64 protein-coding genes (1 of these 64 cut by a window edge) are annotated in these 53,502 nt (G+C 59.2%); 47 read left to right on the top strand and 17 right to left on the bottom strand.

Annotated elements, in window-relative coordinates; translation table 11 throughout:
• The first annotated feature begins 80 nt into the window (after window positions 1-80).
• The 30 genes from rpsJ (at window position 81) to bfr (ending at window position 16,058) form a co-directional block, all read left to right on the top strand.
• Window positions 81-392, top strand: coding sequence for a 30S ribosomal protein S10 (rpsJ, locus tag ACM6IQ_RS04750; protein WP_003186070.1), 312 nt, complete (start codon window positions 81-83; stop codon window positions 390-392).
• Between the two features lie 80 nt (window positions 393-472).
• The gene (gene rplC / locus ACM6IQ_RS04745) at window positions 473-1,108 is read left to right on the top strand and encodes a 50S ribosomal protein L3 (RefSeq protein ID WP_003186059.1); all 636 of its coding nucleotides are present in this window, start codon (window positions 473-475) and stop codon (window positions 1,106-1,108) included.
• Between the two features lie 12 nt (window positions 1,109-1,120).
• The gene (gene rplD, locus ACM6IQ_RS04740; RefSeq protein ID WP_007896707.1) at window positions 1,121-1,723 is read left to right on the top strand and encodes a 50S ribosomal protein L4; all 603 of its coding nucleotides are present in this window, start codon (window positions 1,121-1,123) and stop codon (window positions 1,721-1,723) included.
• Window positions 1,720-2,019, top strand: a complete 300-nt coding sequence (gene rplW, locus ACM6IQ_RS04735; protein ID WP_002555488.1) for a 50S ribosomal protein L23 — start codon at window positions 1,720-1,722, stop codon at window positions 2,017-2,019. Before rplD ends, rplW begins: the two co-directional genes overlap by 4 nt.
• 14 nt (window positions 2,020-2,033) lie before the next feature.
• A complete protein-coding gene (gene rplB, locus ACM6IQ_RS04730; RefSeq protein ID WP_003210080.1) occupies window positions 2,034-2,858 on the top strand; it encodes a 50S ribosomal protein L2 in 825 nt (274 codons plus the stop codon).
• Window positions 2,859-2,874: 16 nt separating this feature from the next.
• Complete coding sequence (rpsS, locus tag ACM6IQ_RS04725; RefSeq protein ID WP_002555486.1) at window positions 2,875-3,150, top strand: 30S ribosomal protein S19; 276 nt, start codon at window positions 2,875-2,877, stop codon at window positions 3,148-3,150.
• A 13-nt stretch (window positions 3,151-3,163) separates the two neighbouring features.
• Window positions 3,164-3,496: a 50S ribosomal protein L22 gene (gene rplV / locus ACM6IQ_RS04720; RefSeq protein ID WP_003103908.1), complete on the top strand. Its 333-nt coding sequence runs from the start codon at window positions 3,164-3,166 to the stop codon at window positions 3,494-3,496.
• A gap of 13 nt (window positions 3,497-3,509) precedes the next feature.
• Entirely contained in the window at window positions 3,510-4,196 is a 687-nt protein-coding gene (rpsC, locus tag ACM6IQ_RS04715) for a 30S ribosomal protein S3 (RefSeq protein ID WP_003176422.1), read from the top strand.
• 12 nt (window positions 4,197-4,208) lie between these two features.
• Complete coding sequence (gene rplP / locus ACM6IQ_RS04710) at window positions 4,209-4,622, top strand: 50S ribosomal protein L16 (RefSeq protein ID WP_007896757.1); 414 nt, start codon at window positions 4,209-4,211, stop codon at window positions 4,620-4,622.
• Window positions 4,622-4,813, top strand: coding sequence for a 50S ribosomal protein L29 (gene rpmC, locus ACM6IQ_RS04705; protein ID WP_008030901.1), 192 nt, complete (start codon window positions 4,622-4,624; stop codon window positions 4,811-4,813). Before rplP ends, rpmC begins: the two co-directional genes overlap by 1 nt.
• Window positions 4,814-4,815: 2 nt before the next feature.
• A complete protein-coding gene (gene rpsQ / locus ACM6IQ_RS04700) occupies window positions 4,816-5,082 on the top strand; it encodes a 30S ribosomal protein S17 (protein WP_003176419.1) in 267 nt (88 codons plus the stop codon).
• Window positions 5,083-5,105: 23 nt separating this feature from the next.
• Entirely contained in the window at window positions 5,106-5,474 is a 369-nt protein-coding gene (rplN, locus tag ACM6IQ_RS04695) for a 50S ribosomal protein L14 (protein WP_002555479.1), read from the top strand.
• An 11-nt stretch (window positions 5,475-5,485) separates the two neighbouring features.
• A complete protein-coding gene (gene rplX / locus ACM6IQ_RS04690; RefSeq protein ID WP_003176416.1) occupies window positions 5,486-5,800 on the top strand; it encodes a 50S ribosomal protein L24 in 315 nt (104 codons plus the stop codon).
• A gap of 22 nt (window positions 5,801-5,822) precedes the next feature.
• On the top strand, window positions 5,823-6,362 hold the full coding sequence (gene rplE, locus ACM6IQ_RS04685) for a 50S ribosomal protein L5 (protein ID WP_003176415.1): 540 nt from the start codon (window positions 5,823-5,825) through the stop codon (window positions 6,360-6,362).
• A gap of 13 nt (window positions 6,363-6,375) precedes the next feature.
• On the top strand, window positions 6,376-6,681 hold the full coding sequence (gene rpsN / locus ACM6IQ_RS04680) for a 30S ribosomal protein S14 (protein WP_003176414.1): 306 nt from the start codon (window positions 6,376-6,378) through the stop codon (window positions 6,679-6,681).
• 210 nt (window positions 6,682-6,891) lie between these two features.
• A complete protein-coding gene (gene rpsH, locus ACM6IQ_RS04675) occupies window positions 6,892-7,284 on the top strand; it encodes a 30S ribosomal protein S8 (protein ID WP_003186040.1) in 393 nt (130 codons plus the stop codon).
• A 12-nt stretch (window positions 7,285-7,296) separates the two neighbouring features.
• Window positions 7,297-7,830 (top strand): 50S ribosomal protein L6, encoded by a 534-nt coding sequence (rplF, locus tag ACM6IQ_RS04670; protein WP_003176412.1) that lies wholly within the window; start codon window positions 7,297-7,299, stop codon window positions 7,828-7,830.
• 10 nt (window positions 7,831-7,840) lie between these two features.
• A complete protein-coding gene (gene rplR, locus ACM6IQ_RS04665) occupies window positions 7,841-8,191 on the top strand; it encodes a 50S ribosomal protein L18 (RefSeq protein WP_017341069.1) in 351 nt (116 codons plus the stop codon).
• A 3-nt stretch (window positions 8,192-8,194) separates the two neighbouring features.
• A complete protein-coding gene (rpsE, locus tag ACM6IQ_RS04660) occupies window positions 8,195-8,695 on the top strand; it encodes a 30S ribosomal protein S5 (RefSeq protein WP_007943782.1) in 501 nt (166 codons plus the stop codon).
• Window positions 8,696-8,697: 2 nt separating this feature from the next.
• Entirely contained in the window at window positions 8,698-8,874 is a 177-nt protein-coding gene (gene rpmD / locus ACM6IQ_RS04655; RefSeq protein ID WP_003186033.1) for a 50S ribosomal protein L30, read from the top strand.
• A 3-nt stretch (window positions 8,875-8,877) separates the two neighbouring features.
• Window positions 8,878-9,315: a 50S ribosomal protein L15 gene (rplO, locus tag ACM6IQ_RS04650; protein ID WP_007896782.1), complete on the top strand. Its 438-nt coding sequence runs from the start codon at window positions 8,878-8,880 to the stop codon at window positions 9,313-9,315.
• Window positions 9,316-10,644, top strand: coding sequence for a preprotein translocase subunit SecY (secY, locus tag ACM6IQ_RS04645; RefSeq protein WP_008073883.1), 1,329 nt, complete (start codon window positions 9,316-9,318; stop codon window positions 10,642-10,644).
• Window positions 10,645-10,671: 27 nt separating this feature from the next.
• Complete coding sequence (gene rpmJ / locus ACM6IQ_RS04640) at window positions 10,672-10,788, top strand: 50S ribosomal protein L36 (RefSeq protein ID WP_002555468.1); 117 nt, start codon at window positions 10,672-10,674, stop codon at window positions 10,786-10,788.
• Window positions 10,789-10,918: 130 nt separating this feature from the next.
• Window positions 10,919-11,275: a 30S ribosomal protein S13 gene (rpsM, locus tag ACM6IQ_RS04635; RefSeq protein ID WP_003186020.1), complete on the top strand. Its 357-nt coding sequence runs from the start codon at window positions 10,919-10,921 to the stop codon at window positions 11,273-11,275.
• A 30-nt stretch (window positions 11,276-11,305) separates the two neighbouring features.
• The gene (gene rpsK, locus ACM6IQ_RS04630) at window positions 11,306-11,695 is read left to right on the top strand and encodes a 30S ribosomal protein S11 (protein ID WP_002555466.1); all 390 of its coding nucleotides are present in this window, start codon (window positions 11,306-11,308) and stop codon (window positions 11,693-11,695) included.
• An 18-nt stretch (window positions 11,696-11,713) separates the two neighbouring features.
• Window positions 11,714-12,334 carry a 30S ribosomal protein S4 gene (gene rpsD, locus ACM6IQ_RS04625; protein WP_003210056.1) on the top strand — a complete coding sequence of 207 codons (621 nt, stop codon included), beginning with the start codon at window positions 11,714-11,716 and terminating at the stop codon, window positions 12,332-12,334.
• Between the two features lie 22 nt (window positions 12,335-12,356).
• Window positions 12,357-13,358 (top strand): DNA-directed RNA polymerase subunit alpha, encoded by a 1,002-nt coding sequence (locus ACM6IQ_RS04620; protein ID WP_003186012.1) that lies wholly within the window; start codon window positions 12,357-12,359, stop codon window positions 13,356-13,358.
• A gap of 42 nt (window positions 13,359-13,400) precedes the next feature.
• Window positions 13,401-13,787: a 50S ribosomal protein L17 gene (gene rplQ, locus ACM6IQ_RS04615; RefSeq protein ID WP_007943777.1), complete on the top strand. Its 387-nt coding sequence runs from the start codon at window positions 13,401-13,403 to the stop codon at window positions 13,785-13,787.
• A 202-nt stretch (window positions 13,788-13,989) separates the two neighbouring features.
• The gene (locus ACM6IQ_RS04610; RefSeq protein ID WP_414878164.1) at window positions 13,990-15,444 is read left to right on the top strand and encodes a catalase; all 1,455 of its coding nucleotides are present in this window, start codon (window positions 13,990-13,992) and stop codon (window positions 15,442-15,444) included.
• 149 nt (window positions 15,445-15,593) lie between these two features.
• Complete coding sequence (bfr, locus tag ACM6IQ_RS04605) at window positions 15,594-16,058, top strand: bacterioferritin (protein ID WP_008030905.1); 465 nt, start codon at window positions 15,594-15,596, stop codon at window positions 16,056-16,058.
• Between the two features lie 66 nt (window positions 16,059-16,124).
• Here bfr and uvrA read toward each other — a convergent pair whose 3' ends face one another.
• Window positions 16,125-18,959 (bottom strand): excinuclease ABC subunit UvrA, encoded by a 2,835-nt coding sequence (gene uvrA / locus ACM6IQ_RS04600; protein ID WP_017341067.1) that lies wholly within the window; start codon window positions 18,957-18,959, stop codon window positions 16,125-16,127.
• A gap of 191 nt (window positions 18,960-19,150) precedes the next feature.
• Between uvrA and ACM6IQ_RS04595 the strand changes: the two genes are divergently transcribed.
• Both ACM6IQ_RS04595 and ACM6IQ_RS04590 read left to right on the top strand, forming a co-directional pair.
• Window positions 19,151-20,548: an MFS transporter gene (locus tag ACM6IQ_RS04595; protein ID WP_017341066.1), complete on the top strand. Its 1,398-nt coding sequence runs from the start codon at window positions 19,151-19,153 to the stop codon at window positions 20,546-20,548.
• Window positions 20,549-20,557: 9 nt separating this feature from the next.
• Window positions 20,558-21,085 carry a single-stranded DNA-binding protein gene (locus ACM6IQ_RS04590; RefSeq protein WP_017341065.1) on the top strand — a complete coding sequence of 176 codons (528 nt, stop codon included), beginning with the start codon at window positions 20,558-20,560 and terminating at the stop codon, window positions 21,083-21,085.
• Between the two features lie 70 nt (window positions 21,086-21,155).
• On the opposite strand, the gene ACM6IQ_RS04585 is transcribed toward ACM6IQ_RS04590, so the two are convergent.
• Together ACM6IQ_RS04585 and ACM6IQ_RS04580 are read right to left on the bottom strand one after the other, a co-directional pair.
• A complete protein-coding gene (locus tag ACM6IQ_RS04585) occupies window positions 21,156-23,360 on the bottom strand; it encodes an OsmC domain/YcaO domain-containing protein (protein ID WP_414878163.1) in 2,205 nt (734 codons plus the stop codon).
• A 187-nt stretch (window positions 23,361-23,547) separates the two neighbouring features.
• Window positions 23,548-24,102 (bottom strand): cysteine hydrolase family protein, encoded by a 555-nt coding sequence (locus tag ACM6IQ_RS04580; protein ID WP_017341063.1) that lies wholly within the window; start codon window positions 24,100-24,102, stop codon window positions 23,548-23,550.
• A 101-nt stretch (window positions 24,103-24,203) separates the two neighbouring features.
• On the opposite strand from ACM6IQ_RS04580, the gene ACM6IQ_RS04575 reads away from it, so the two are divergent.
• The 3 genes from ACM6IQ_RS04575 to ACM6IQ_RS04565 all read left to right on the top strand — a co-directional run bounded on the left by ACM6IQ_RS04575 (window position 24,204) and on the right by ACM6IQ_RS04565 (window position 27,262).
• Window positions 24,204-25,199 carry a GlxA family transcriptional regulator gene (locus ACM6IQ_RS04575; protein WP_414878162.1) on the top strand — a complete coding sequence of 332 codons (996 nt, stop codon included), beginning with the start codon at window positions 24,204-24,206 and terminating at the stop codon, window positions 25,197-25,199.
• 205 nt (window positions 25,200-25,404) lie between these two features.
• Window positions 25,405-26,514 (top strand): DUF3182 family protein, encoded by a 1,110-nt coding sequence (locus tag ACM6IQ_RS04570; RefSeq protein ID WP_414878161.1) that lies wholly within the window; start codon window positions 25,405-25,407, stop codon window positions 26,512-26,514.
• Window positions 26,504-27,262: an alpha/beta hydrolase family protein gene (locus ACM6IQ_RS04565; RefSeq protein WP_017341060.1), complete on the top strand. Its 759-nt coding sequence runs from the start codon at window positions 26,504-26,506 to the stop codon at window positions 27,260-27,262. Before ACM6IQ_RS04570 ends, ACM6IQ_RS04565 begins: the two co-directional genes overlap by 11 nt.
• Before the next feature lie 117 nt (window positions 27,263-27,379).
• On the opposite strand, the gene ACM6IQ_RS04560 is transcribed toward ACM6IQ_RS04565, so the two are convergent.
• From ACM6IQ_RS04560 to ACM6IQ_RS04540, 5 genes are all read right to left on the bottom strand, one after another.
• On the bottom strand, window positions 27,380-28,381 hold the full coding sequence (locus ACM6IQ_RS04560; RefSeq protein ID WP_414878160.1) for a lysylphosphatidylglycerol synthase domain-containing protein: 1,002 nt from the start codon (window positions 28,379-28,381) through the stop codon (window positions 27,380-27,382).
• Window positions 28,368-29,663, bottom strand: a complete 1,296-nt coding sequence (gene clsB / locus ACM6IQ_RS04555) for a cardiolipin synthase ClsB (protein WP_414878159.1) — start codon at window positions 29,661-29,663, stop codon at window positions 28,368-28,370. The genes ACM6IQ_RS04560 and clsB overlap by 14 nt, the downstream gene beginning before the upstream one ends.
• Window positions 29,660-30,457, bottom strand: a complete 798-nt coding sequence (locus ACM6IQ_RS04550) for an endonuclease/exonuclease/phosphatase family protein (RefSeq protein ID WP_414878158.1) — start codon at window positions 30,455-30,457, stop codon at window positions 29,660-29,662. Before ACM6IQ_RS04550 ends, clsB begins: the two co-directional genes overlap by 4 nt.
• Entirely contained in the window at window positions 30,454-31,380 is a 927-nt protein-coding gene (locus ACM6IQ_RS04545) for a DUF72 domain-containing protein (protein ID WP_414878157.1), read from the bottom strand. The genes ACM6IQ_RS04550 and ACM6IQ_RS04545 overlap by 4 nt, the downstream gene beginning before the upstream one ends.
• A 132-nt stretch (window positions 31,381-31,512) precedes the next feature.
• Window positions 31,513-32,724 (bottom strand): MFS transporter, encoded by a 1,212-nt coding sequence (locus ACM6IQ_RS04540; protein ID WP_414878156.1) that lies wholly within the window; start codon window positions 32,722-32,724, stop codon window positions 31,513-31,515.
• Between the two features lie 311 nt (window positions 32,725-33,035).
• On the opposite strand from ACM6IQ_RS04540, the gene ACM6IQ_RS04535 reads away from it, so the two are divergent.
• The gene (locus ACM6IQ_RS04535) at window positions 33,036-35,153 is read left to right on the top strand and encodes a mechanosensitive ion channel family protein (protein ID WP_414878155.1); all 2,118 of its coding nucleotides are present in this window, start codon (window positions 33,036-33,038) and stop codon (window positions 35,151-35,153) included.
• Between the two features lie 27 nt (window positions 35,154-35,180).
• Here ACM6IQ_RS04535 and ACM6IQ_RS04530 read toward each other — a convergent pair whose 3' ends face one another.
• On the bottom strand, window positions 35,181-39,479 hold the full coding sequence (locus ACM6IQ_RS04530; RefSeq protein ID WP_414878154.1) for a DEAD/DEAH box helicase: 4,299 nt from the start codon (window positions 39,477-39,479) through the stop codon (window positions 35,181-35,183).
• A 344-nt stretch (window positions 39,480-39,823) separates the two neighbouring features.
• Here ACM6IQ_RS04530 and ACM6IQ_RS04525 point away from each other — a divergent pair, with 344 nt between their 5' ends.
• Window positions 39,824-40,708, top strand: coding sequence for a sugar nucleotide-binding protein (locus ACM6IQ_RS04525; protein WP_017341052.1), 885 nt, complete (start codon window positions 39,824-39,826; stop codon window positions 40,706-40,708).
• On the top strand, window positions 40,701-41,630 hold the full coding sequence (locus tag ACM6IQ_RS04520; RefSeq protein WP_414878153.1) for an NAD-dependent epimerase/dehydratase family protein: 930 nt from the start codon (window positions 40,701-40,703) through the stop codon (window positions 41,628-41,630). Before ACM6IQ_RS04525 ends, ACM6IQ_RS04520 begins: the two co-directional genes overlap by 8 nt.
• A gap of 72 nt (window positions 41,631-41,702) precedes the next feature.
• On the opposite strand, the gene ACM6IQ_RS04515 is transcribed toward ACM6IQ_RS04520, so the two are convergent.
• Window positions 41,703-42,401: an OmpW/AlkL family protein gene (locus ACM6IQ_RS04515; protein WP_414878152.1), complete on the bottom strand. Its 699-nt coding sequence runs from the start codon at window positions 42,399-42,401 to the stop codon at window positions 41,703-41,705.
• 23 nt (window positions 42,402-42,424) lie between these two features.
• On the opposite strand from ACM6IQ_RS04515, the gene ACM6IQ_RS04510 reads away from it, so the two are divergent.
• Window positions 42,425-42,598 carry a hypothetical protein gene (locus ACM6IQ_RS04510; protein WP_414878151.1) on the top strand — a complete coding sequence of 58 codons (174 nt, stop codon included), beginning with the start codon at window positions 42,425-42,427 and terminating at the stop codon, window positions 42,596-42,598.
• 24 nt (window positions 42,599-42,622) lie between these two features.
• On the opposite strand, the gene ACM6IQ_RS04505 is transcribed toward ACM6IQ_RS04510, so the two are convergent.
• From ACM6IQ_RS04505 to ACM6IQ_RS04490, 4 genes are all read right to left on the bottom strand, one after another.
• Window positions 42,623-43,141: a DUF3299 domain-containing protein gene (locus ACM6IQ_RS04505; protein WP_031319154.1), complete on the bottom strand. Its 519-nt coding sequence runs from the start codon at window positions 43,139-43,141 to the stop codon at window positions 42,623-42,625.
• A gap of 11 nt (window positions 43,142-43,152) precedes the next feature.
• Entirely contained in the window at window positions 43,153-44,418 is a 1,266-nt protein-coding gene (locus ACM6IQ_RS04500) for an ABC transporter permease (RefSeq protein WP_414878150.1), read from the bottom strand.
• Between the two features lies 1 nt (window position 44,419).
• On the bottom strand, window positions 44,420-45,130 hold the full coding sequence (locus ACM6IQ_RS04495) for an ABC transporter ATP-binding protein (protein ID WP_414878149.1): 711 nt from the start codon (window positions 45,128-45,130) through the stop codon (window positions 44,420-44,422).
• Window positions 45,131-45,267: 137 nt separating this feature from the next.
• Window positions 45,268-45,852 carry a DUF2796 domain-containing protein gene (locus ACM6IQ_RS04490; protein WP_414878148.1) on the bottom strand — a complete coding sequence of 195 codons (585 nt, stop codon included), beginning with the start codon at window positions 45,850-45,852 and terminating at the stop codon, window positions 45,268-45,270.
• A 134-nt stretch (window positions 45,853-45,986) separates the two neighbouring features.
• Here ACM6IQ_RS04490 and ACM6IQ_RS04485 point away from each other — a divergent pair, with 134 nt between their 5' ends.
• A complete protein-coding gene (locus ACM6IQ_RS04485) occupies window positions 45,987-46,334 on the top strand; it encodes a hypothetical protein (RefSeq protein WP_414878147.1) in 348 nt (115 codons plus the stop codon).
• Here the strand turns inward: ACM6IQ_RS04485 and trxA are convergent.
• The 3 genes from trxA to ACM6IQ_RS04470 form a co-directional block, all read right to left on the bottom strand.
• The gene (trxA, locus tag ACM6IQ_RS04480; protein ID WP_414878146.1) at window positions 46,331-47,203 is read right to left on the bottom strand and encodes a thioredoxin; all 873 of its coding nucleotides are present in this window, start codon (window positions 47,201-47,203) and stop codon (window positions 46,331-46,333) included. The genes ACM6IQ_RS04485 and trxA overlap by 4 nt on opposite strands.
• 137 nt (window positions 47,204-47,340) lie before the next feature.
• A complete protein-coding gene (locus tag ACM6IQ_RS04475; protein WP_017341042.1) occupies window positions 47,341-47,997 on the bottom strand; it encodes a class I SAM-dependent methyltransferase in 657 nt (218 codons plus the stop codon).
• Entirely contained in the window at window positions 47,994-48,458 is a 465-nt protein-coding gene (locus ACM6IQ_RS04470) for a YbaY family lipoprotein (RefSeq protein WP_031319153.1), read from the bottom strand. The genes ACM6IQ_RS04475 and ACM6IQ_RS04470 overlap by 4 nt, the downstream gene beginning before the upstream one ends.
• 128 nt (window positions 48,459-48,586) lie before the next feature.
• Here ACM6IQ_RS04470 and nrdR point away from each other — a divergent pair, with 128 nt between their 5' ends.
• The 7 genes from nrdR to thiL form a co-directional block, all read left to right on the top strand.
• Window positions 48,587-49,051 (top strand): transcriptional regulator NrdR, encoded by a 465-nt coding sequence (gene nrdR, locus ACM6IQ_RS04465; RefSeq protein WP_003228656.1) that lies wholly within the window; start codon window positions 48,587-48,589, stop codon window positions 49,049-49,051.
• Window positions 49,048-50,181: a bifunctional diaminohydroxyphosphoribosylaminopyrimidine deaminase/5-amino-6-(5-phosphoribosylamino)uracil reductase RibD gene (gene ribD / locus ACM6IQ_RS04460; protein WP_017341039.1), complete on the top strand. Its 1,134-nt coding sequence runs from the start codon at window positions 49,048-49,050 to the stop codon at window positions 50,179-50,181. The genes nrdR and ribD overlap by 4 nt, the downstream gene beginning before the upstream one ends.
• A 46-nt stretch (window positions 50,182-50,227) precedes the next feature.
• Entirely contained in the window at window positions 50,228-50,890 is a 663-nt protein-coding gene (locus ACM6IQ_RS04455; RefSeq protein ID WP_414878145.1) for a riboflavin synthase, read from the top strand.
• A gap of 16 nt (window positions 50,891-50,906) precedes the next feature.
• Window positions 50,907-51,998, top strand: coding sequence for a bifunctional 3,4-dihydroxy-2-butanone-4-phosphate synthase/GTP cyclohydrolase II (gene ribBA / locus ACM6IQ_RS04450; RefSeq protein WP_017341037.1), 1,092 nt, complete (start codon window positions 50,907-50,909; stop codon window positions 51,996-51,998).
• A gap of 91 nt (window positions 51,999-52,089) precedes the next feature.
• Window positions 52,090-52,566 (top strand): 6,7-dimethyl-8-ribityllumazine synthase, encoded by a 477-nt coding sequence (gene ribE, locus ACM6IQ_RS04445; RefSeq protein ID WP_003228649.1) that lies wholly within the window; start codon window positions 52,090-52,092, stop codon window positions 52,564-52,566.
• Complete coding sequence (gene nusB / locus ACM6IQ_RS04440; RefSeq protein ID WP_008033741.1) at window positions 52,563-53,063, top strand: transcription antitermination factor NusB; 501 nt, start codon at window positions 52,563-52,565, stop codon at window positions 53,061-53,063. Before ribE ends, nusB begins: the two co-directional genes overlap by 4 nt.
• An 18-nt stretch (window positions 53,064-53,081) precedes the next feature.
• Window positions 53,082-53,502, top strand: the start of a protein-coding gene (gene thiL, locus ACM6IQ_RS04435) for a thiamine-phosphate kinase (protein WP_414878144.1). It continues 545 nt past the right edge of the window; only the first 421 of its 966 coding nucleotides appear in the window; the start codon lies at window positions 53,082-53,084; its stop codon lies beyond the right edge, outside the window.

Here is a 53,502-nt window from a genome sequence, read left to right as displayed (position 1 = left end):
CTGGGGCGTCTATAGAATTGCGCCTCCTTTTAACGGGCGTATTGCGCCCGGTGGGAATAGCAGCCGGAGTCTGAAATCCAATGCAAAATCAGCAAATCCGTATCAGGTTGAAGGCTTTTGACCATCGCCTGATCGACCAATCCACCCAGGAAATCGTGGAAACCGCGAAACGTACTGGTGCTCAAGTGCGTGGTCCAATTCCACTGCCTACCCGTAAAGAGCGGTTCACCGTTCTGGTCTCCCCGCACGTCAACAAAGACGCGCGTGACCAGTACGAGATCCGTACTCATAAGCGCGTTCTGGACATCGTCCAGCCAACGGATAAAACCGTTGATGCTCTTATGAAGCTTGATCTTGCGGCCGGTGTGGAAGTGCAGATCAGCCTCGGCTAAGACTCGGTCTTAGTCGTGTAACGCTCTGAAATGGGCGGCCATAGCGGGTGAAAGCCCCGTACACTCATGAGGTTTACAACATGACTATTGGTGTAGTCGGTCGTAAATGCGGTATGACCCGTATTTTCACCGAAGAAGGTGTCTCCATTCCGGTCACGGTCATTGAGATCGAGCCGAATCGCGTCACCCAGTTCAAAACTGAAGAGACCGATGGCTATCGTGCAGTGCAAGTCACTGTAGGCGAGCGTCGTGCTTCGCGTGTAACAGCTGCTCAGGCTGGCCACTTCGCTAAGGCGAACGTAGCCGCTGGTCGTACCGTAATGGAATTCCGTCTTGAAGAAGGCGAGTACCAGGCCGGCGATCTGATCAACGCTGAAATCTTCGCCGCTGGTCAGCTGGTTGATGTAACCGGTCAGTCCAAGGGTAAAGGCTTCCAGGGTACGATCAAGCGTTGGAACTTCCGCGGGCAAGATAATACCCACGGTAACTCCGTGTCCCACCGCGTTCCAGGCTCTATCGGCCAGTGCCAGACTCCTGGTCGTGTATTCAAGGGCAAAAAAATGTCCGGTCATATGGGCGCTGAGCGCGTGACCGTGCAGTCCCTCGAAGTAGTGCGCGTGGACGCTGAACGCAATCTGTTGTTGGTCAAGGGTGCTGTTCCTGGCGCTACTGGCGGCAACTTGGTTGTACGTCCAGCAGCCAAGGCTCGCGGTTAAGGGGAAGCTGACATGCAATTAAATGTAAATGACGCTCAAGCGATCGAAGTTTCCGAACTGACATTTGGCGGCGAATTCAACGAGACGCTGGTTCACCAAGCAGTCGTGGCCTACATGGCTGGCGGCCGTCAAGGTAGCAAGCAGCAAAAGACCCGTTCCGACGTTCGTGGTGGCGGTAAGCGCCCATGGCGTCAGAAAGGTACTGGCCGTGCTCGTGCCGGTACTATCCGTAGCCCAATCTGGCGTGGCGGCGGTACCACTTTCGCAGCTCGTCCTCAGGATCACACCCAGAAGCTGAACAAGAAGATGTATCGCGCAGCAATGCGCTCCATCCTTGCTGAGCTGGTGCGTACTGATCGTCTGGTTGTGGTTCAGGACTTCGCTGTTGATGCACCGAAGACCAAAGATCTGCTGAACAAACTGACCGGCATGGGCCTGACTGACGTCTTGATCGTGTCTGAAGTAGTTGATCAGAACCTGTACCTGGCTGCTCGTAACCTGCCACACGTTGATGTACGTGACGTGCAAGGTTCCGATCCAGTTAGTCTGATCGCATACGACAAGGTGTTGATCACCGTGTCGGCCGTGAAGAAATTCGAGGAGCTGCTGGGATGAACCAGGAACGCGTATTTAAAGTTCTGCTTGGCCCGCACGTTTCCGAGAAGGCTACGGTTCTGGCTGACAAGAAAGGCCAGTTCGTTTTCAAGGTTGCAACTGACGCAACCAAGCTGGAAATCAAGAAGGCCGTCGAAAGCCTGTTCAGCGTGAAAGTAGAGCGTGTTACTACCCTGAATGTTCTGGGTAAGAGCAAGCGCACTGCTCGCGGTCTGGGCAAGCGTAATGACTGGAAGAAGGCAGTTATCTCCCTTCAGCCAGGCCAAGATCTCGATTTCAGCAGCAGTGCTGAGTAAGGAAGGGGTGCATCATGGCAATCGTTAAATGCAAACCGACTTCCCCTGGCCGCCGTTTTGTGGTCAAGGTGGTCAACCAGGAGCTGCATAAAGGCGCTCCTCACGCACCGCTGCTCGAGAAAAAATCGAAGACTGGTGGTCGTAACAACAATGGTCGTATTACCACTCGTCACATCGGTGGTGGCCATAAGCAGCATTATCGTCTGGTCGATTTCCGTCGCAACGACAAAGATGGCATCGCTGCCACTGTCGAGCGTATCGAATACGATCCAAACCGTACTGCTCACATCGCTCTGCTGCTGTACGCAGATGGCGAGCGTCGCTACATCATCGCCCCTAAAGGCGTGAGTGCTGGCGACCAGCTGATCGCAGGTGCTCTGGCACCGATCAAGCCGGGCAACGCTCTGCAACTGCGTAACATTCCAGTTGGTAGCACCGTACACGGCATCGAATTGAAGCCAGGTAAAGGCGCGCAAATCGCTCGTTCCGCTGGTGCTTCGGCTCAGCTGATCGCTCGTGAAGGTGTCTACGTGACCCTGCGTCTGCGTTCTGGTGAGATGCGTAAAGTGCTGGCTGAATGCCGCGCGACCCTGGGTGAAGTCTCGAACTCCGAGCACAGCCTGCGTTCGCTGGGTAAAGCTGGTGCCAAACGCTGGCGTGGCGTTCGCCCAACCGTTCGTGGTGTTGCCATGAACCCGGTTGACCACCCACATGGTGGTGGTGAAGGTCGTACCTCTGGTGGTCGTCATCCGGTATCGCCATGGGGCTTCCCGACTAAGGGCGCGAAGACTCGTGGTAATAAGCGTACCGACAAAATGATCGTCCGTCGTCGCAAGTAAATAGAGGGATACGACAGTGCCACGTTCTCTGAAAAAAGGTCCTTTTATTGATCTTCACCTACTGAAGAAGATCGAAGTGGCGGCGGAAAAGAACGATCGCAAACCAGTTAAAACCTGGTCGCGTCGTTCGATGATCCTGCCACAAATGGTCGGTCTGACCATTGCAGTGCATAACGGTCGTCAACATGTTCCAGTTCTCGTGAACGAAGACATGGTCGGCCACAAACTGGGCGAGTTTGCCGGTACCCGCACATATCGTGGGCACGTGGCAGACAAGAAAGCCAAGCGTTAAGGGGTAAGGAACGATGGAAGTAGCCGCTAAGTTGTCGGGCGCTCGAATCTCCGCCCAGAAAGCCCGCTTGGTCGCCGACCAGATCCGCGGGAAGAAGGTGGGCGAAGCGCTCAACCTGTTGGCTTTCAGCAGTAAGAAAGCCGCCGAGATCATGAAGAAAGTGCTGGAGTCGGCCGTAGCCAACGCCGAGCATAACGAAGGCGCAGACGTTGATGACCTTAAAGTCAGCACCGTTTTCGTCAACGAAGGGCGTTCGCTGAAGCGAATCATGCCACGTGCCAAAGGCCGTGCTGATCGCATCGTCAAGCGGTCTTGCCATATCACTGTCAAGGTTGCTGACAAGTAACGGAGTCGAAGAGATGGGTCAGAAAGTACATCCCATTGGCATTCGCCTGGGAATCGTCAAGGAGCACACCTCCGTCTGGTACGCAGACGGTCGGACTTATGCGGACTATTTGTTCGCTGATCTGAAGGTGCGTGAGTATCTCCAAGACAAACTAAAAAGCGCGTCCGTAAGCCGTATCGATATCCATCGTCCGGCTCAAACTGCACGTATCACCATCCACACCGCTCGTCCAGGTATCGTTATCGGGAAGAAAGGTGAAGATGTTGAGAAACTGCGTCAGGACCTGACCAAGCAAATGGGTGTGCCTGTGCACATCAATATCGAAGAAATCCGCAAGCCGGAGCTCGACGGTATGTTGGTTGCGCAGAGCGTAGCTCAGCAGCTGGAGCGTCGCGTAATGTTCCGTCGCGCTATGAAGCGCGCTGTACAGAACGCCATGCGCATTGGTGCCAAAGGCATCAAAATCCAAGTGAGCGGTCGTCTCGGCGGTGCTGAAATCGCACGTACTGAATGGTATCGCGAAGGTCGTGTGCCACTGCACACCCTGCGTGCCGACATCGACTATGCCAACTACGAAGCTCACACCACTTACGGTGTGATCGGTGTAAAGGTTTGGATCTTCAAGGGCGAAGTAATTGGTGGTCGCCAAGAAGAACTGAAACCACAAGCACCAGCGCCTCGTAAAAAAGCTGCTAAGTAAGGGGTACGCCAAATGTTGCAACCAAAGCGTACGAAGTTCCGCAAGCAGATGACAGGCCACAACCGTGGTCTGGCTCAGCGCGGTAGCAAAGTCAGCTTCGGCGAGTTCGCGCTGAAGTCTGTAGCTCGTGGTCGTCTCACCGCTCGTCAGATCGAGTCAGCGCGTCGTGCACTGACCCGTCACGTTAAACGTGGCGGCAAGATCTGGATCCGTGTATTCCCGGACAAGCCTATTTCCAAAAAGCCCCTCGAAGTTCGGATGGGTAAAGGTAAGGGTAGTGTGGAGTACTGGGTTGCCCAGATTCAGCCAGGCAAAGTCCTGTATGAAATCGAGGGCGTTTCTGAAGAGCTGGCGCGTGAGGCTTTTGCCCTGGCTGCTGCAAAGCTGCCGCTCGCCACCGCTTTTGTTAAACGGACGGTGATGTGATGAAAGCGAACGAACTTCGTGAAAAAGACGCGCCGCAGCTTAACGAGCAACTGCTCGGCCTGCTGCGCGACCAGTTCAATCTGCGTATGCAGAAAGCAACTGGCCAGTTGGGGCAGTCTCACCTGCTCCGGCAAGTTAAGCGTGACATCGCTCGCGTGAAGACTGTGCTCAAACAGCAGGCAGGTAAGTAATCATGGCTGAAGCCGAAAAAACCGTCCGTACGCTGACTGGCCGTGTTGTCAGCGACAAAATGGACAAGACCATCACCGTTCTGATCGAGCGTCGCGTAAAGCACCCGATCTACGGTAAATACGTTAAGCGTTCGACTAAGCTGCACGCGCACGACGAAACCAATCAGTGCCACATCGGCGACAAAGTCACTATTCGTGAAACTCGTCCTTTGGCCAAGACCAAGTCTTGGGCGCTGGTTGATGTTCTCGAACGCGCTGTGGAAGTCTAAGGACTAGGGGTCGGAGAAATTATATGATTCAGACTCAATCCATGCTCGATGTGGCCGATAACAGCGGCGCACGCCGCGTTATGTGCATCAAGGTGCTGGGTGGCTCCCATCGTCGTTACGCTGGTATCGGTGACATCATCAAAGTTACCGTGAAGGAAGCAATTCCTCGCGGTAAAGTGAAAAAAGGCCAAGTGATGACTGCTGTTGTAGTCCGCACTCGTCACGGCGTACGTCGTGCTGATGGCTCCATTATCCGCTTTGATGGCAACGCTGCTGTTCTTCTGAACAACAAGCAAGAGCCGATCGGCACCCGTATCTTTGGGCCAGTGACCCGTGAACTTCGTACTGAGAAGTTCATGAAGATCGTCTCGCTCGCCCCAGAAGTGCTGTAAGGAGATCCGACATGCAAAAGATTCGTCGTGACGACGAGATCATCGTGATCGCCGGCAAAGACAAAGGTAAGCGCGGTAAGGTGCTTAAGGTTCTCGCTAACAACCGTCTGGTTATTGGCGGTCTGAACCTGGTAAAGCGTCATACCAAGCCTAACCCTATGTCGGGCGTGCAAGGCGGTATCGTCGAAAAAGAAGCTCCACTGGATGCTTCTAACGTCGCCATTTTCAACGGCGAAACCAACAAGGCTGATCGCGTTGGTTTTAAAGTAGAAGACGGCAAGAAAATTCGTGTCTTCAAGTCGACCCAAAAAGCGGTTGATGCTTGAACACTGCTAGGTAGATGAGACCATGGCACGACTAAAAGAGATTTACTGGAAGGAAATCGCACCGAAGCTTAAGGAAGAACTTAAGCTTTCGAACGTGATGGAAGTTCCACGCGTTACAAAAATCACCCTGAACATGGGTCTGGGCGAAGCGGTCGGTGACAAAAAAGTCATCGAGCACGCTGTTGCTGACCTGGAAAAGATCACCGGCCAGAAAGTCGTTGTGACCTACGCTCGGAAATCCATCGCTGGCTTTAAAGTCCGTGAAGGTTGGCCGATCGGCGTCAAAGTGACCCTGCGCCGTGAGCGTATGTATGAATTCCTGGATCGTCTGCTGTCGATCTCCCTGCCTCGGGTTCGCGACTTCCGCGGCCTGAATGCCAAGTCCTTCGATGGTCGTGGTAACTACAGCATGGGCGTTAAAGAGCAGATCATCTTCCCGGAAATCGACTACGACAAGATCGATGCTCTCCGCGGTCTGGACATTACCCTGACCACCACTGCCAAGAACGATGACGAAGGTCGCGCCCTGTTGCGTGCTTTCAAATTCCCGTTCCGCAACTGATTGGAGTAGGAAAATGGCCAAGATGAGCATGAAAAACCGCGAGCTGAAGCGTCAGCTCACGGTTGCCAAGTACGCCAAAAAGCGTGCAGCACTGAAAGCTATCATCGTTGATCTGAACGCAAGTCCAGAAGCACGTTGGGAAGCTACAGTCGCTCTGCAGAAGCAGCCACGTGACGCAAGCGCTTCGCGCATGCGTAACCGCTGCCGCCTGACCGGTCGTCCACACGGCGTTTACCGCAAGTTCGGCCTCGGCCGTAACAAACTGCGTGAAGCGGCCATGCGTGGTGACGTACCTGGTCTGGTTAAAGCCAGCTGGTAAGCACTGTCAAAGTCTCGGTGTTCGGGATCGCAAGATCCTGACCGCCGGTGACCTTGAACTTGAATCAAGCCCCTTTTGGGGCTTGATTCATTTGTGGGGTGTGTCTAGAATACCCGGCTCGCCTGAGCCCGTGCTTTTTTCGCGCGGATGTACTCGGCGACACGTAGTAGCCGCAAGGCTAATTTTTTGTGTATTAGGAGCGTCTAGCCCATGAGTATGCAGGACCCGTTAGCGGACATGCTAACTCGAATCCGTAATGCCCAGATGGCTGAAAAGTCCGTCGTAAGCATGCCATCTTCTACTTTGAAGGTGGCTGTTGCCAAAGTCCTGAAGGACGAAGGTTACATTGCGGGTTATCAGATCAGCAGCGAAATCAAGCCACTGCTGTCCATCGAGCTGAAGTACTTCGAAGGCCGTCCGGTCATCGAGGAAGTGAAGCGCGTTAGCCGTCCAGGCCTGCGTCAGTACAAGTCCGTCGATGATCTGCCAAAAGTTCGTGGCGGTCTCGGTGTGTCTATCGTCTCCACCAACAAAGGTGTGATGACGGATCGTGCTGCGCGCGCTGCCGGTGTCGGCGGCGAAGTTCTTTGCACTGTGTTCTAAGGGGGGATAAGCATGTCACGCGTCGCTAAGAACCCCGTTAAGCTGCCAGCCGGTGTCGAAGTCAAATTCGCAGGCCAACAGCTTTCGGTGAAGGGTGCCAAGGGCACTCTCGAACTGAACATCCATTCGTCCGTTGAGATCGTTGAAGAAGCTGGTGAGCTGCGTTTCGCTGCTCGCAATGGCGATCAACAAACTCGCGCAATGGCTGGTACCACTCGTGCGTTGGTAAACAACATGGTCCAAGGCGTAAGCCAAGGCTTCGAGCGTAAGCTCCAGCTGGTCGGTGTTGGTTACAAAGCGCAAGCAAAAGGCACAGTGCTGAACCTGGCTCTTGGCTTCTCGCACCCAGTGGATTATGAACTGCCGGAAGGCATCACCGCTGAGACTCCTAGCCAGACCGATATCCTGATCAAGGGCATCGATAAGCAGCTGGTAGGTCAAGTGGCCGCCGAGATCCGCGACTTCCGTCCACCAGAGCCGTACAAAGGCAAAGGTGTGCGCTACGCGGACGAAGTCGTCCGTCGTAAAGAAGCCAAGAAGAAGTAGGGCATAGCAAATGACCGACAAAAAAGTTACTCGACTGCGTCGCGCTCGCAAAGCACGCCTGAAAATGCACGAACTCGAAGTCGTGCGTCTCTGCGTGTTCCGCTCGTCGCAGCACATCTACGCCCAGGTCATTTCGGCCGACGGCGCCAAAGTTCTGGCATCTGCCTCGACTTTGGATAAAGAACTGCGTGATGGTGCTACTGGCAACATCGACGCGGCCACTAAGGTTGGCCAGCTGGTCGCTACGCGTGCTAAGGCCGCTGGCGTCTCGCAAGTGGCTTTCGACCGCTCTGGCTTCAAGTACCACGGCCGCGTTAAAGCGCTGGCTGATGCTGCTCGTGAAGCTGGGCTGGAGTTCTAAGTTATGTCAAATAACGACCAAAAGCGCGACGAAGGCTACATCGAGAAGCTGGTTCAAGTTAACCGCGTAGCCAAAACCGTTAAAGGCGGCCGTATCTTCACTTTCACCGCGTTGACCGTGGTTGGTGATGGTAAAGGGCGTGTTGGCTTCGGCCGTGGCAAGTCACGTGAAGTGCCTGCTGCGATCCAGAAGGCAATGGAAGCTGCTCGTCGCAACATGATCCAAGTTGATCTGAACGGCACCACTCTGCAGTACGCAATGAAGTCCGGTCACGGCGCTTCGAAGGTGTACATGCAGCCTGCATCTGAAGGTACCGGTATCATCGCTGGCGGCGCTATGCGTGCTGTCCTCGAAGTTGCTGGCGTTCAGAACGTTCTGGCCAAGTGCTACGGCTCGACTAACCCGGTAAACGTGGTTCACGCCACTTTCAAAGGTTTGAAAGCTATGCAGTCTCCTGAATCCATTGCCGCCAAGCGTGGCAAAAGCGTCAAGGAGATCTTCTGATCATGGCTACCGTTAAAGTTACGCTGATCAAAAGCATGACCGGCCGCATCCCTAACCACAAACTGTGCGTTAAGGGTCTGGGTCTGCGTCGCATCGGTCACACTGTAGAAGTACTTGATACTCCCGAGAATCGCGGGATGATCAACAAGGCTTACTACATGCTGCGTGTCGAGGGTTAATCGATGAAACTCAATGATCTGAGTCCAGCGCCGGGTTCCCGTCGCGAAAAGCATCGTCCGGGCCGTGGTATCGGTAGTGGTTTGGGCAAGACCGGTGGCCGTGGCCACAAAGGTCAGTCCTCCCGCTCCGGTGGCACCATTGCTCCAGGCTTTGAAGGCGGTCAACAGCCGCTGCATCGTCGCCTGCCGAAGTTCGGTTTCGTTTCCCTGAAAGCCATGGATCGCGCAGAAGTGCGTTTGTCCGAGCTGGCTAAAGTGGAAGGCGACATCGTCACCGTGCAGTCCTTGAAAGATGCCAACGTGATCAACGTCAACGTACAGCGTGTGAAAATCATGCTGTCCGGCGAAGTGACTCGCGCTGTTACCATCGGAAAGGGAATCGGCGCCACCAAAGGTGCGCGTGCGGCTATCGAAGCAGCTGGCGGCAAGTTCGAGGAATAAATGGCTAAGCAAGGTGCTCTCTCTGCGCTCGGCAAAGGCGGTATGTCTGAACTCTGGGCTCGTCTGCGTTTTCTGTTCCTGGCGATTATCGTCTACCGAATAGGCGCACACATCCCGGTTCCAGGTATCAACCCGGACCGACTCGCGGACCTGTTTCGACAGAATGAGGGGACCATTCTTAGCTTGTTCAACATGTTTTCCGGCGGCGCGCTGGAGCGGATGAGCATCTTTGCACTGGGGATCATGCCGTACATCTCGGCATCGATCATCATGCAACTGATGACAGCCGTCAGCCCGCAGCTGGAGCAGTTGAAGAAGGAAGGTGAAGCTGGGCGTCGCAAGATTGCCCAGTACACCCGCTACGGCACTGTCGTCCTCGCTCTCGTTCAGGCAATTGGCATGTCCATTGGTCTGGCGGGGCAGGGCGTATCGTTCACTGGTGACTTTGGCTTCCATTTCGTCGCGGTATCCACTTTTGTGGCTGGTGCGATGTTCATGATGTGGCTGGGTGAGCAGATTACTGAGCGTGGTGTTGGCAACGGTATCTCGATGTTGATTTTCGCAGGTATCGTCGCCGGTCTTCCGAGAGCGATCGGGCAGTCTTTCGAGTCTGCACGTCAGGGTGATATCAACATTTTTGCCCTGGTTGCCATCGGTTTGCTGGCAGTAGCGATTATCGGTTTTGTGGTGTTCATTGAGCGTGGCCAGCGTCGTATTGCTGTTCACTACGCCAAGCGTCAGCAGGGCCGGAAGGTCTTCGCTGCGCAGACTAGCCACTTGCCGCTGAAGGTGAACATGGCCGGTGTTATTCCGGCTATTTTCGCGAGCAGCATTTTGCTGTTCCCGGCTTCGTTGGGTACCTGGTTCGGTCAGTCTGAAGGTATGGGCTGGTTGCAGGACATCTCGCAGTCGATCGCTCCTGGTCAGCCGTTGAATATTCTGCTGTTTAGTGCAGGGATTATTTTCTTCTGCTTCTTCTATACGGCGTTGATGTTCAATCCGAAAGACGTAGCGGAAAACCTGAAGAAGTCCGGTGCCTTTATTCCGGGCATCCGTCCAGGTGAACAGTCGGCACGCTACATTGATGGCGTTCTGACTCGTTTGACCCTGTTCGGTGCTCTATATATGACGGCCGTGTGTCTGCTTCCCCAGTTCCTGGTGGTTGCGGCAAACGTACCGTTCTACCTTGGCGGGACCTCGTTGCTGATCGTCGTCGTGGTTGTGATGGACTTCATGTCCCAAGTACAATCGCACCTCGTTTCGCACCAGTACGAATCCCTGATGAAGAAAGCCAACCTGAAGGGTTACGGCAGCGGCATGTTGCGCTGAGTACCCATAAGGTTCGAGGAGTTGGTGATGAAAGTTCGTGCATCGGTGAAAAAGCTGTGCCGTAACTGCAAGATTATTCGCCGCGAAGGTGTTGTTCGAGTAATTTGCAGCGCGGAACCGCGTCACAAACAGCGCCAAGGCTGAGTGTGATTGTGCTTCAAGCCCGGTAGCTAGTGCGCTACCGGGTTGATTATTTGTTATTACAGCGATATTATCTCGCGCCCTATTTCTTGGCTTCCGGGGCGTAGGTAGCTGTCAATTGGAGTCCCACTGAATGGCCCGTATTGCAGGCGTTAACATTCCAGATAACAAGCATACTGTTATCTCGCTGACCTACATCTATGGTGTTGGTCGCACTACTGCACAGAAGATCTGTGCAGTGACTGGGGTAAACCCAGCCGCAAAGATCAAGGATCTGAGCGACGAGCAGATTGAACAGCTGCGTGGCGAAGTGGCGAAGTTCACCACTGAAGGTGACCTGCGTCGCGAAATCAACATGAAAATCAAGCGTTTGATGGACCTCGGTTGCTATCGCGGTCTGCGTCATCGTCGTGGTCTTCCAGTGCGCGGTCAGCGTACCAAGACTAACGCGCGTACCCGTAAAGGTCCGCGTAAGCCGATCCGCAAGTAATCGCCCCAGCGAATCGACAGGAAATTAATCATGGCTAAACCTGCTGCTCGTCCTCGTAAAAAAGTTAAAAAGACAGTGGTTGATGGCATCGCCCACATCCATGCTTCTTTTAACAACACAATCGTGACCATCACCGACCGTCAAGGCAACGCTCTTTCCTGGGCTACCTCCGGTGGTTCGGGTTTCCGCGGTTCCCGCAAGTCCACCCCGTTTGCTGCTCAAGTAGCTGCTGAACGTGCTGGTCAAGCTGCGCTGGAATACGGTCTGAAAAACCTCGACGTTAACGTCAAAGGTCCAGGCCCAGGTCGTGAATCTGCAGTCCGCGCTTTGAACGGCTGTGGCTACAAGATCGCCAGCATCACCGACGTGACGCCAATCCCGCACAACGGGTGCCGTCCGCCGAAGAAGCGCCGCGTGTAATCCAGGAGATTGTAAAGAATGGCTCGTTACATTGGTCCAAAATGCAAACTCGCTCGTCGCGAAGGCACCGATCTCTTTCTGAAGAGCGGCGTGCGCGCGATCGAATCGAAGTGCAACATTGAAGCAGCACCTGGTATCCACGGCCAACGCCGCGGTCGCCAGTCCGATTACGGCACCCAACTGCGTGAAAAGCAGAAGGTCCGTCGTATCTACGGCGTTCTCGAGCGTCAATTCAGCGGCTACTACAAAGAAGCTGCTGGCAAGAAAGGTGCAACTGGTGAGAACCTGCTGCAACTGCTCGAATGCCGTCTGGACAACGTTGTATACCGTATGGGTTTTGGCTCTACTCGTGCCGAATCCCGTCAGCTGGTATCGCACAAATCCGTCAGCGTTAACGGTCAGACCGTAAACGTGCCGTCGTACCAGGTTCGTGCTGGTGACGTGGTCGCGATTCGCGAGAAAGCAAAGAACCAACTTCGCATTGTCCAAGCTCTCGATCTGTGTGCCCAACGTGGCCGCGTAGAATGGGTAGAAGTAGACACTGAGAAGAAGTCGGGCGTTTTCAAGAACGTTCCAGCTCGCAGTGATCTGTCCGCCGACATCAACGAAAGCCTGATTGTCGAGCTCTACTCCAAGTAAGGGCTAGAAAATAGGTGCATCCATGCAGATTTCGGTAAATGAGTTCCTGACACCCCGCCATATTGATGTGCAGGTTGTCAGTCCAACCCGCGCCAAGATCACTCTCGAGCCTCTCGAGCGTGGTTTCGGCCACACCCTGGGCAACGCGCTGCGACGCATCCTGTTGTCCTCAATGCCCGGCTGTGCAGTAGTCGAGGCCGAGATTGACGGTGTACTCCATGAGTACAGCGCCATCGAAGGCGTACAGGAAGACGTAATTGAAATCCTGTTGAACCTTAAAGGTCTGGCTATCAAGCTGCACGGTCGTGACGAAGTTACGCTGACCTTGTCGAAGAAGGGTTCGGGGGTGGTTACCGCTGCCGATATTCAGCTGGATCATGATGTCGAGATCGTTAACCCCGATCACGTAATCGCTAACCTGGCGTCTAACGGCGCCCTGAACATGAAGCTCACCGTAGCTCGTGGTCGTGGTTATGAACCGGCAGACTCGCGTCAGAGCGATGAAGACGAAAGCCGCAGCATCGGTCGCTTGCAGCTTGACTCTTCGTTCAGCCCGGTTCGCCGTATCGCATACGTGGTGGAAAACGCCCGTGTCGAGCAGCGTACTAACCTGGACAAGCTGGTTATTGATCTGGAAACCAACGGTACCCTGGATCCTGAAGAGGCTATTCGCCGCGCTGCAACCATCCTGCAACAGCAGTTGGCTGCGTTCGTCGACCTTAAAGGTGACAGTGAGCCTGTGGTTGTCGAGCAGGAAGACGAGATCGATCCGATCCTGCTTCGCCCGGTTGACGATCTGGAACTGACTGTACGTTCGGCTAACTGCCTTAAGGCGGAAAACATCTACTACATCGGTGACCTGATTCAGCGTACCGAAGTAGAGCTGTTGAAGACTCCGAACCTTGGCAAGAAATCCTTGACTGAAATCAAGGACGTTCTGGCCTCCCGCGGTCTGTCCCTCGGCATGCGCCTCGACAACTGGCCGCCTGCAAGTCTTAAGAAGGACGACAAGGCGACTGCCTGATCGTCGTAATCACCGAACGTCGTGTTTGGTAAGGAATGAACCATGCGTCATCGTAAAAGTGGTCGTCACCTGAGCCGCACTAGCTCGCACCGCAAGGCCATGTTTCAAAACATGGCAGTGTCGCTGTTCGAGCACGAGCTGATCAAAACTACACTGCCGAAAGCTAAAGAACTGCGTCGCGTTGCTGAGCCGCTGATCACTTTGGCCAAGACAGACAGCCTGGCTAACCGCCGTCTGGCTTTCGACCGTACTCGTTCGAAAGCTATCGTTGGTAAGCTCTTCAACGACCTGGGCAAGCGTTACGCTACCCGTGAGGGTGGCTACCTGCGCATCCTCAAGTGCGGTTTCCGCACTGGCGACAACGCGCCTATGGCGTACGTCGAGTTGGTTGATCGTGCTACCGGCGGTGAAGCTGTATCCGCTGAGTAAGACGTCAGTCTGAAACGAAAAACCGGGCCCTGTGCCCGGTTTTTTGTGGGCGATTGAAAAGTTTTGCCCTTAACGGCTCGCTTCGTTAGTTATTTTCTATCGAAGCCTGCAGGTTAATGAATTAGTAGGTGTAACGTTTCTGATCGATACTCCCTCTCAGCCGATTAGCCGGCAGTTAAAGACTGACAGAGGAAGAGATCGCATGAGCCAAAATAAAATACTTACGACCGCCAGTGGCGCTCCTGTCGCCGACAACCAGAATTCTCGTTCCGCCGGCCCTCGTGGCCCATTGCTCCTCGACGACTTCCACCTGATCGAGAAGCTTGCGCACTTCAACCGTGAAAACATCCCGGAGCGCCGCGTGCACGCCAAAGGCTCGGGTGCTTACGGTACGTTCACCGTCACGCGTGACATCACCGAGTACACCAGTGCCAAGCTGTTTGAATCGGTTGGCAAGCAAACTCCAACGTTCCTGCGGTTTTCCACCGTAGGCGGTGAGCGCGGTTCGGCCGATACAGAGCGGGATCCACGTGGCTTCGCCCTGAAGTTCTACACCGAGGAAGGCAACTGGGACATCGTAGGCAACAACACGCCGGTGTTCTTCATTCGCGATCCGCTCAAATTTCCGGACTTTATCCACACTCAAAAACGCCTGCCTCAGAGCAACCTGAAAAGCGCGCAGATGATGTGGGACTTCTGGTCGCACTCGCCTGAGGCGCTGCACCAGGTCACCATCCTGTTTTCGGACCGTGGCATTCCTGACGGCTACCGTCACATGCACGGGTTCGGCAGCCACACCTACAGCCTGATCAACGCCAGCGGCGAGCGTCACTGGGTGAAGTGGCACTACAAGACCCAGCAAGGTATCAAGAACCTGGCGCCGGCAGAGGCTGCACGCCTGGCGGGTACCGATCCGGATTACGCTCAGCGCGACTTGTTTGGTGCAATTGAGCGCGGTGATTTCCCGAAATGGCGCGTATGCATTCAGATCATGACTGAGGCCCAGGCTGCGGCGCACCATGAGAACCCTTTCGACGTGACCAAGACCTGGTCGCAGAAAGAGTTTCCACTGATCGAAGTCGGGGAGCTGGAGCTCAACCGTAATCCGCTGAACTACTTCGCTGAAGTCGAGCAGGCGGCGTTTGGTCCGAGCAACATGGTGCCGGGTGTCGGCCTGTCGCCAGACCGCATGCTGCAAGGCCGCGTGTTCGCTTATGCAGATGCGCACCGCTACCGTGTAGGCACCAACCACCAGCAGCTGCCGGTGAATGCGCCTCGCAGCCCGGTCAACAGCTACCAGCGTGATGGTTCCATGGCGTTTGGCAGCAATGGCGGCGCTACGCCGAACTATGAGCCGAACAGCTACCTCGATTCGCCAAAACAAGCGTCTCGCTATGCTGAGCCAGCTCTGGCATTGAATGGCGCGGCTGATCGTTACGATCATCGCGAAGACAACGACTACTACAGCCATGCCGGTGCGCTGTTCCGGCTCATGAATGATGAACAGAAGGCGCTGTTGGTCAACAACATTGCCGGGGCGATGTCTGGTGTTTCAAGCGATGTGGTTGATCGCCAATTGCAGCATTTCTTCAAGGCCGACCCGGCGTATGGAGAAGCAATCGCAAAGGCTCTTAACGTACAGCTTAACGAAGTCTAAACGAGAAGCAGAACCGCCCTCATCTGGGCGGTTTTTGCGCTATTTAAACCACTTTTCTCAGAATATCTTCGCTTTTATCGCGCTAACACAGTGACCAAACAGTCGCTGTGGTTCAAACTACAGACTTTCAAGCAGGGAGATGTAGGGCGATGCAAGGCCACCCAGACGTAATCGATTACCTCAACACGTTGCTGACCGGCGAACTGGCCGCCCGTGATCAATATTTCGTTCACTCGCGGATGTATGAGGACTGGGGATTCACCAAGCTCTACGAACGAATCAACCACGAGATGGAAGAGGAAGCAGGGCACGCCGATGCCCTGATGCGCCGGATCCTGATGCTGGAAGGCACGCCACGCATGCGTCCGGACGATCTCGATGTCGGCACCACGGTACCGGACATGCTCGCTGCCGATCTGCGTCTGGAATACAAAGTCCGCGCCGCACTCTGCAAGGGCATCGAACTCTGCGAGCAGCACAAAGACTACGTCAGCCGCGAGATGCTGCGCATTCAGTTGAACGATACCGAAGAAGATCACACCTACTGGCTCGAGAAGCAGTTGGGTCTGATCAAGTTGATCGGTCTTGAGAATTACCTGCAATCTCACACCTGATTGCACCCGGACACAAAAAAGCCCCTGTCACCGACAAAGTGACAGGGGCTTTTTCATGGGCCTGATTCAGGCCTTGTCGCGAGCCAGCAATGGCTTGAGGTAGAAACCGGTGTGAGACTGCTTCATCTCGGAGACTTCCTCTGGCGTGCCGACCGCAATGATCTGCCCGCCTTTGGAGCCCCCTTCCGGTCCAAGATCCACCAGCCAGTCAGCCGTCTTGATCACGTCCAGGTTGTGCTCGATCACCACCACGGTGTTGCCGTGGTCGCGCAGTCGATGCAACACGTCGAGCAGTTGCTGGATATCCGCGAAGTGCAAACCGGTAGTCGGTTCATCGAGGATATACAGCGTCTTGCCGGTATCGCGCTTGGACAGTTCGCGGGACAGTTTCACCCGCTGCGCTTCACCACCGGACAGCGTGGTCGCCGATTGCCCGAGCTTGATGTACGACAGGCCGACATCCATCAGTGTCTGAAGCTTGCGCGCCAGTGCCGGAACTGCGTCAAAAAACACCCGAGCTTCTTCGATGGTCATCTCAAGGGTTTCATGGATGCTCTTGCCCTTGTACTTGATCTCAAGCGTTTCACGGTTGTAGCGCTTGCTCTTGCAGACATCGCATGGGACATAGATGTCCGGCAGGAAGTGCATTTCAACCTTGATCAAGCCGTCGCCCTGACAGGCCTCGCAGCGTCCGCCCTTCACGTTGAAGGAGAAACGCCCCGGCCCGTAACCGCGCGAACGGGATTCCGGCACGCCGGCGAACAGTTCACGAATCGGTGTGAATAACCCGGTGTACGTCGCCGGGTTGGAACGTGGGGTGCGGCCAATCGGGCTTTGGTCGATGTCGACGACCTTGTCCAGATGCTCCAGCCCTTTGATGCTGTCGTGAGCCGCAGCCTCAAGCGTCGTTGCACCGTTGAGTGCCGTCGCGCTCAAAGGAAACAGTGTGTTGTTGATCAGCGTCGATTTACCCGAGCCAGACACGCCGGTGACACAGGTCAGCAGACCGATCGGAATGTCCAGATCGACGTTACGCAGGTTGTTGCCGCGCGCCCCCTTGAGGGACAACGACAACTTCTTGTTGCGCGGTGTGCGTTTGGCCGGTACGGCGATTTTCACCCGGCCGGACAAGTATTTGCCGGTCAACGAATCAGGGTGAGCCATGACCTCGGCCGGCGTACCTTCGGCGACGATATGCCCGCCATGCACGCCAGCACCCGGACCGATATCCACCACATAGTCAGCCAGGCGAATCGCATCTTCATCGTGCTCGACCACGATCACCGTGTTGCCGATATCGCGCAGGTGCTTGAGCGTGCCCAGCAGCCGATCGTTGTCGCGCTGATGCAGACCAATCGACGGTTCATCGAGGATGTACAGAACGCCAACCAGACCGGCACCGATCTGACTGGCCAGGCGAATCCGCTGAGCTTCACCGCCAGACAACGTGTCGGCACTGCGATCCAGCGACAGGTAGTCGAGACCGACATTGACCAGGAACTGCAGGCGCTCACGGATTTCCTTGAGGATCTTGTCGGCAATTTCGCCGCGACGCCCGGTCAGTTTCAGTACACCGAAGTATTCGCACGCATCGCCAATCGGCAGATTGGTGACGGCCGGCAAAGTCTTCTCGCCGACCCAGACGTGTCGTGCCTCACGACGCAGGCGGGTGCCACGGCAATCCGGGCACGGCTGGGTACTGAGGAACTTGGCCAGTTCCTCGCGCACGGAGGCCGATTCGGTTTCGCGGTAGCGACGCTCCAGGTTCGGTACGATGCCTTCGAACGGGTGCGAACGTTTGACGATGTCGCCACGGTCGTTCAGGTACTTGAAGTCGACGTTCTGCGAGCCACTGCCGTGCAGGATGAACTTCTGCTGATCGGCGGGCAGTTCATTGAATGGCACTTCGAGGCTGAACTTGTAGTGCGACGCCAGCGACCCGAGCATCTGGAAGTAATAGACGTTGCGCCTGTCCCAGCCGCGAATCGCGCCCTCGGCCAGGGTCAGCTCACCATTGACCAGTCGCTTGATGTCGAAGAACTGCTTCACGCCCAAGCCGTCGCACGTCGGACAGGCGCCGGCCGGGTTGTTGAAGGAGAACAGTTTGGGTTCCAGCTCGCTGATGGCGTGGCCGCAAATCGGGCAGGCGAAGCGCGCGGAGAAGATGATTTCTTCACCCGGCTCATCATCCATCGGCGCAACCAGCGCAATGCCGTCCGCCAGCTTCAGCGCGGTCTCGAACGATTCGGCGAGGCGTTGTTGCAGGTCGGCGCGGACCTTGAAGCGGTCGACTATTACATCAATCGAATGCTTCTTTTGTTTATCCAGCTTCGGCAGCTCATCCAGTTCGCAGATCCTGCCGTTGACCCTGGCCCGCACAAAGCCCTGGGCCCGCAGTTCTTCGAACACTGAAAGATGTTCACCTTTGCGCTCGCGAATCACCGGCGCCAGCAGCATCAGCTTGCTGCCCTCCGGCTGCGCGAGGACCAGGTCAACCATCTGGCTGACCGTCTGTGCTTCCAGCGGAATGTCGTGATCCGGGCAACGCGGAATACCCACGCGAGCGTAAAGCAGGCGCAGGTAGTCGTAGATTTCGGTGATGGTGCCGACGGTCGAACGCGGGTTATGCGAAGTCGACTTCTGTTCGATGGAAATGGCTGGCGACAGGCCTTCAATGGTGTCGACGTCCGGTTTTTCCATCATCGACAAAAACTGCCGGGCATAGGCCGACAGCGATTCGACATAGCGGCGCTGGCCTTCGGCGTACAGCGTGTCGAATGCCAGGGACGATTTGCCGGATCCGGACAGGCCGGTGATGACGATCAGTTTGTCCCGCGGCAGGGTCAGGTCGATGTTCTTCAGGTTGTGGGTTCGGGCCCCACGAATCAGGATCTTGTCCAAAGTGGCCTCGCTCGGCGGGCGTCGAAAACGTAGGAGTATACGGCCAAATACTGGATGGATGCACACTATCAAACGAGTGGATGACTGTCGTACATGAAGAGTCTGTCAGCGGAGCGCGTCAAAGCGTCGCGATATACCCTGTCAATCGATGGGACTGGTAGAATCGCCGCCGGTTCACATGAGGTTTTTCCATGCACGATCCCCACAGCGAACGCATGAGTGGCAGTGAGACCCGCGCAGCAAGCGGTCTGGCCCTTGTGTTCGCCTTCCGTATGCTTGGCATGTTCATGGTGTTGCCGGTATTGGCGACCTATGGGATGGATCTGGCGGGAGCGACCCCGGCCCTGATCGGGCTGGCGATTGGCGCTTACGGCCTGACCCAGGCGATTTTCCAGATCCCTTTCGGTTTCATTTCCGACCGCATCGGGCGTCGCCCGGTGATTTACCTGGGGCTGATCGTCTTCGCCCTCGGCAGCGTGCTGGCGGCCAATGCCGATTCGATCTGGGGCGTTATCGCCGGACGCATCCTGCAAGGCGCCGGGGCCATTTCCGCGGCCGTGATGGCGTTGCTGTCAGACCTGACCCGCGAACAGCATCGGACCAAAGCCATGGCCATGATCGGCATGACGATCGGTCTGTCGTTCGCGGTCGCCATGGTGGTAGGACCGTTGCTGACCCGCGCTTTCGGCCTGTCCGGATTGTTTTTCGCCACCGGTGGCATGGCGCTGTTTGGCATCGTGATCGTGATGTTTATGGTGCCGCGCTCCACCGGGCCGTTGCAGCATCGCGAGTCCGGCGTCGCGCGTCAGGCGCTGATGCCGACGCTCAAGCACCCGGACCTGCTGCGCCTGGACCTGGGCATTTTTGTGTTGCACGCGATGTTGATGTCGAGCTTCGTGGCGTTGCCACTGGCCCTGGTCGAAAAAGCCGGGCTGCCCAAAGAGCAGCACTGGTGGGTCTATTTGACTGCGCTGCTGATTTCTTTCTTCGCCATGATCCCGTTCATTATCTACGGCGAGAAGAAACGCAAAATGAAACGAGTTTTATTGGGCGCGGTGCTGACGCTGATGCTCACTGAGCTATTCTTCTGGCAGTTCGGCGATAGCTTGCGGGCTCTGGTGATCGGGACGGTGGTGTTCTTTACCGCGTTCAATCTGCTGGAAGCTTCGTTGCCATCGCTGATCAGCAAGGTTTCACCGGCGGGCGGCAAGGGCACGGCGATGGGGGTTTATTCCACCAGCCAGTTCCTCGGTTCGGCGCTGGGCGGGATCCTCGGCGGCTGGATGTTCCAGCACGGCGGTTTGTCGGCGGTATTCCTCGGATGCGCCGGCCTGGCTGCCCTCTGGCTGGCCTTTGCTGTTACCATGCGCGAACCACCTTACGTGACGAGCCTGCGCTTGCCGTTGTCGCCCGAGGCGATCCGCGAAGCGGGTCTGGTCGAGCGCCTGAAGGCCGTCGTAGGGGTAACAGATGCAGTAATCGTCGAAGATGAAGCGGCGATTTACATAAAATTGGACACCGAACTATTGGATCGCACCACCCTTGAGCGCCTGGTGAACAACCCGGCCGGGGCAGCGTGCGTAGCCTAGGAGAACGTTATGGCCCGTGGGGTTAACAAAGTCATATTGGTCGGCACTTGCGGCCAGGATCCCGAAGTTCGCTACTTGCCTAACGGTAACGCCGTGACCAACCTGAGTCTGGCGACCAGCGAACAGTGGACCGACAAGCAAACCGGCCAGAAAGTCGAGAAGACTGAATGGCACCGTGTGTCGATGTTCGGCAAGGTAGCGGAAATCGCCGGCGAGTACCTGCGTAAAGGTTCGCAGGTCTACATCGAAGGCAAGCTGCAGACCCGCGAGTGGGAAAAAGACGGTATCAAGCGTTACACCACTGAAATCGTGGTCGACATGCAAGGCACCATGCAACTGCTCGGTGGCCGTCCACAGCAGGGCGACCAACAAGGCGGGGGCAACAACTATCAGCAGTCCGCCCCGGCTCCACGCCAGCAGGCTCCGCGTCCGCAACAGTCGTCGGCACCTCAACAGTCGCGTCCGGCTCCACAGCAGCAGGCCGCTCCTCAGCCGGCTCCGGATTTCGACAGCTTTGATGACGATATCCCGTTCTAAGAAGCGGCTATTCAGTCAGTAACAAAAAAAGCGAAGCCAGTGATCTGGCTTCGCTTTTTTGTGGACGCTGTTAGCGGGATAAAGGGGTCACATTGGCCCGCGCCGTGTGCAGCTTTTTGTAGCTGTCGATCAACCGCAGGTGCCGGTCGAGCCCCTCCAGTTTCATGCTGGTCGGCGTCAAGCCATGGAAGCGTACGCTGCCGTCCACCGAGCCGATCGCTGCATCCATCCGCTCGTTGCCGAACATCCGGCGGAAGTTGGCCTCGTAGTCCTCCAGTTCCAGGTCTTCGTCCAGTTTCATCTCCAGCACCACATTGACGGCCTGATAGAACAAGCCACGCTCAACCGTGTTGTCGTTGTACTGCAGGAACATCTCCACCGCTTCTTTCGCCTCTTCAAATTGCTGCAAGGCGAGATAAATCAGCAGCTTCAATTCCAGGATCGTCAGCTGACCCCAAGCGGTATTGTCGTCAAATTCGATGCCGATCAGGCTGGTGATGTCGGTGTAGTCGTCCAGCTCGCTTTCCACCAGACGCTCTGCCAGTGCCTGCAGTTCGGCCTCGTCCAGGCGATGCAGGTTCAGGATGTCGGCGCGGAAGAACAGCGCTTTGTTGGTGTTATCCCAGATCAGATCGTCTACCGGATAAATTTCCGAATAGTCCGGCACCAGGATGCGGCAGGCCGTCGCGCCGATATGCTCGTACACCGCCATGTACACTTCCTTGCCCATGCCTTCGAGAATGCCGAACAAGGTTGCGGCTTCTTCGGTATTCGAGTTTTCACCCTGGCCGGAGAAGTCCCACTCCACGAATTCGTAATCCGACTTTGAGCTGAAGAAGCGCCACGACACCACGCCGCTGGAGTCGATGAAGTGCTCGACGAAGTTATTCGGCTCGGTCACCGCGTGACCTTCAAACGTCGGCTGTGGCAAGTCGTTGAGGCCTTCGAAACTGCGGCCCTGAAGCAATTCGGTCAGGCTGCGTTCCAGCGCCACTTCCAGGCTCGGGTGCGCGCCGAACGAGGCAAACACACCGCCGGTACGCGGGTTCATCAGCGTGACGCACATCACCGGGAACTCACCCCCCAGGGACGCATCCTTCACCAGCACGGGGAACCCTTGTTCTTCCAGCGCCTGAATGCCGGCCAGAATTGCTGGGTACTTCGCCAGCACGTGGGCCGGCACATCCGGCAGTGCAAATTCACCTTCGATGATTTCGCGTTTGACCGCGCGCTCGAAGATCTCCGACAGGCACTGCACCTGGGCTTCGGCCAGCGTGTTACCGGCACTCATGCCGTTGCTCAGGAACAGGTTTTCAATCAGGTTGGACGGGAAATACACTACTTCGCCGTCCGACTGGCGCACGTACGGCAGCGAGCAGATGCCGCGCTCTTCATTACCCGAGTTGGTATCGATCAGATGAGAACCACGCAGCTCGCCGTCGCGGTTGTAAATCTTCAGGCAGTACTCGTCGAGAATGTCGGCCGGCAGCGCATCTTTACGGCCAGGCTGGAACCAGCGTTCGTCCGGGTAGTGCACAAACGCAGCGTTGGCGATGTCTTCGCCCCAGAACTGATCGTTGTAGAAGAAGTTGCAGTTCAGTCGCTCGATAAACTCGCCCAGCGCCGAGGCCAACGCGCCTTCCTTGGTTGCACCCTTGCCGTTGGTGAAGCACATCGGCGAGTGCGCATCGCGGATATGCAGCGACCACACATTGGGCACGATATTGCGCCACGAGGCGATTTCGATCTTCATCCCCAGGTCTGCCAGAATGGCCGACATGTTGGTGATGGTTTGCTCCAGCGGCAGATCCTTGCCGGCAATATAGGTGCTCGCCTCTGAACTGGAAGCAGGCATCAACAATGCCTGGGCATCGGCGTCGAGGTTGTCCACTTCTTCGATCACAAACTCAGGCCCGGCTTGCACCACTTTTTTCACGGTGCAGCGGTCGATGGAGCGCAGGATGCCCTGGCGGTCCTTGTCGGAGATGTCCGCCGGCAGCTCGACCTGGATCTTGAAAATCTGGTTGTAGCGGTTTTCCGGGTCAACAATGTTGTTCTGCGACAGGCGGATGTTATCCGTGGGGATATTGCGGGTGCTGCAATACAACTTCACAAAGTACGCCGCACACAGCGCCGACGAAGCCAGGAAGTAGTCGAACGGACCCGGTGCCGAGCCATCGCCCTTGTAGCGGATAGGTTGATCGGCCACCACCGTGAAGTCGTCGAACTTGGCTTCAAGCCGAAGGTTGTCGAGAAAGTTGACCTTGATTTCCATGGGGGATTACCAGAATAACGGGCTAGACGATTTGGTCGCCATTATCCGGCTTTTCGGCGGTAAGTCTTGTGGTTGTCCAGTCCCGAGACAGGTTTGCACCTGTTTCACCCCAAACGCCCGATGCACGGCACCGGGCTTTCTGTGTTTCGGGAGCGTCGGGTGGCAGCACCCGACGCGCAAGCGTTGATCAGTGATGCGCCGCCAGGAACTCGTCGGTGGACACCACGCTGGCATAGGCGAAACCCAAGGCCGACATGAACGCGGCGTGAACGTGGGCCGCCGGAACGGTGAGGCCGTTGAACTCCAGGTCACGTGAGGCACAGGCATCATGAATGACCGTGACGGTGTAACCCATGTCGGCGGCTGCGCGGGTAATGCCGTCGATGCACATGTGGCTCATGCTGCCGATCACCACCAGTTCCTTGATGTCTTGTTCGTCGAGGATCGACTTCAGTTCGGTTTCGCGGAACGAGTTCACGAAATGCTTGAGCACCACCGGCTCGTCGGCTCGGTTGAGAACTTTGGGGTGCAGCTTCGCGCCTTCGGAGCCCGGAGTGAAGAACGGCGCGTCGTTGGAGGTGAATTCGTGGCGAATGTGCACCACCGAATCGCCAGCATCGCGGAAGGCCTTGATCAGGCGTACGGCGTTGTCTGCGGCGGCATCCGCACCGACCAGCGGCCACTTGCCTTGGGGGAAGTAGTCGTTTTGGATATCGACTACGATGAGTGCTTGCTTGGCCATGACTGTTTCCTCGAGTGGGTGTTGGGTGTGGAATGAAGTATCGGCTCTGGCAGGCCGTCCGAGGATTGGCCGCACCGACAATAGAAGGGGTAAAACTGACAATGGACGCACAAAGGGCAATCGCCGAGCTGGGCGTGCTGATTTATCCGGGCGCGCAGATGGCGGCAGTGCACGGGCTGACGGACTTGTTCGGAGTGGCGAACCAGATTGCTGCCGACTATCAGGCTTCACAGTTGCCGCTGTTGCGGGTCAGCCATTGGCAAGTCGATGCCGGTCAGGCACCCACGCGCGTCTACGACAGCCATCCCGCGCCGGACGGTGCATTGGTGGCGGTGCTGATCCCGCCGTCGATTGCCGGTTTTTCCGAAGGCCAGGCGCCGCAAGGCTTGCTGAGCTGGATTCGGCAGCAACATGCACAAGGCGCGACCCTTGGTGGCGTCTGCGTGGGCTCGATTCTATTGGCCGAAAGCGGCCTGCTCGACGGCCGCAGCGCCACCACCCACTGGACCTCGGCCAAGGCGTTCGCCGAGCGTTACCCGGCGATCCGACTCAAGGCCGATACACCGATCGTCGACGACGGCGACCTGATTACCACGGCTGGGTTAATGGCCTGGTCCGAGCTGGGTTTGCGTCTGGTCGACCGCCTGCTGGGACCGAGCATCGCCACCGGCACGGCGCGTTTTCTGGTGGTGGAACACAGCGACAGCGCGAGCGAATGCGGCAGTAATTTTTCACCGATCCTCAGCCATGGCGACGCCTCGATTCTCAAGGTACAGCATTGGCTGCAAAGCACCGGGGCGACTGATGTGTCGCTGGCGGCGATGGCCGAACGGGCAGGGCTGGAAGAGCGCACGTTCCTGCGCCGATTCCGTGCGGCGACCGGGTTGAAACCCACCGAGTACTGTCAGCACCTGCGGGTCGGCAAGGCCCGGGAAATGCTTGAATTCACCAACGGCACCATCGATCACATTGCCTGGACCGTGGGTTATCAGGACCCGAGCGCCTTTCGCGCGACGTTCAAGAAGATAACGGGTCTGGCGCCGAGTGATTATCGGTCGCGGTTTGGCGTTTCGCCGACGGCAGCCGTGGCTCGTTAGCCCGAACGCCACATTGGATCTGAGCATGGCTTGGGTCGTGCAAAATGCCGGAACTGAAACAGGTGTCGTGCAGAATAAGACAGGCGTAGTGCTATCACCTTTTCAACAACTTATTGATTTGCCGTTCATTTCACACCGGGTGCGATTGGCCTGATCTCTGCACCCCTACCACTACATTCATCGAGCGCCGATTGAAGGGGGACGCATGACCCCAACAAACCGCAAGAAACTGGTAGTCGCCCATTCGGTGCGCCCCGACGCGCCACAACATGAAGTCGAAACCAACCGCGCGCTGGCCCGTTGGCTGGCGCAGATCCTCGGGCTCAAATTCGGTGGCAGTTTCGATCCCGAACTGCACAGCGGTCGTGACCTTTATCTGTTGCCCACCCAAACCCTGGTCGGTGCCGCTGCCGCGCGGCAGTTGGGCGTCAGCGGACCGGAGGATTTATGGGGTGGCTACGTCGAGCATGATTTCATCTGCACCAAAGCCATCAGCCACGGCCTGCGGAATAAAAACGCTCACGCTCCGCAAGGTTGGTCGCCGCTGTTTTCCGAGCGGGTGCGCAGTGTGGTGCTGGATGGCCTCAGCGTGTTTTCCCTCGACGATGCGCGCCCTGCGGCGGAACATTTGCTCTACAGCGGCCCCATTCGCATGAAGCCGATTCATGCCTGTGCCGGGCGGGGTCAGGAGGTGATCAACAGCCTTGATCAGTTCGACGAAATCCTTGCCAGGCCCGATGCTCAAACGCTGTTCACCGAAGGTGTGGTGCTGGAACAGGACCTGACCGACGTGGTGACCCACAGCGTCGGCCAAAGCTTCATCGGCGACAAAGTGTTGAGCTACTGCGGTGATCAATACTTGACCAGCGACGCCCAGGGCGAGCAGGTTTATGGAGGGTCCAACCTGCTCGTGGTGCAGGGTGACTACGACGATTTGCTCAAGCTGGACTTGCCCGATGAGGTGCGATTGGCAATCCGCCAGGCGCAGGTGTTCGACAGTGCCGCGGACGAAGCCTATCCCGGCTTCTACGCGTCGCGGCGCAACTACGACATCGCGCAAGGCCTTGACGCTAACGGCCTGCAGCGCAGTGGCGTGCTCGAACAGTCCTGGCGCATGGGTGGCGCCAGCAGCGCGGAAGTGGCGGCATTGCAGAGTTTCGTCAACCACCCGACCATGCGCGCCATCCGCGTGTCTTCGGTGGAAACCTACATCGATCAGGCGCTGCCGGCGGACGCCATCGAGGTATACCGCGGGCCGGCGCAAGACAGTGAATTTCTTCTCAAGTACGTAACGGTCCAATCCTATGACGGCTAGAAGCGAAACCATTCAGATCGACATCGACGATGAACAGATGAGCGGGACTTTTCTCAGCCCCAAATCGAAAGTCCCCGGCGTGCTTTTCGTGCACGGCTGGGGTGGCAGCCAGGAACGCGACCTTGAACGGGCCAAAGGCATCGCCGGTCTGGGCTGCGTGTGCCTGACGTTCGACTTGCGTGGGCACACCGGCGGCACCGGCATTCCGCTGACGCGGGTCACGCGAGAAGACAACCTGCGCGACCTGCTGGCGGCTTACGACCGATTGCTTGCGCATCCGGCACTCGATACCTCGGCGATCGCCGTGGTCGGTACCAGTTATGGCGGTTACCTGGCGTCGATCCTGACGTCATTGCGTCCGGTACGCTGGCTGGCGCTGCGGGTGCCGGCGCTGTATCGCGACGAGCAATGGCATACACCCAAGCGCGATCTGGACAAGATGGATTTGCGCGATTACCGCAGCACCCTGGTTCGCGCCGATAGCAATCGCGCGTTGCACGCGTGTTCGCAATTTACCGGGGATGTGCTGTTGGTGGAGTCTGAGACCGACGACTGGGTGCCACACGCGACGATCATGAGCTACCGCGCCGCGTGCCAGCAGACGCATTCGCTGACGCACCGGATTATCGACGGCGCCGATCACGCGTTGAGCGAGCCGGTTTCGCAGCAGGCGTACACCTCGATTCTGGTGGACTGGATCACTGAGATGGTGGTGGGTGAGCGGTTGAGCATCATTCAATCCAAGTGATTTGTGGCGAGATAGCTTGCTCCGGCTGGACTGCGCAGCAGTCCTCTTCTTTTCAGAGATAAAGGGGGCCGCTTCGCGACCCGGCGGGAGCAAGCTTCCTCGCCACAAGAGCCGTTATCACTTGGGCTTTTTCGCGATCCGCAGCGACTTGGCCTTGGCCTCGACCACCAGATACATCACCAGCGTAATCAGCAACGGCAAGATGAAATAGATCGCCCGATAGGCCAGCAACCCGGCCACCAGGCTCCCCCGCGACACCTCATGCTGCAGCAATGCCACAAACACCGCTTCCAGCACCCCAAGCCCCGCCGGAATGTGGGTGATGACCCCGGCAATGGCGCTGATCAGCAATACCCCGAGCACCAACGGATAATCCAGTTTGCTCGGCAGCAAAGTGAAAATAACCGCCGCCATCAGCGACCAGTTCAGCGCGCCGAGACACAGTTGCAGGAACGCCATGCGCAAGGAAGGCAGGTTGATTTCCACGCCTCGAATGGCCCACTCGCGCCGCTTGGAAAACCGGCACGCCGCCAGATAACCCGCGCTCACCAGCAATAACAAAACGCCCACCCCTTGCAACGCGCCAGTGCTGAGTTTCCAGCCGGGCGGCATGCGCACCAGTCCGCTGCTGAACACCGCGCCGGCAATCACCATGTAGCCGAACCAGTTGGTCGCCAGGCTCAGGCCGAGGATTTTCGCGATGTTGCTTTTGCTTACGCCGAGCCGCGAATACAAGCGATAACGCATGGCGATGCCGCCGACCCAGGCGCTGAGGTTAAGGTTGAACGCGTAGCTGATGATGCCCACCGGCAGTATCTGCTTCCAGGTCAGGTCCTGACGAATGTAGGTGCGGCCGATCAGGTCGAAGCAGGCGTACACCAGGAAACTCACCAGCGTCAGCCCGGAGGCAATGATCAGCGTGCGCACCTTGAAGTCGGCGAGGGTATCGAACACCTCGTTCCATTCGATGCGCTGGGCCAGCATCGTGAACAACACGATCAGTGCCAGGAAAAACAGCATCGTCAGCGGTTTTTTCCAGCGACTCCAGCGGGTTTTTTTTACCGAGGCAGGTGTCGTGCTGTCGGCGTGAGGCGCCGAGTGTGTTTCAGCGCGGTCCATGAAGATCACTCCCGGCAACGTGGGTGAAGGGTTTCAGGCGCGGCTTGTGTGCCGGCAGCCAGCCGGCCCACGCCGGGAAGTGCCGCAGAAAGTGAAACACCAGAAAACCGACGGTCATGTGCCAGACCCGCCCGCGCGGGGATTTATCTGCCGACATGGCTTTGCAGTGGTTGTTACTCAGCATTTCGAGGCGTTCGAACAAATCGCGGTTGAAGGCGCGATCGCGGATCAGCACGTTGGCTTCCAGGTTCATCGACAGGCTCAGCGGGTCGAGATTGCTCGAACCGACGGTGCTCCAGTCCTCGTCCACCAATGCGACTTTGCCATGCAGCGGCCGCTCGCAATACTCGTGAATCTGCACGCCGGCCTTGAGCAAGTAGTCATAGGTCATGCGCGCGGCCAGTTTGGCCACCATCATGTCCGGCTGACCTTGCAGAATCAGCCGCACCTCGACGCCACGGCGAGCGGCGTTGCGAATCTCGCGCAGCAGGCGATAGCCCGGGAAGAAATAGGCGTTGGCGATGACCACGCGGCGCTGGGCACTGCGCAGCACCTGTCGATAAACCTCTTCGATATCGGTCCGGTGATCGCCGTTGTCGCGGTACACCAGCCTGACTTGGCCATCGTGGTCGCTGAAGGCCAGTTCCGAACGCCGCTGCCGGCGCCGCTGCCACCAGTATTTGGCCCGCGCCGGGCGGCCGCTTTGCAGCAGGGCGAAATGATGAATGTCCGCCACCGCCGGGCCTTGCACTTCAACCGAGTAATCCTGCTTGGCCTCGGGACCGAAGTCAGCCAGATGGTCGGCGGAAAAGTTGATTCCGCCGATGAACGCAATCGTGCCGTCGACCACCACAATCTTGCGGTGCAGGCGCCGAAACCAGTTGGTGCGAAAGCCGAGCCGTTTCGGCGCCGGGTCAAATATCTGAATGCGCACGCCGGCCTCGCTCAATGCCGCGAGATAACCGGTGGTCAGCTCGCCGCAGCCAAAACCGTCGAGGCTGGCGGTGACGCGCACGCCGCGTTGCGCCGCCTCGATCAGCACTTGCTGCAGCTCGTTGCCCACCTTGTCCTCGAACACGATGAAGGTTTCCAGGAGGATTTCAGTCTTGGCCTGGCGCATGGCCTCGAACACCCGTGGAAAATACGCTTCGCCGTTCTCCAGCAGTTCCACCAGGTTGTTGCCTTGCCAGCCGTATTGGACGTCGACCACGCCGGGTTCACGGATCGACGGGTGGGTGGCCAGGTGTTCCGCAGTGGTTTTTTCCATCGGTGCGCTGCTCATAGCTCGATCTCCACCGATAGCGGTGCGTGGTCGGAAAGGTGTGACCAGGGCCGTGCCGCCAGGACTTTCGGGTGGCTGGCCTTGAGGTTGCGCACGTAGATGCGGTCCAGGCGCAAGGCCGGCAAGCGCGCCGGAAAACTGCGCGCCGGTTTGCCGTGGTGTTCGGCGAACACCTCGCGCAGTCCACAGGGTTTGAGCAGCGCATCGGCGCGCTGGCGCCAATCGTTGAAGTCGCCGGCGACAATCACCGGCGCATCAGCCGGCAACTCTTCGAGGCGCTGGGCCAGCAGCTTCAGCTGTTCGTTGCGATGGGTTTCGCGCAGGCCCAGATGAACGCAGATGGCGTGCACCTCCGGGCCGTCGCCGGGCAGGCGCAATACGCAATGCAGGATGCCGCGGTTCTCGTGTCCGCTGATCGACACGTCGAGGTTGTCGTGGCGAATGATCTGGAATTTCGACAGCAGCGCATTGCCGTGATCGCCCGCCGGGTACACCGCATTGCGTCCGTAGGCGAACTGCGGCCACAGCGTGTCGGCAAGGAATTCATACTGCGGCATTGTCGGCCAGTTGCTGTAGCGCCGGGGATGATGTTCGTGGGTGCCGTGGACTTCCTGCAAAAACACCACATCGGCGGATACGCTGCGCACCGCTTCACGCAGTTCCGGCAGGATGAAGCGCCGGTTCAGCGCGGTAAAACCCTTGTGCGTGTTGACCGTCAGCACGGTGAAGCGGCGCACGGCGGCCATGGCTGGCGGCTGGTCATCGATGGCACTGAACGGCTCGGGCCCATTCATGGCAGCACCCCTTCGGCAGCCGGCTCGCCGGGGGCGGTGGCGAGGTTCTTGTCGAGATGAAAATGTTCAAGCAAACGGCGGGCATCGAAGGGCGCGCGGACTTTGCTGTCATTGTCGAAATAGCAAAACACTTCCCGGGATTTGCGTGCCTTGGGTTTTTGCCGTGGTGCGATCAGATGCGCGTCGGAGGGTTGTCGGCCGTGGTTCCAGGCCTCGATCCGCGCGGCCCAGCGTTCCAGCGCTTCGGGGGTGTAACCGCTGGCATAGAGTTCTTCGGCGCCGTGCAGGCGCAGGTACACGAAGTCGCTGGTGATGTCTTCGCGATACGGCCATTTACCGGCGGTGTCAGCAATGACCAAGGCGACGTTGTGGCGTTTGAGCAGGCGGACAAACGCCGGGTCGATGAAGGTGTCGTTTCTGATCTCGACGGCATGACGCAGCGGCTTTTTCTTATACGCCTTCAGGCTGGCGTGACCGTTCACGTGTGAATCGTGCTGGCGGGCGAGGGTGGAAGCCTGTTCGGTGTTGCGGGGCAATTGCTCGAGAAAGTGGTCGAACAGCTCAGCGTCGAATTTGAAACTGGGCGGGAATTGCCAGAGGACAGGACCGAGTTTTTCCTTGAGTTCCAGTACCCCGGAGGCAAAGAAATTCGCCAAGGGTTTATGGACATCTCGAAGGCGTTTGATGTGGGTGATGAACCGCGGGGCTTTGATACTGAAGACGAAGTCTGCCGGGGTTTCGTCGTACCACTGGGCGTACCGTTCGGGCCGTTGCAGGGCGTAAAACGATCCATTGATTTCGATGCTGTTGACCGACCGTGACGCGAACTGCAATTCGCGCTTCTGGGTCAGCCCCTTCGGGTAGAAATCCCCCCTCCAGGGTGTGTAGCGCCAGCCTGAAATACCAATGTGAATCCCCGCCATGTCGCCTCCCGTCTGATGGTCCTCGGTTGCCCCTGTCTTTTGATGACTGCGGGGCAAGCGAGAAAGTTTCGACGGGGCTACAGACGGTAAACGCTCGAAAGACCACCGAGGATCCTGTGGGAGCGAGCATTATCAGTGGCCGGCGACGATGCGGGTCGAACCTTCAGCCGGTTCGGCATACACCGGGCCGAGACGATCAAGACGACCGCTCCACGCGGTCAGCGCCAGTGCCACCAGCACTACCAGGCCACCGATCCATGCGGTATGGATCAAGCCCATATGAGCGACGATCAAACCACCGCCCCACGCACCACCGGCAATGCCGAGGTTGAACGCGGCGATGTTCAGCCCAGACGCTACGTCCACCGCCTGCGGCGTGTGATGTTCGGCCTGACGCACCACATACACCTGCAAGCCCGGCACGTTGCCGAATGCAACCGCACCCCAGACCAGCACGGTGGCCAGCGCCAGCCATGGGTTGCCGGCGGTGAACGTCAGCACGAACAGCACGGCGGCGAGCAGGGCGAAGATGATTTTCAGGGCGCTGATCGGGCCGCGTTTGTCGGCCAGTTTGCCGCCCCAGATGTTGCCAACTGCCACCGAGATCCCGTAGACCAGCAACACCAGGCTGACGGTGCTGGCGCTGAAACCGGAGATGTCCTGAAGAATCGGCGCCAGGAACGTAAACGCGATGAACGAGCCGCCGTAACCGACCGCCGTCATGGCATACACCAGCAGCAGACGCGGTTGCTTGAGTACCTGCAATTGCTGCAACAGCGAAGCCGGTTTGCTGTGCGCGATGTTCTTCGGCACGTAGAGCAGGCTGCCGATGAAGGCGATCACACCCAGCGCAGAGACGGCGAGGAAGGTTTCACGCCAGCCGAAATGCTGACCGATAAACGTCCCCAGCGGCACGCCGGTGACCAGCGCGACCGTCAGGCCGGTGAACATGATCGCAATCGCACTGGCGGCTTTTTCCTTCGGCACCAGGCTGGTGGCAATGGTCGAGCCGATCGAGAAAAACACCCCGTGGGCCAGGCCGGTGACGATTCGCGCAATGATCAGCGATTCGTAGCTCGGCGCTTTCCAGGCCAGCAGGTTGCCGAGGGTGAACAACACCATCAGCGACAACAGCAGCAGTTTGCGCGGGACTTTGCCGGTGAGAGCGGTCAGCACCGGTGCGCCGATGGCAACGCCCAGGGCGTAGAGACTGACCAGCAGGCCGGCAGACGGCAGGCTGACGCCAAGGTCGGCGCCTATCGTGGGTAACAGGCCAACGATGACGAACTCGGTCGTCCCGATGGCAAAGGCGCTGAGGGTCAGCGCGAGCAAGGCAATGGGCATGGCTGCAACTCCGGTGGATTGATTGATGGAGCGCAGTGTCCGGGTTTGGGTTGTGCGGAAAAATAGAGGGGTGGGCATTTGATATTTGCGTTCAGGTCAAATATCAACAGAGCACCACGGTTAAATGTGGGAGCGAGCCTGCTCGCGATAACGGTGGTTCCGCCCCATCAATGCTGGATGTGCCGCCGCTATCGCGAGCAGGCTCGCTCCCACAGGGAGAATGGCTGGAACGTTATCTCGCGGCCAGAACCGAACTTGCCGGGCATTTGCCAATCAGTTCCTAACAGACCCTTTTCAAGGAGCTCCCCGTTTTGCTCAAGTTCAAGACCGCGATATTACTGGGGGCGTTGCTGTTTCTCGGCAGCAACGAACTGGAAGCCACCACGCTGCCGGGACTTCCCGCCGCAGCGGAAGAGCCAGCGAAACCTGAACCGCTGGTCCAGGGCGGCTTGCTCGGGGCGATCAGTTCCAGCATCGACGACGTTCAGGACAAGCTCGACCTCAACGAAGACCTGGTCGACGCCTGGCGCCTGCGAGCGGATCGGGCGGCGGATGAAGTCGACAAACTGGTGAATCGACCTTCGTCTCGATCACCGATGAGCGTGGTCGGCGATTTCCTGTTGTTGTCCGGCGTCTGGCTCGGCGTGTTCGCCTTGCTCACAGTGCTCGGCGCCCTGCTGGACAAGCGCTTGAGTGCCGGGCGTTTTTTTCGAAAACGGCAACGCAGCCAGGACCTGCTCGGCTACCTGCTGCCGTTCACGATTCCCGCGTTGATCTGCCTGCCGCTGACGTTATACGTCAGCCATTTTCTGCCGAACTCGGTGGGCCGGGCGTTGGCCCTGTGTTTTGCCTACGCCACCAGCAGCGGCATTTTCTCCACCTCGATGTTCTTGTGCGTGATCGTCATGTTCAACACCGGGCACAAGCGCCGTGCGGTGCAGATCATTCGTGATTACTGCCCCAAACCGCTGTTCCTGATCGGCTTCCTTGCGGCGCTCAGCGACGCCTTGACCAGCCCGCAGATCGCCCGGCAGCTGGGCGGCAACATCACCAGCAGCATCGCCGTGTTCACCGGGCTGTTTGCTTCAATCATCTTTGGATTGCTGGTGATTCGCCTGAGGCGTCCGGTGGCGCATCTGATCCGCAACCGGGCGCTGGCGCAGCGCTTGAAACAGCCTTCCTTGCAGGAATCCCTGCGGATCTTTTCCCGGCTCTGGTACTGGCCGATTCTACTGATGGTGATGGTGTCGGCGATCAACCTCATCGGCGTCGGCGAGGACAATCAGAAAGCCCTGCGTTGTGCGTTGTTCACCACCATTCTGTTGATCGCCACGGTGTTCCTCAGCACGATTTTCCAGCACCTGTTCAATTCCGGAAAAGCCCAAGCGATCCAGCGCAGCAGCGCCTACAAAGAACGCTTTCTCAGCTTGCTGCATGCACTGCTGCGGATTGTCATGGCCGTGGCGTTCATCGAAATTCTCGGGCGTATCTGGGGCGTCTCGCTGTTCGAGTTCGCCGAGCGCAACTCGGTGGGCCGGGCGATCAGTGAGTCGCTGAGCAGCATGGGCCTGATCTTCCTGGTGACCTGGTTGCTGTGGGTGGTGCTCGATACAGCGATTCAGGAAGCGCTGAAGCCGCCGATCAATAAACGCACGACACAGCCCAGTACGCGGGTAAAAACCATTCTTCCACTGCTGCGCAACGCGATCAAAATCATCCTCGTGGTGATCTGTGCAATCACCACCATGGCCAACCTCGGTATCAACGTCGCACCGCTTTTGGCGGGTGCCGGGGTGGTCGGCCTGGCCATCGGTTTCGGCTCGCAGCAACTGGTGCAGGACGTCATCACCGGCCTGTTCATCATCATCGAAGACACCCTGTCGATTGGCGACTGGGTCGTGCTCGATTCCGGGCATGCCGGCACCGTCGAAGGCCTGACCATCCGCACCTTGCGCCTGCGCGACGGCAAAGGGTTTGTGCACTCGGTGCCGTTCGGGCAGATCAAGGCCGTGACAAACCAGTCGCGGCAATTCGCCTATGCGTTTTTCTCGGTGCAGTTCACCTACGACACCGACGTGGACAAGGCCATCGAGCTGATTCGCGAGGCGGGGGAGTCGATCCGTGAGGACGCATTTCTCAAGTACAACCTGCAAGGGCCGCTGGATGTGTTTGGCGTCGACAAAATGGACCTCAACGGCGTGGTGCTGACGGCGCAGTTCCGTACGGTATCGGGTGGGCAGTATGCGGTGAGCCGGGCGTTTAACCAGCGTTTGAAGAAGCTTGTGGATAACAGCCCATGGGTGCATTTCGCGCAGACTTATCCACAGCAGGTTTTAATGCCGAAGCGGGGGATGGGGGAGCCGGAAGATGACGGCGCAGCGCCGGAGAATTCGCCGGTGTTGCTGCCGGATCAGCCGCGTACTCAATGATTTTTCTTGGGGCCGGCCGGGACAGCATCAATGCCGGATCAGTTTGTTGCGTATTTCGATCGTCGATTCCAACCAGAAAACCTGCTTTCCGGCGATCTCGGCAGCCACCGGAAGACCATCGCGATACACCAGTCGATTGCTCGCCAACGCCGGTACTTTCGCGCCGGGTAACAGCGTGCCCGCCAGGTTCAGCGGATCCACCCCGCACACAGCGATCAAACTGCCGTCATGTGCCCGCCGCCGAACTTCCCGCAGCAATGGGATCGCCTCGGGCAAGGCGAATTGCTCGCCGGCCAGGCCATTCACGAACCGCCCACCACGAATCTCGCCGCGGGCCTCCAGCCGATGGAACGTGCGCAGCAATTCGCGCCAGCTCGGCAACCAGTCTGCTTCGCGTTCCAGCAGGCGCCAGAACACCACGCCGTAGCGGCGCAGCAAGGTCAATGCGATGTGTTCCAGCGTGTCGCTCGGTGTTGGATGTTTGTTGTCCACGGTCGGCGCTGGTGGCCCGCGTCGAAGCAAGGCCCAGCGACCGGCATCGTCCATGCCGCCGATAAACGCCCCGCGTCCGCGTCGGCTGCTGCGGGCCTGGCGTTTGCTCGCCGGCGTAATCAGCGCCCGCAAACCGGCAAAGCTGTCGGCGTTCACCAGCCCGGCGCCGACCAGTTCCTGCAAGGCGATTTCCAGCTCAGAGCGCAGCAGATGAGCCTCGTGAATCAGCTCATCGAAAAACAGCGCGCCATGCTGACTGAGTGCTTGATGAACCTTTTGCGTTTTCGGCGACAGTTCGTTGACGGGTGTCTGCTCGGTCAGACTGCTCCACAACCCGACCTGACTGCGCGGCAGCAGCACAATGGGCGTGCTGCGCAACGCGGTGCTGGTGCTTTTGCTGCGTGCAGTCAGGCGCGTCCAGACCAGTTTGCCGCTGCGACACAGGTCATCCAGCCAGCTTGCCGAATAATCCTTGATCCGCGCCGGCAGAATGTCGCTGTCCCAGGCGGAAGCTGCGGCAGGGTAGCCTTCGAATTGACTGACAATCGCTGGCAACACGGTGCTGCCCTGGCCCTGAGTCGCCGCAGAAAGATGCTGCCAGTCAAATAGGAAACGCATGAAATCCTGCAGCGCCACGGGTTCGATTTCCCGCCGCAGGCGCTTGACCGTGTAGCGATGAATCCGCGCCAGCAAATGCCGTTCGCACCATTCCTCCTGATCGGTGCCGGGGGTGAATCGCCCGCGCAGCACATAACCTTCGCGCTCCAGTTGTGCCAGCGCCTGGGTGATGTGTATCGGAGGAAATCCCAGCGGTTCGGCAATCGCGCTCAGCGGCAACGGACCAAAAGCGCTGAGCCGCGCGCGGATGACTTCCAGCAACGCGTCGTCCGGCTCCCAGGCCTCATCGAATCCTGGCAGCGCCTCCAGCGGAGGGAACAACTGCGCCTGTGGATACATCGCCCGCAGGCACGTCAGTCGTTCCACTGCCAGCCACAGTGATCGCTCGGCATCGACCTGCAACCGACTGGCGCGCCCGCTGTCGGCAAGTGCGTTCAGCCACTCGGGCCACTGCGGATTGGCCTGTGCCTCGGCATCGCTGATGCACGCCAGACTCATCAGCGCCTCATGCATTTCATCAAGGCCGGTCGGCGTCGGCCAGGCCTCATCGCGTACCGCTTGAATCGCCTCGGCATCCAGTGCGCCGAGGTCGTCGGTGGACTGCGGATCGGTCCAGCGCCGGTTGAGCACGGCTTGGGTTCGGCGCTCTTCCAGCGGCGCGTCGTCAAGGAAGGTATAAGGTCGGGCGCTGAGAATTTCTGCCGCCAGTGGCGAGGGCGCGGGCAGGTCACGGCTGATCAGGCGAACGTCGCCGTTTTCCATCCGGCGCAACAAGGCCAGCCAGCCTTCGCAGTCCATGGCTTCGTGCAGGCAATCGTCGAGGGTTTGTTCCACCAGCGGATGGTCGGGAACCTCGCGCTCGCCGGCGAGGTTTTCCACGCAGGCAATCTGGTCGGGGAACACACTGGCGATCAGGTCTTCGCTTTTCATTCGTTGAATCTGCGGCGCGACTTTACGCCCGCCGGTGTAACGCGGCAGCGCCAGCGCGACCCCGGCATTCCAGCGCCAACGCACGCCGAACAGCGGCGCATCGAGTACTGCTTGGATCAGCAGGTGCTCGGCGCTGTTGCTGTGCAGGTAACGCCAGACTTCGTCGAGCTCAAAACTGTGGCTGGTGGACAGCGACAGGACGATCGCGTCTTCGCTGGCGGCAGCCTGCAATTCGAAATTGAAGGTGCGGCAGAATCGCTTGCGCAGGGCCAGGCCCCAGGCGCGGTTGATACGGCTGCCGAATGGCGTGTGGATGATCAGTTGTGTGCCGCCGGACTCGTCGAAAAAACGCTCCATCAGCAGCGTGTCCTGGGACGGCAGGGCGCCCAGTGTCAGGCGCGCGCGGGCGAGGTAGTCCACCAGTTGTCCGGCGCTGGCGAGGTTGAGGCCGAGGGTGTCGGTCAGCCAGTCGAGGGCGGGTTGCAAGTTGCCGGGCGTAGCGCCGAGCAGGGCATCAAGTTGCGCTTGCAGGCGGGCCACGGCGAAGGACAATTCAGCGCTGCGCCCCGGCGCTTCACCGAGCCAGAACGGAATGGTCGGCGGCTGCCCGTGAGCATCTTCGACCCGGACTTTGCCGGTGTCGACCCGCAGGATTCGGTACGAGGTATTGCCCAACTGAAAGATGTCGCCGGCAATGCTTTCCACCGCGAAATCTTCGTTGACGCTGCCGATGTTCAGCCCTTGCGGTTCCAGCAGCACGCTGTAGTCGGCGTTGTCCGGAATGGTGCCGCCGCTGGTCACGGCGGTCAGTTTGCTGCCCCGGCGACCACGCAACGTGCGCGTCACGGCGTCGCGGTGCAGGAACGCGCTGCGAATGCCCTGGCGACCGTTGTAGCCTTCGGCGAGCATCTGCAGCAGCGCCTGATAATGTTTTTCGTCGAGACCTGCGTACGGCGAGGCTTTGCGGAACATTTCCAGCAGCGCTTGTTCCGGCCATTCCTGGCAACTGACCTCGGCGATGATCTGCTGGGCCAGTACATCCAGGGGAGCTTGAGGAATGTTCAACGTGTCGAGTTCGCCCCGGCGCACGCAGTCGAGCAGGGCGGTGCATTCGATCAGGTCATCGCGGGTGGTGGCGAATAACCGGCCTTTCGGTGTGCCACCGACCTGGTGGCCGGAGCGGCCGACCCGTTGCAGAAAACCGGCGATCGAGCGCGGTGAAGAGATCTGGCAGACCAGATCGACATCGCCGATGTCGATCCCCAATTCCAGCGACGCCGTGGCGATCAGCACTTGCAGGTCGCCGCGCTTGAGCCGCTGTTCGGCGTCGAGGCGGAACTCCTTGGCCAGGCTGCCATGGTGGGCGGCGACCGCTTCCTTGCCGAGACGCTCGCTCAAATGCCGGCTCAAACGTTCGGCCAGGCGTCGGGTGTTGACGAAAATCAGCGTGGTGCGGTGTTCGCGGGCGAGGACGGCGAGGCGGTCGTAGACCAGTTCCCAGACATCATTGGCCATGACGGCGGACAACGGCACCGGCGGTACTTCGATGCCCAGATCCCGCGGCCGCGCGTGGCCGATGTCGATGATCGCGCATTCGCGATCACGTCCCACCAAAAAGCGCGAGACGGCCTCGATCGGTTTTTGCGTGGCGGACAGCCCGATGCGCATCAGCGGTGTTGCGCACAACGCCTGCAAACGCTCCAGGCTCAAGGCCAGATGACTGCCACGCTTGCTGGCGGCGATGGCGTGGATTTCATCGACGATCACCGTGCGCGTGGTGCCGAGCATTTGCCGGCCGGAGTCGGAACCGAGCAGCACGTAAAGGGATTCCGGGGTGGTGACCAGAATGTGCGGCGCGGTCTTGCGCATTGCCGAGCGGTCTTTTTGCGGCGTGTCCCCGGTGCGCACGGCGGTGGTGATCTGCCGCTCGGGCAAGCCCATCGCGCGTAACTGTTCACGGATGCCGGCCAGCGGATTTTGCAGGTTGATCTGGATGTCGTTGGACAAGGCCTTGAGCGGCGAGACGTAGACCACCAGGGTTTCGTCAGGCAAACCGCCTGCGGTTTCCTGGGCACGGTGAACCAGGTCATCGATGACGGCGAGAAACGCGGTGAGGGTTTTGCCGGAGCCGGTGGGCGCGGCGATCAGGGTCGAACGGTGCTGGCGGATCAGCGGCCACGCCCGGGCCTGGGCGGCGGTAGCCGTCGGAAAGGTGCTGCTGAACCAGGCGCTGACGGCGGGGTGGAAGCCTGTCAGGGCCGCGTCCGTGGGAATGGGCAGATTCATGGAACAATTTATGCGGGTGGGGATGGGAAGATGCAAGTACCGCTCGGTTTATCACCGGCTTTGTGGCGAGGGCGCTTGCTCCCGCTGGCCTGCGCAGCAGCCCCAAAACCTGCCTCTCTGTTCATGCCGACACTGCGAGCCGCCCGATTTACGACGGCTTCGCAGCCGAGCGGGAGCAAGCGCCCTCGCCACTGGGGCCGCATTGAACACAGGATCTACACTTTACGGATGACGGTTGCGCACTAAACCCGCAAAATGCAACGATTCCGGCAACTATCGACGACATCGCCCGCGAGCGGTATCGATAAAGCCATTGTTCCAATCAGACTGGGCCTGCTGACTCTATGCGAATGCGCCTTATGTTACTGGGCGGCGGAAATGCCCTTGGGCAGGCGCTGATTCGCCTCGGTGCGGAGGAAGACATCGGTTTCCTCGCCCCCCGCCCACCGCAAGACGGCTGGGATGCCGCGAGCCTGACGCAATTGCTCGACGACACCCGGCCGGACGCGTTGATCAACCTCGCCTACTACTTCGACTGGTTTCAGGCGGAGACGGTCAGCGAAACGCGTCTGGCCGGGCAAGAGCGTGCGATCGAGCGCCTGGCTGAACTGTGCCAGCACCACAACATCGTTCTGCTGCAACCCTCGAGCTATCGCGTGTTTGACGGCTCCCGGGCGACGGCCTACAGCGAAAAAGACGAGCCGGTGCCTTTGGGCCTGCGTGGTCAGGCCTTGTGGCGGATCGAACAAAGCGTGCGCGCGACTTGCCCGCAGCACGTGCTGCTGCGGTTCGGCTGGCTGCTCGATGACAGCCCCGACGGCACCCTCGGACGTTTCCTGTCCCGCGCGGAACAACCTGACGAGCTGCTGATGGCCGATGATCGCCGGGGCAACCCGACGCCGGTCGACGACGCGGCCCGGGTGATCATTTCCGTGCTCAAGCAACTCGATTGCGCGGCGCCGCTGTGGGGCACCTACCATTACGCGGGGCACGAGGCGACCACGCCGCTGGCGCTGGGGCAGGCCATTCTCACTGAAGCCCGCGCGCTGCATCCGCTGGCCATCGAAGCGCCGACCGCCCAGGCTCACGCTGCGCGCCCGGACGCTGCCGAAGAACCGCAACACGCGGTGCTGGCCTGCAAGAAAATCCTCCACACCTTCGGGATCAAGCCCCGCGCCTGGCGTGCGGCGCTCCCGAGTTTACTGGACAGGTTCTATCGCCATGGCTGACGGCCCCGTTTTAATCACCGGCGGCGCCGGTTTCATCGGCTCCCACCTGACCGACGCCTTGCTCGCCAAGGGTCATACGGTGCGGATTCTCGATGACTTGTCCACCGGCAAACGTAGCAACCTGCCGCTGGATAATCCTCGCGTCGAGCTGATCGTCGGTGATGTCGCCGATGCGGCCCTGGTTGCTCGCGCCATGGCCGGTTGCAGTGCGGTCGCGCATCTGTCGGCGGTAGCATCGGTGCAAGCCTCGGTGGACGACCCGGTGAAGACGCACCAGAGCAACTTCATCGGCTCGCTGAATGTCTGCGAAGCCATGCGCCAGAGCGGCGTCAAACGCGTGCTGTTTGCCTCCAGTGCTGCGGTCTACGGCAACAATGGCGAAGGCCAGTCGATCGACGAAGATACGCCCAAGGCACCGTTGACGCCGTATGCGTCGGACAAGTTGGCCAGCGAACACTACTTCGATTTCTACCGCCGCCAGCATGGGTTGGAACCGGTGATTTTCCGCTTCTTCAACATCTTCGGCCCACGCCAGGATCCGTCCTCGCCGTACTCCGGGGTGATCAGCATTTTCAGCGAGCGGGCGCAGAAGGGCCTGCCGATCACCGTATTCGGCGACGGCGAGCAGACGCGTGATTTCGTGTACGTCGAGGACCTGGTCGACGTGCTGGTGCAAGCCATCGAAAAGCCGCAGGTTGGAATCGGTGCGGTCAACGTCGGCTGGAACCGGGCGACCACGCTCAAGCAAATGCTGGAAGCGTTGAAAGTGGTGGTCGGTGAACTGCCACCGGTGAGCTACGGCCCGGCGCGTTCTGGTGATATCCGCCATTCGCGGGCGAACAATCAGCGTCTGCTGAAGCGGTTTACCTGCCCCGAACAGACACCGATGGCTGTCGGCCTGGCGCGGTTGCTCGGTCGCTGAGTTTTTCGCCCTCATGAAAAAGGCGCCTGTGAAGGCGCCTTTTTTTCAGCTCGTTCCCACCACGTGAACGATTTAGAACTTGTAACCGAGGCCCACCATGTAGATGAACGGGTCGACATCCACATCGACCTTGGCACGGGTGCCTGGTTTCACTGCGTCGTTTTCCACGGTCGCGGTGGTATCGATGTCGATGTAACGCACTTGGGCGTTGAGCAAGACGTTGTCGGTGATCATGTAGTCAGCACCGACCTCAAACGCCATGCCCCAGGAGTTATCCGCCTTGAAGTTGCTGAACCCCTTGGCGTTGGCCTCGCTGCCGACGTGCTCGTCGTAAATCCAGGTGTAGTTGATACCGGCGCCAACGTACGGCTGGAATGCAGACTTGCCGTCCAGTGGGTAGTAGACAATGCTCAAGGTCGGCGGCAGGTGTTTCAGGGTGCCGAGTTTGCCGTTGCCCGCGCCGAGGGCGGTGCCTTTGATTTTTACGTCATGCTCGAACGGCGAGGCGGCGAGCAGCTCGATACCCCAGTGGCTGTCGAGCATGTAAGCGAAGTTCAGACCCAGTTGCGTGTCGCTGCTCATGGTGGCCTTGCCACCCAGGTCGGTGCCGGCCAAAGGGCCTTGATCGACCTTGACGCTGGAGCTGTCAGCTTTCGGGTTGACGGTGATTGCACCGGCACGAACGATGATGTCACCGGATTCGTGGGCGTAGGCGAGTGGGGTTGCGAGCGCGAGGGCAAACAGCGAAGCGCTGAGCAAGGACTTGTGCATGGAGGCTCCAAAGGACGTTGAAAATGTTCGATGTCCAATGGTACGGAGCCGTCTGGTACGGACTTTTGATTCAGCTCAATGAAACAGTCATGGGGTTGGTTTTTGTGGAACTTTTGATTATTCCATCGCGGGCAAGCCCGCTCCCACAGGATTTGGGTGGTCCCTGTGGGAGCGGGCTTGCCCGTGATGGCGATTGATCAGACAACACAGAACTGCCGGGCTCACTCCGGCAATTCATACACATAAATCTTGTCCGCCTCCATCTGATACCCCGCATCCGCCAACTCACTGGTCGACGCTTTAACCTGCAGTGCTCCTTCGATCCAGTACGGCTGATACAGCTCATCGAGTTTCACGCCGACTTCGCTCTTCACATGCACAATCTGGTTCGACGGCGGTGGCGGCACATGGATGCAGGCGCCGAAATACGGCACCAGCAGAAACTCCGTGGTACGGCCTTCCTCACTCACTTCCAGCGGCACGATATAGCCCGGTAAACGGATGTTCTGGCCGTCGAGGCTCTTCACCACCGGCGCGTTCGGCATATCCTGTTTGGCGGCTGGCGCCGACTCGGCGGACAGCGCACTGCTCATCTGCGACAGGTCGTGCAGGGGTGTCATGTTCGGTACTTCCGGCATCGCGTCCGGCGGAATCATTTCCGACCAGGTCAGTTCTTTCGGCTCGGCCGCCCATAGCGGCAGGGCGACCAGCATCAACAGCGCAAGCAGAGCGCGGGGCATCATTAACGTCCTCATAGTCGGATCGACAGGCCATCGGCCAGGGATTGGCGATACGCGCGCCACGCCGGCACGCTGCCCATCAGCAGCGCGGCGATCAGGATGCCACCGAGCAGCGTCCATTCATATTCGCTTGGCCACGCCAGTGGCAAATACAAACCGTAATTGGCCTGCACATAACCCTGCGCGGCGGCGATACCCAAATAAAGTAGCGCCACGCCAGCGATCACGCCCGCCAGCGCCAGGGCGAACGCCTCCAGCACCAGCAAGGTTGCGATGTGCCACGGCCGAGCGCCCACTGAGCGCAGGATTGCCATCTCGCGCCGACGTTCATTCAGGCTGGTGAGGATCGCCGTGAGCATGCCGATCAACCCGGTCAGCACCACGAACAGCGAGACCACGAACAAGGCTTTTTCTGCCGTGCTCATCAAACTCCACAATTCTTGCAGCGCCACGCCCGGCAGGATCGCCAGCATGGGTTCGCCGCGGAATTCGTTGATTTCGCGCTGCAACGCGAAGGTCGAAATCTTGCTGTTAAGGCCGAGCATGAACGCGGTGATCGCTTGCGGCGTCAGGTCCATGTTGCGCGCCTGATCGGCACTGATCCGGCCTTGGCCCCGGGCGGGCACGCCGTTGTGCCAGTCGATGTGAATCGCTTCCATGCCGCCGAGGCTGATGTGCAGCGTGCGGTCCACCGGGGTGCCGGTGCGTTTCAGAATGCCGACTACGGTGAACGGCTTGTCGTCGTGCTTGACCAGGCTGATCACCGCCACGCCGTGGGCCAGCACCAGTTTGTCGCCGAGTTTGTAGTGCAGCGCATCGGCCACTTCGGCGCCGAGCACCACTTCGAACGGGTCGGTGGCGAAGGCTCGGCCGTCGGCCAGTTCCAGGTGTTGCTGATGGCCGTATTGGTAGTGCTCGAAGTACGCCTCGGTGGTGCCCATCACCCGATAACCGCGATGGGAATCGCCGAGCGACATCGGGATCGCCCACTTCACTTTCGGGTTGTTGGCGAAGTGTTCGAAGCTGTCCCAGCGGATGTTATTGGTGGCGTTGCCGATGCGGAACACCGAGTACAGCAACAGGTTCACCGAGCCGGACCGGGCGCCGACGATCAGGTCGGTGCCGCTGATGGTGCTGGCAAAACTGGCCTTGGCTTCAGTGCGCACCCGTTCCACAGCCAGCAGCAGGCAGACCGACAGGGCAATGGCGAATGCAGTGAGGATCGCGGTGAAGCGGCGGTTTGCCAGGCTGGCCATGGCTAGACGAAACAAATACATCTCAGACCTCGGACGGGGTGGCGGCGCGATTGAGATCGGCCAGCGACAGGTGGCGATCGAACAGCGGCGCGAGGCTTTGGTCGTGGCTGACAAACAACAGGCTCGACCCGGCTTCGCGGCATTCGGCGAACAGCAGGCGAATGAAGTTTTCGCGAGCGTCGTAATCCAGCGCGGAAGTCGGTTCGTCGGCGATCACCAGTTCCGGCTGACCGATCAAGGCGCGGGCGGCGGCGACGCGTTGTTGCTGACCGATGGACAGCGAATCGGCGCGGCGGCCGAGGATGCTTTCATCCTTCAGGCCCAAGTGAGCGAGCAGGGTGGCAGCGGCCTGGTCGACGCTGCCGTGGCGCTGGATTGCCCGCTCGGCGCGCAACCTGGAGAAGTGGCAGGGCAACTCGACGTTCTCGCGCACCGAGAGAAACGGCAGCAGGTTGAACTGCTGGAAAATGTAGCCAGTGTGATCCACGCGGAAGCGGTCACGCGCACCGGCGCCGAGTTCGGTCAGTTCCTGGCCGAGCAGGCGAATGCTGCCGCGATCGGGCTTCTGCACGCCGCCGAGCAGGCCGAGCAGGGTGGTCTTGCCGCTGCCGCTGGGGCCTTTGAGGAACAGGGTTTGGCCGGGCTCCAGGCGGAACGCCGGGATGTCCAGCAGCGGCGGGTGACCGGGCCAACTGAAGCCCAGGTCGGACAGTTCGATAAGTGCTTGGGTCATGTGAAACCGGTCAGGTTGGTGGTGAACCCTGTCGGAGCGAGCCTGCTCGCCATGGGGGCATGACATTCAACATCGATGGTGACTGTTACGCCACTATCGCGAGCAGGCTCGCTCCCACATTTGGATTTGTGTTGGGGTCAGAACTTGAGGGCAACCGCCTTGGCCGTCACTTCAACCCCTTGCTGCCCGCTCGGGCTGATCAGTTGTACCTGAATTTTCTGGGTGGCCGGGAAGGTGTTGAAGATGTTCGCCAGGTCCAGGGTTTTCAGGGCACCCGGGGCCGCACAGGTGAATTGATAGTGCGCGTGGATTTCGCTGTGATCGTGGTGATGTTCGTCTTTGGCATCGGCGTCGTGATCATCATCGGCATCCGGTTTGTCACCAAACAGCGGGCTTTCCAGTTCCTGGGTCGCCACCACACAACCGGCGGCCTTCGGCAGGTTGAACAGGGTAAGCGGTTTTTCCAGTTGCGTACGGACGGCGGCGACTTTGGCCTTGTCGGCGTCGGTGGTGGCAGCGTGTTCGAAACCCACCAGGTTCATCGCCGGGCTTTCCAGTTCCAGCTCGAGGGTCTGGCCGTCCAGCGCCGCGTTCAGGCGACCGACACCATGTTCGTGGGCGCCAAGGCTGCCGTGCTCATGTTCATGATCATGTTCATCAGCGGCATGGGCGACAGCCAACGGCAACAGGGCAAACGGTAAAGCGAGCAGCAGACGACGCATGGCGGGTCTCCGGAAGTAAAATGAATAAACTGTTATGTAATCTTATAACGAAAGTGCTGAGAGTTTGACCGCCCGCTTGGCGTTGCACAAGTCCCATGGGAGCATGTGGGTCAGAAATGTGCAGGAGCAGACTTATGTTGCGAATACGCGGAAGCATCGGCGACTGGCCAGTGGATTTGACCCTGGAGATGGACGACGGTGACTGGGCGAAGCTTGGCGCGCAGTTGCAGGTGGTCAAGCCCGAAGCCAGTGCGGCACAGTCGAAACCGGTGAATCAGGACGATGCGCAGTGGCAGATCGCAAAGGATTTGCTGCGCAAGGCCGGACAATTGAGCGGGCCTGATTTGCTTGAGCAACTGGAAGGACTGACGGGCAGCCCATCGTCGGGCAAACGCCTGTTGGTGCGGTTGCGCCATAGCGCGGAGGTGAAAGTGTCGAGCGGCGGGGATACGCCGCTCTATAGCTGGATCAACCCGGCTTAATACAGCGCAGCAAACATCTTGCGACGGTACGTGGTCACGAGCGGGTGATCATTGCCCAGCAGTTCGAACACCTGCAGCAAGGTCTTGTGCGGCAAGCCTTCGCTGTAGCTGCGGTTGCGGATGAACAGCTTGAGCAACGCATCCAGCGCCGCGTCGTACTGCTGACGGGCCAGTTGCTGGATCGCCAGTTGATACACCGCTTCATCGTCCTGCGGGTTCTGCGCCAGACGCGCCTTCAGGTCCGCGGCATCCGGCAAGTCCTTGGCCTGGCCGAGAAACTGGATCTGCGCTTTTGCGCCGGCCAATGCTGCCTTGTGTTCATCGCTTTTCACCGCGTCGAGTACGGCTTGCGCTTCACCCAGCTCGCCGCGTTCAGTCAGGCAACGGGCATACAGAATCAGTGCCTTGGCGTTGGTGTTGTCTTCGCCCAGCAGCACTTTGAGAATGGCTTCGGCGTCGGCGAAACGACTTTCGTCAAACAGCGCCTGGGCCTGATCGAATGGATCAGCCGCCGCGGGGGGCGGCATTTGTACGTGAGGCTCAAGCATCGCCCGTACGGCGGATTCCGGTTGCGCACCGGCAAAACCGTCCACCGGCTGGCCATCCTTGAACAACACCACGGTTGGCAGGCTGCGAATGCCGAAGCGGGCAACGATGTCCTGTTCGAGGTCGCAGTTGACCTTGGCCAGCAACAACTCGCCCTGATAGCTCTCGGCAATGGTCTGGAGCATCGGCATCAGCGCTTTGCAGGGCGCACACCATTCGGCCCAGAAATCCACCAGCACCGGTTTGTGGAAAGAGTTCTCGATCACCGACTGGTCGAAATCGGCGGTCGTAGCGTCGAAGATGTACGGCGTTTCCTGACTCATGGGGGATCTCGTAAAAGCGTGAATCTGCTCACTATAAGGGCTGGCGCAAAAGATCGCAGCCTTCGGCAACTCCTGCAGGATAGGGGGCGCATTCGGTCAATGTAGGCGCTGCCCCAGGCTGCGATCTTTTAGCGGCTTCAGACGCGCCGCGCGTGGTAGAGGCTCACATGCCGAAACTCTTCCGGCTCAGCCAGATCCGGCAGGGTCATCGCTTCCAGCATTTCGATGCGCCGATACAGCGGATGCCTGAAATCCCTCACCCGCGAATCCGCCACCAGCGCTTCCCGCCCGCGGCTTAAAAACTCATCGAGCAGCGGCAGGTTCGCCCGGTCATACAACACATCGGCGACCAGAATCAGATCAAACCGGTCCGCCTCGGCGAAAAAATCCGTCGAGTAGCTCAGTTCCACGTCATTGAGTTCAGCATTCGCCCGACAGGCGGCAATCGCCAGCGGATCCAGGTCGCAGGCCACCACCTCCAGCGCCCCGGCCTTCACGGCGGCAATCCCCGCGACCCCGGAACCGGCACCGAAATCGAGTACCCGTTTGCCTTTGACCCATTCGGGGAAGTCGGCGAGATAACGGGCCACCGCGAGCCCGCTGGCCCAGCAGAAACTCCAGTACGGCGGCTCATGCAGAATCCGCCGGGTTTCTTCCGGGCTGAAGGCGCGACCCATGTTGTCGCCGTCGATCAGCCAGAGTTTCAGCTCGGTATCGGGCAAGGCGACAGGGACGAGCCGGGCGTCACCCAGCAATTCACTTAATGCCTGTTGCAGGTCGAGCGGTGCAATCATGGCGCTTTGACGAATTGCAGCTGGCCCAATGTCTGCGTGGTTGGTTGCGTGATGGCCTGCGCAGGCAGATGCAAAATCAGCTGGCCGGACTGACTGGCGCGACCCCGCAGTTCAACGCGGGCGCCGACCGGGAAAGATTCCGGGTTGAAGCGCAGATGAAACGGCAACACTTGGTTGGTGCCGATCAGGCTGGAACTGGCGAGCAATTGCTGCGGGCGGTCTTTTTCGTCGATCACCAGCAGCGCCAGCTCGACTTCGGCGCCTGACGGCACACCTTGCAGGGTGCCACTCAATTCACGCTGATACGCGGGCAGCGGGCCGAGGTTGGCGGACTCTTTGGCTTTCTTCTGCGCCGCTTGCGGGGCAGGCCCTGGCGTCGGCGGCTGAGGCTTGGGTGCATCGCTGCTGCAGGCCACCAACAGGCTGAAAAGGCTGAGCAATACGAGCGGTCTGAGGGACATTTGCGGCTCCAGCAAGGTGAAATCCATGGATCGTTCTCTATAGCCAGTCTGTATACCGCAAACCCTATGGCTTGTCTTGCCACAGGGATGCGCTACCATGGCCCTCCCTTTTTTTGTTGCCTGCCACCATGCACTGTCCCTTCTGCGGTGCCAACGACACCAAGGTCATCGACTCGCGTCTGGTCGCCGAGGGCGAACAGGTGCGCCGCCGGCGTGAATGCCTGGCCTGCGGCGAGCGTTTCACGACGTTCGAAACCGCTGAACTGGTGTTGCCGCGCCTGATCAAAACCGACGGCAGCCGCCAGCCGTTCGACGAAGAAAAACTGCGCGCCGGCATGCAGCGTGCGCTGGAGAAGCGCCCGGTGAGTGTCGAGCGCCTCGAATCGTCGCTGGTGCACATCAAACACAAGCTGCGCGCCACCGGCGAGCGCGAGGTCAAGTCCCTCGTGGTCGGTGAACTGGTGATGGCCGAGCTGCAAAAGCTCGACGAAGTCGCCTACATTCGTTTCGCCTCCGTGTATCGGCGCTTCCAGGACCTCAACGAGTTCCGCGAAGAGATCGATCGCCTGGCCCGTGAGCCGGTGAAAGAATGACCTCCTCCCCAGAACAAGCCATCCTCGACGCCCATTACATGGCCCGCGCCCTGGAACTGGCGCGCAAAGGCTATTACACGACACACCCCAACCCTCGGGTCGGTTGCGTGATCGTGAAGGACGGGCAAATTGTCGGCGAAGGCTGGCACGAGCGCACCGGCGAACCCCACGCCGAAGTCCACGCCCTGCGCGCGGCGGGCGACAAGGCCCGTGGCGCTACCGCTTACGTGACCCTCGAACCGTGCAGCCACCACGGCCATACACCGCCCTGTGCCGATGCGCTGGTGAATGCCGGCGTCGCCCGCGTGGTCGCGGCGATGCAGGACCCGAACCCGTCGGTGGCCGGTCGTGGCATGCAGCGTCTGGCTCAGGCCGGCATCGTTATCGAAAGCGGTGTGCTGGAAGGCGAGGCGCGCAAGCTCAATCAAGGCTTCCTCAAACGCATGGAACACGGTCTGCCGTTCGTGCGGGTCAAGTTGGCCATGAGCCTCGACGGTCGCACGGCGATGGAAAGCGGCGAAAGCCAATGGATCACCGGCCCGGCTGCGCGCTCGGCGGTTCAACGCCTGCGCGCCCAGGCCAGCGTGGTGCTGACCGGCGCCGACACGGTGCTGGCCGACAAGGCCCGTTTGACCGTACGTGCGGATGAGTTGGGGCTGGACGCCGAGCAAACTGCGTTGGCCATGAGCCGCCCGCCGCTGCGCGTGCTGATCGACGGCCGTTTGCGCGTGCCGCTGGACGCGCCGTTCTTCAAGGCAGGCCCGGCGCTGGTCGCCACCTGCATGGCCATCGAAGAGCAATACGCCAACGGTCCGGAATGCCTGATCGTGGCTGGCGACGATGGTTTGGTCGACTTGCGCAAGTTGCTGGTCGAACTGGCCAATCGCGGCGTCAATGAAGTGCTGGTCGAAGCGGGCCCGCGTCTGGCGGGGGCATTTGCCCAGCAAGGTCTGGTGGACGAGTTCCAGATCTTCATCGCCGGCAAGTTCCTCGGTTCTTCGGCCCGTCCATTGCTGGACTGGCCGCTGGCGCAGATGAAAGACGCGCCCGAGCTCAAAATCACTGAAATTCGCGCGGTTGGCGATGACTGGCGAGTCATTGCCATTCCTGCGCCAGCGGCGAGCGTATAATTTCCGGCCTGCGCCACGCGACGGCCCTGTTCTCGAGGAGGACTCCATGTTTACCGGCATCATCGAATCCATCGGCAGTATTCGTGCATTGACCCCAAAAGGCGGAGATGTGCGGGTACACGTAGAAACCGGCAAGCTCGACCTGAGCGACGTCAAGCTGGGCGACAGCATCGCGGTCAACGGCGTGTGCCTGACGGCTGTTGAACTGCCGGGCAATGGCTTTGCCGCGGACGTCAGTCGCGAAACCCTCGACTGCACCGCCATGAACGACCTGAAAAGCGGCAGCCCGGTCAACCTGGAAAAAGCCCTGACCCCGACCACTCGCCTCGGCGGGCATCTGGTCAGCGGTCACGTCGATGGCGTGGGTGAAGTGGTTGCCCGCACCGATAACGCCCGCGCCGTGGAATTCCGCATTCGTGCGCCGAAGGAACTCGCCAAGTACATCGCCCATAAAGGCTCGATCACCGTCGACGGCACCAGCCTGACCGTGAACGCGGTCGATGGCGCCGAGTTCATGCTGACCATCATTCCGCACACCCTGAGCGAAACCATCATGGCGTCGTACCAGCCAGGTCGCCGGGTGAACCTTGAAGTCGACTTGCTTGCCCGTTACCTGGAGCGCCTGCTGTTGGGCGACAAGGCCGCAGAGCCAACTTCCAGTAACATCACTGAAAGCTTTCTGGCCGCCAACGGCTACCTAAAATCCTGACCCAAGGGGGTGCCTTGTGGCGCTCAATAGCATCGAAGAACTGGTTGAAGACATCCGCCAAGGCAAGATGGTCATCCTCATGGATGACGAAGACCGCGAGAACGAAGGCGACCTGATCATGGCCGCCGAGTGCTGCCAGCCTGAACACATCAACTTCATGGCCAAGCACGCCCGTGGCCTGATCTGCATGCCGATGAGCCGCGAGCGCTGCGAACTGTTGAAGCTGCCGTTGATGGCACCGCGCAACGGTTCCGGCTTCGGCACCAAGTTCACCGTATCGATCGAAGCGGCTACTGGCGTGACTACCGGCATCTCCGCCGCCGACCGTGCGCGTACCGTGCAGGCCGCTGCCGCGAAAGACGCCAAGGCTGAAGACATCGTCAGCCCCGGCCACATCTTCCCGCTGATGGCCCAGGCCGGTGGCACCCTGGCTCGCGCCGGCCACACTGAAGCCGCCTGCGACCTCGCACGCATGGCCGGTTTCGAGCCGAGCGGCGTGATCTGCGAAGTGATGAACGACGACGGCACCATGTCCCGCCGCGCCGAACTCGAAGCCTTTGCTGCAGAACACAACATCAAGATCGGCACCATCGCCGACCTGATTCACTACCGGATGATCCACGAACGTACCGTTCAGCGGATTGCCGAGCAGCCGCTGGACAGCGAACTGGGCCAATTCAACCTGGTGACCTATCGTGACTCCGTGGAAGGCGACGTGCACATGGCCCTGACCCTGGGCAACGTGTGCGCCGAAGAACCGACCCTGGTTCGGGTGCACAACATGGACCCGCTGCGCGATTTGTTGATGGTCAAGCAGCCTGGCCGCTGGAGCCTGCGTGCCGCCATGGCCGCGGTTGCCGAGGCCGGCAGCGGCGTGGTGCTGTTGCTCGGTCACCCGCTCGATGGCGACGTGTTGCTGGCACACATCCGTGAAACGGCGGAGCACGCGCCGGTGAAAAAACCGACCACCTACAGCATTGTCGGTGCCGGTTCGCAGATCCTGCGGGACCTGGGCGTGCGCAAAATGCGCCTGATGAGTGCGCCGATGAAATTTAATGCGATATCCGGTTTCGATCTGGAAGTTGTAGAATACGTGCCCTCCGAATAATGACCGGTTGTTCCCGGCCCTGTATTCGCGGTTCAAATATCACTGAGGGACGCGTAGAAAACGCGTCCCGGCTCTTTAAGAGATCTAACGAATGACCCTGAAGACCATCGAAGGTACCTTCATCGCCCCTAAAGGCCGCTACGCTCTGGTAGTGGGCCGTTTCAACAGCTTCGTCGTTGAAAGCCTGGTCAGCGGTGCAGTTGATGCCCTGGTTCGCCATGGCGTGAGCGAAAGCGACATCACCATCATCCGTGCGCCTGGCGCCTTCGAAATCCCGCTGGTTGCGCAGAAAGTCGCTCAGAAGGGCGAGTTCGCAGCCATCATCGCTCTGGGCGCGGTCATTCGTGGCGGTACTCCGCACTTCGAATACGTGGCGGGTGAATGCACCAAGGGCCTGGCCCAGGTGTCCATGGAGTTCGGCGTACCGGTCGCTTTCGGCGTGCTGACCGTTGATTCCATCGAGCAAGCCATCGAACGTTCCGGCACCAAGGCCGGTAACAAAGGTGCCGAAGCTGCCCTGTCCGCTCTGGAAATGGTCAGCCTGCTGGCGCAGTTGGAGGCCAAGTGATTAGCGACGAAAGCGATCGTTTCAACCCGCGCGATCCAAAGCCTGCGGACGCCGGCAAGCCATCGAAAAGCGTCAAGCGTCGCGAAGCCCGTCAGCTCGCGACCCAGGCGCTGTACCAGTGGCACATGGCCAAGCAGTCGCTGAACGAGATCGAAGCGCAGTTCCGGGTCGATAACGATTTCAGCGATGTCGACGGCGCCTACTTCCGTGAAATCCTCCACGGGGTTCCTGCGCAGAAGGACAAGATCGACGCCGCGCTCAAGCCTTGCCTCGACCTGACCATCGAAGAGCTCGACCCGGTTGAACTGGCGGTATTGCGCCTGTCCACCTGGGAACTGCTCGAGCGCGTTGATGTGCCGTACCGCGTTGTGATCAACGAAGGTATCGAGCTGGCGAAAGTCTTCGGTTCCACCGACGGCCACAAATTCGTCAACGGCGTACTCGACAAGCTGGCCCCGCGTCTGCGTGAAGCTGAAGTGAAGGCGTTCAAGCGCTGATCGGCGCTTGAAATCGCAATGGGTGAGTTTGAGCTGATCCGCAATTTCTTCGCCGCCGCGCCTTGTGCGCAGGGCGGCGAGGGCGTTGCCCTCGGGATCGGCGATGACTGCGCCTTGCTGGCTGTTCCCGCCGGGGAGCAGTTGGCTGTTTCCACCGACACGCTCGTGGCCGGTGTGCATTTCGCAGACCCTTGCGACCCGTTTCTGCTCGGTCAGCGCTCGCTGGCCGTGGCCGTCAGTGATCTGGCTGCCATGGGCGCCACTCCCATCGCCTTTACCCTTGCCCTGACCTTGCCTTCGGCGACCGCCGATTGGCTGCAAGCGTATGCCCATGGTTTGAGCCTCATGGCCCAGAGCTGTGGTGTGGCGCTGGTGGGCGGCGATACCACCCGCGGGCCGTTGAGCCTGACCATGACAGTGTTCGGACGTGTGCCGGCAG

It is taken from the genome of Pseudomonas sp. IT-P100 (genome assembly GCF_949767185.1).
Lineage (GTDB): Bacteria > Pseudomonadota > Gammaproteobacteria > Pseudomonadales > Pseudomonadaceae > Aquipseudomonas > Aquipseudomonas fluorescens_B.
The sequence above is the reverse complement of the archived record's forward strand: the minus strand, read 5'-3'. Positions and strand labels throughout refer to the sequence as shown.

What these genes read in the sequence shown, in the direction of transcription:
- rpsJ (WP_003186070.1), top strand. Translation starts at nt 81, where the DNA reads ATGCAAAATCAGCAAATCCGTATCAGGTTGAAGGCTTTTGACCATCGC.
- rplC (WP_003186059.1), top strand. Translation starts at nt 473, where the DNA reads ATGACTATTGGTGTAGTCGGTCGTAAATGCGGTATGACCCGTATTTTC.
- rplD (WP_007896707.1), top strand. Translation starts at nt 1,121, where the DNA reads ATGCAATTAAATGTAAATGACGCTCAAGCGATCGAAGTTTCCGAACTG.
- rplW (WP_002555488.1), top strand. Translation starts at nt 1,720, where the DNA reads ATGAACCAGGAACGCGTATTTAAAGTTCTGCTTGGCCCGCACGTTTCC.
- rplB (WP_003210080.1), top strand. Translation starts at nt 2,034, where the DNA reads ATGGCAATCGTTAAATGCAAACCGACTTCCCCTGGCCGCCGTTTTGTG.
- rplV (WP_003103908.1), top strand. Translation starts at nt 3,164, where the DNA reads ATGGAAGTAGCCGCTAAGTTGTCGGGCGCTCGAATCTCCGCCCAGAAA.
- rpsC (WP_003176422.1), top strand. Translation starts at nt 3,510, where the DNA reads ATGGGTCAGAAAGTACATCCCATTGGCATTCGCCTGGGAATCGTCAAG.
- rplP (WP_007896757.1), top strand. Translation starts at nt 4,209, where the DNA reads ATGTTGCAACCAAAGCGTACGAAGTTCCGCAAGCAGATGACAGGCCAC.
- rpmC (WP_008030901.1), top strand. Translation starts at nt 4,622, where the DNA reads ATGAAAGCGAACGAACTTCGTGAAAAAGACGCGCCGCAGCTTAACGAG.
- rpsQ (WP_003176419.1), top strand. Translation starts at nt 4,816, where the DNA reads ATGGCTGAAGCCGAAAAAACCGTCCGTACGCTGACTGGCCGTGTTGTC.
- rplN (WP_002555479.1), top strand. Translation starts at nt 5,106, where the DNA reads ATGATTCAGACTCAATCCATGCTCGATGTGGCCGATAACAGCGGCGCA.
- rplX (WP_003176416.1), top strand. Translation starts at nt 5,486, where the DNA reads ATGCAAAAGATTCGTCGTGACGACGAGATCATCGTGATCGCCGGCAAA.
- rplE (WP_003176415.1), top strand. Translation starts at nt 5,823, where the DNA reads ATGGCACGACTAAAAGAGATTTACTGGAAGGAAATCGCACCGAAGCTT.
- rpsN (WP_003176414.1), top strand. Translation starts at nt 6,376, where the DNA reads ATGGCCAAGATGAGCATGAAAAACCGCGAGCTGAAGCGTCAGCTCACG.
- rpsH (WP_003186040.1), top strand. Translation starts at nt 6,892, where the DNA reads ATGAGTATGCAGGACCCGTTAGCGGACATGCTAACTCGAATCCGTAAT.
- rplF (WP_003176412.1), top strand. Translation starts at nt 7,297, where the DNA reads ATGTCACGCGTCGCTAAGAACCCCGTTAAGCTGCCAGCCGGTGTCGAA.
- rplR (WP_017341069.1), top strand. Translation starts at nt 7,841, where the DNA reads ATGACCGACAAAAAAGTTACTCGACTGCGTCGCGCTCGCAAAGCACGC.
- rpsE (WP_007943782.1), top strand. Translation starts at nt 8,195, where the DNA reads ATGTCAAATAACGACCAAAAGCGCGACGAAGGCTACATCGAGAAGCTG.
- rpmD (WP_003186033.1), top strand. Translation starts at nt 8,698, where the DNA reads ATGGCTACCGTTAAAGTTACGCTGATCAAAAGCATGACCGGCCGCATC.
- rplO (WP_007896782.1), top strand. Translation starts at nt 8,878, where the DNA reads ATGAAACTCAATGATCTGAGTCCAGCGCCGGGTTCCCGTCGCGAAAAG.
- secY (WP_008073883.1), top strand. Translation starts at nt 9,316, where the DNA reads ATGGCTAAGCAAGGTGCTCTCTCTGCGCTCGGCAAAGGCGGTATGTCT.
- rpmJ (WP_002555468.1), top strand. Translation starts at nt 10,672, where the DNA reads ATGAAAGTTCGTGCATCGGTGAAAAAGCTGTGCCGTAACTGCAAGATT.
- rpsM (WP_003186020.1), top strand. Translation starts at nt 10,919, where the DNA reads ATGGCCCGTATTGCAGGCGTTAACATTCCAGATAACAAGCATACTGTT.
- rpsK (WP_002555466.1), top strand. Translation starts at nt 11,306, where the DNA reads ATGGCTAAACCTGCTGCTCGTCCTCGTAAAAAAGTTAAAAAGACAGTG.
- rpsD (WP_003210056.1), top strand. Translation starts at nt 11,714, where the DNA reads ATGGCTCGTTACATTGGTCCAAAATGCAAACTCGCTCGTCGCGAAGGC.
- ACM6IQ_RS04620 (WP_003186012.1), top strand. Translation starts at nt 12,357, where the DNA reads ATGCAGATTTCGGTAAATGAGTTCCTGACACCCCGCCATATTGATGTG.
- rplQ (WP_007943777.1), top strand. Translation starts at nt 13,401, where the DNA reads ATGCGTCATCGTAAAAGTGGTCGTCACCTGAGCCGCACTAGCTCGCAC.
- ACM6IQ_RS04610 (WP_414878164.1), top strand. Translation starts at nt 13,990, where the DNA reads ATGAGCCAAAATAAAATACTTACGACCGCCAGTGGCGCTCCTGTCGCC.
- bfr (WP_008030905.1), top strand. Translation starts at nt 15,594, where the DNA reads ATGCAAGGCCACCCAGACGTAATCGATTACCTCAACACGTTGCTGACC.
- ACM6IQ_RS04595 (WP_017341066.1), top strand. Translation starts at nt 19,151, where the DNA reads ATGCACGATCCCCACAGCGAACGCATGAGTGGCAGTGAGACCCGCGCA.
- ACM6IQ_RS04590 (WP_017341065.1), top strand. Translation starts at nt 20,558, where the DNA reads ATGGCCCGTGGGGTTAACAAAGTCATATTGGTCGGCACTTGCGGCCAG.
- ACM6IQ_RS04585 (WP_414878163.1), bottom strand. Translation starts at nt 23,360, where the DNA reads ATGGAAATCAAGGTCAACTTTCTCGACAACCTTCGGCTTGAAGCCAAG.
- ACM6IQ_RS04580 (WP_017341063.1), bottom strand. Translation starts at nt 24,102, where the DNA reads ATGGCCAAGCAAGCACTCATCGTAGTCGATATCCAAAACGACTACTTC.
- ACM6IQ_RS04575 (WP_414878162.1), top strand. Translation starts at nt 24,204, where the DNA reads ATGGACGCACAAAGGGCAATCGCCGAGCTGGGCGTGCTGATTTATCCG.
- ACM6IQ_RS04570 (WP_414878161.1), top strand. Translation starts at nt 25,405, where the DNA reads ATGACCCCAACAAACCGCAAGAAACTGGTAGTCGCCCATTCGGTGCGC.
- ACM6IQ_RS04565 (WP_017341060.1), top strand. Translation starts at nt 26,504, where the DNA reads ATGACGGCTAGAAGCGAAACCATTCAGATCGACATCGACGATGAACAG.
- ACM6IQ_RS04560 (WP_414878160.1), bottom strand. Translation starts at nt 28,381, where the DNA reads ATGGACCGCGCTGAAACACACTCGGCGCCTCACGCCGACAGCACGACA.
- clsB (WP_414878159.1), bottom strand. Translation starts at nt 29,663, where the DNA reads ATGAGCAGCGCACCGATGGAAAAAACCACTGCGGAACACCTGGCCACC.
- ACM6IQ_RS04550 (WP_414878158.1), bottom strand. Translation starts at nt 30,457, where the DNA reads ATGAATGGGCCCGAGCCGTTCAGTGCCATCGATGACCAGCCGCCAGCC.
- ACM6IQ_RS04545 (WP_414878157.1), bottom strand. Translation starts at nt 31,380, where the DNA reads ATGGCGGGGATTCACATTGGTATTTCAGGCTGGCGCTACACACCCTGG.
- ACM6IQ_RS04540 (WP_414878156.1), bottom strand. Translation starts at nt 32,724, where the DNA reads ATGCCCATTGCCTTGCTCGCGCTGACCCTCAGCGCCTTTGCCATCGGG.
- ACM6IQ_RS04530 (WP_414878154.1), bottom strand. Translation starts at nt 39,479, where the DNA reads ATGAATCTGCCCATTCCCACGGACGCGGCCCTGACAGGCTTCCACCCC.
- ACM6IQ_RS04525 (WP_017341052.1), top strand. Translation starts at nt 39,824, where the DNA reads ATGCGAATGCGCCTTATGTTACTGGGCGGCGGAAATGCCCTTGGGCAG.
- ACM6IQ_RS04520 (WP_414878153.1), top strand. Translation starts at nt 40,701, where the DNA reads ATGGCTGACGGCCCCGTTTTAATCACCGGCGGCGCCGGTTTCATCGGC.
- ACM6IQ_RS04515 (WP_414878152.1), bottom strand. Translation starts at nt 42,401, where the DNA reads ATGCACAAGTCCTTGCTCAGCGCTTCGCTGTTTGCCCTCGCGCTCGCA.
- ACM6IQ_RS04510 (WP_414878151.1), top strand. Translation starts at nt 42,425, where the DNA reads ATGTTCGATGTCCAATGGTACGGAGCCGTCTGGTACGGACTTTTGATT.
- ACM6IQ_RS04505 (WP_031319154.1), bottom strand. Translation starts at nt 43,141, where the DNA reads ATGCCCCGCGCTCTGCTTGCGCTGTTGATGCTGGTCGCCCTGCCGCTA.
- ACM6IQ_RS04500 (WP_414878150.1), bottom strand. Translation starts at nt 44,418, where the DNA reads ATGTATTTGTTTCGTCTAGCCATGGCCAGCCTGGCAAACCGCCGCTTC.
- ACM6IQ_RS04495 (WP_414878149.1), bottom strand. Translation starts at nt 45,130, where the DNA reads ATGACCCAAGCACTTATCGAACTGTCCGACCTGGGCTTCAGTTGGCCC.
- ACM6IQ_RS04490 (WP_414878148.1), bottom strand. Translation starts at nt 45,852, where the DNA reads ATGCGTCGTCTGCTGCTCGCTTTACCGTTTGCCCTGTTGCCGTTGGCT.
- ACM6IQ_RS04485 (WP_414878147.1), top strand. Translation starts at nt 45,987, where the DNA reads ATGTTGCGAATACGCGGAAGCATCGGCGACTGGCCAGTGGATTTGACC.
- trxA (WP_414878146.1), bottom strand. Translation starts at nt 47,203, where the DNA reads ATGAGTCAGGAAACGCCGTACATCTTCGACGCTACGACCGCCGATTTC.
- ACM6IQ_RS04475 (WP_017341042.1), bottom strand. Translation starts at nt 47,997, where the DNA reads ATGATTGCACCGCTCGACCTGCAACAGGCATTAAGTGAATTGCTGGGT.
- ACM6IQ_RS04470 (WP_031319153.1), bottom strand. Translation starts at nt 48,458, where the DNA reads ATGTCCCTCAGACCGCTCGTATTGCTCAGCCTTTTCAGCCTGTTGGTG.
- nrdR (WP_003228656.1), top strand. Translation starts at nt 48,587, where the DNA reads ATGCACTGTCCCTTCTGCGGTGCCAACGACACCAAGGTCATCGACTCG.
- ribD (WP_017341039.1), top strand. Translation starts at nt 49,048, where the DNA reads ATGACCTCCTCCCCAGAACAAGCCATCCTCGACGCCCATTACATGGCC.
- ACM6IQ_RS04455 (WP_414878145.1), top strand. Translation starts at nt 50,228, where the DNA reads ATGTTTACCGGCATCATCGAATCCATCGGCAGTATTCGTGCATTGACC.
- ribE (WP_003228649.1), top strand. Translation starts at nt 52,090, where the DNA reads ATGACCCTGAAGACCATCGAAGGTACCTTCATCGCCCCTAAAGGCCGC.